We start from the raw sequence: 57671 nt of genomic DNA, 5'->3' as shown, positions 1-57671 counted from the left end.
CCTGCAGAAGGACGTGCCCCCGAAGCAGCGCAAGCCTGAAGGCCTGCAGGCTGCCTTCCTCTCGGCGTTCCCGATCGTCTCGCACAACGGGTTCGTGGAGATGAAGTTCATCGAGTTCAACATCGCGAAACCGCCGTTCGACGTGCGGGAGTGCCAGCAACGTGGCCTCACCTTCGCGGCTGCGGTGCGTGCGCGCCTGCAGATGATCGTCTACGACCGCGAGGCTTCCACCAGCCAGTCCAAGGTCGTCAAGGAGATCAAGGAGCAGGAGGTCTACATGGGCGAAGTGCCGCTCATGACCGACTACGGCTCCTTCATCGTCAACGGCACCGAGCGTGTCATCGTCTCGCAGCTGCACCGCTCGCCGGGCGTGTTCTTCGAGCACGACAAGGGCAAGACCCACAGCTCGGGCAAGCTGCTGTTCAGCGCCCGGATCATTCCGTACCGCGGCTCCTGGCTGGACTTCGAGTTCGACCCGAAGGACATCCTCTACTTCCGCGTCGACCGCCGTCGCAAGATGCCGGTCACGATCCTGCTCAAGGCCATCGGCCTGAACCCCGAGCAGATCCTGGCGAACTTCTTCAAGTTCGACAATTTCCGCCTGATGGACAGCGGCGCCCAGATGGAGTTCGTCGCCGAACGCCTGAAGGGTGAAGTCGCGCGCTTCGACATCACCGACAAGAACGGCAACGTCGTCGTCGAGAAGGACAAGCGGATCACGGCCAAGCACATCCGCCAGCTCGACACCTCGGAGACCCAGCACGTCAGCGTGCCGGAAGACTTCCTGATCGGCCGTGTCGTGGCCCGCAACATGGTCGACCCGGACACCGGCGAGATCGTGGCCAAGGCCAACGAGGAAGTGACCGAGATGCTGCTCAAGAAGCTGCGCTCGGCCGGCATCAAGGACCTGCCCACGCTGTACACGAACGAGCTGAACCAGGGCGCCTTCATCAGCCAGACCCTGGCCAGCGACGAGACCGCCGACCAGCTGGCCGCGCGCGTGGCCATCTACCGCATGATGCGCCCCGGCGAGCCGCCGACCGAGGACGCGGTCGAAGCGCTGTTCAACCGCCTGTTCTACAGCGCCGACACCTACGACCTGTCGCGCGTGGGCCGCATGAAGTTCAACGCCCGCGTGGGCCGCGACGGCTCCGAAGGCGCGATGACGCTGTCCAACGCGGACATCCTCGACGTCGTCAAGATCCTGGTCGACCTGCGCAACGGCAACGGCGAGGTCGATGACATCGACCACCTCGGCAACCGTCGCGTGCGTTGCGTGGGCGAACTGGCCGAGAACCAGTACCGCTCGGGTCTCGCCCGCATCGAGAAGGCCGTCAAGGAGCGTCTGGGCCAGGCCGAGACCGAAGCCCTGATGCCTCACGACCTGATCAACTCCAAGCCGATCAGCGCGGCGCTCAAGGAGTTCTTCGGCGCGTCGCAGCTGTCGCAGTTCATGGACCAGACCAACCCGCTGTCCGAGATCACGCACAAGCGCCGCGTCTCGGCCCTGGGCCCGGGCGGTCTGACCCGCGAGCGCGCCGGCTTCGAAGTCCGTGACGTGCACCCGACCCACTACGGCCGTGTCTGCCCGATCGAGACGCCGGAAGGCCCGAACATCGGCCTGATCAACTCGCTGGCGCTGTTCGCACGCCTGAACGAGTACGGCTTCCTGGAGACCCCGTATCGCCGCGTGGTCGAAGGCCAGGCGACCTCGCAGATCGACTACCTGTCGGCCATCGAGGAAGGCAAGTACGTGATCGCGCAGGCCAACGCCAAGCTCGACACGGACAACAAGCTGATCGACGAGCTGGTGTCGGCCCGCGAGATGGGCGAATCGGTGCTGACCCAGCCCGAGCGCATCCAGTACATGGACGTGGCGCCGACGCAGATCGTGTCGGTGGCGGCCTCGCTGGTGCCCTTCCTGGAGCACGACGACGCGAACCGCGCGCTGATGGGCGCCAACATGCAGCGCCAGGCCGTGCCGGTGCTGCGTCCCGAGAAGGCCTTCGTCGGTACCGGTGTCGAGCGCGTCGCCGCGGTCGACTCGGGCACCGTCGTGACGGCCCGCCGGGGTGGCGTGGTGGACTACGTCGACACCAACCGCATCGTGATCCGCGTCAATGACGCGGAGACCGTGGCGGGCGAGGTCGGCGTCGACATCTACAACCTCATCAAGTACCACCGCTCGAACCAGAACACGAACATCCACCAGCGTCCGATCGTCAGCCGCGGCCACCAGGTCGGTGCCGGCGACGTGATCGCCGACGGTGCGTCGACCGACCTGGGCGAGCTCGCGCTCGGCCAGAACATGCTGGTCGCGTTCATGCCCTGGAACGGCTACAACTTCGAGGACTCGATCCTCATCAGCGAACGCGTCGTCGCCGAAGACCGCTACACCTCGATCCACATCGAGGAACTGGTGGTCATGGCGCGTGACACCAAGCTGGGCCCCGAGGACATCACCCGCGACATCCCGAACCTCAGCGAGCAGCAACTGGCTCGCCTGGACGAGTCGGGCATCGTCTACATCGGTGCCGAGGTCAACCCCGGCGACGTCCTGGTGGGCAAGGTCACGCCCAAGGGCGAGACCACGCTGACGCCGGAAGAGAAGCTGCTGCGCGCGATCTTCGGCGAGAAGGCGTCCGACGTGAAGGACACCTCGCTGCGCGTCGACCAGGGCACGCAGGGCACCGTCATCGACGTGCAGGTCTTCACCCGTGAAGGCATCCAGCGCGACAAGCGCGCTCAGCAGATCATCGACGACGAGCTCAAGCGCTTCCGCCTGGACCTCAACGACCAGCTGCGCATCGTCGAGGCCGACGCCTTCGACCGGATCGAGAAGCTGCTCAACGGCAAGGTCGCCAACGGCGGCCCGCGCAAGATCGCCAAGGGCACGGTCATCGACAAGGCCTACCTGGCCGACGTCGAGAAGTACCACTGGTTCGACATCCGCCCGGCCGAGGACGAGGTCGCCAACCAGCTCGAGTCGATCAAGAACTCGCTCGAGCAGACCCGCCACAGCTTCGACCTGGCCTTCGAGGAGAAGCGCAAGAAGCTGACGCAGGGCGACGAGCTGCCCGCCGGCGTGCTGAAGATGGTCAAGGTCTACCTGGCCGTCAAGCGTCGCCTGCAGCCCGGCGACAAGATGGCCGGCCGCCACGGCAACAAGGGCGTCGTCTCCAAGATCACCCCGATCGAGGACATGCCCTACATGGCCGACGGCACCCCCGCCGACATCGTGCTGAACCCGCTGGGCGTGCCCTCGCGGATGAACGTCGGTCAGGTGCTCGAAGTCCACCTGGGCTGGGCCGGCAAGGGCATCGGCCAGCGCATCGGCGACATGCTGCAGGAACAGGCCCGCGTGGCCGAGATCCGCAAGTTCATGGACGAGCTCTACAACCAGTCCGGCGGCAAGTCCGAGACGCTCGATGACCTGACCGACACGGAAGTGCTCGAGATGGCCTCGAACCTCGCCAAGGGCGTGCCGTTCGCGACGCCGGTCTTCGACGGTGCCAAGGAAGAAGAGATCCGCGGCATGCTGAAGCTGGCCTACCCGGACGACATCGCCGCGCGCAAGGGCCTGACCGCCACGCGCACGCAGGCCTGGCTGTGCGATGGCCGCACCGGCGAGCAGTTCGAGCGCCCGGTGACGGTCGGCTACATGCACGTGCTGAAGCTGCACCACCTGGTGGACGACAAGATGCACGCCCGTTCGACCGGCCCGTACTCGCTCGTCACCCAGCAGCCGCTGGGCGGCAAGGCGCAGTTCGGTGGCCAGCGCTTCGGTGAGATGGAAGTGTGGGCACTCGAAGCCTACGGCGCAGCCTACGTGCTGCAGGAAATGCTCACCGTGAAGTCCGACGACGTGAATGGCCGTACGAAGGTGTACGAGAACATCGTCAAGGGCGAGCACTCGATCGACGCGGGCATGCCCGAGTCGTTCAACGTGCTGGTGAAGGAAATCCGTTCGCTCGGCATCGACATCGAGCTCGAGCGCAACTAAGCACAGGGAATAGGAGAGCCCCATGAAAGGTTTGCTGGACCTGTTCAAGCAGTTCACCCCGGACGAGCACTTCGACGCGATCAAGATCGGGCTGGCTTCGCCCGAGAAGATCCGTTCGTGGTCGTTCGGCGAGGTGAAGAAGCCCGAGACCATCAACTACCGGACGTTCAAGCCCGAGCGTGACGGCCTGTTCTGCGCCAAGATCTTCGGCCCGATCAAGGACTACGAGTGCCTGTGCGGCAAGTACAAGCGCCTGAAGCACCGCGGCGTGATCTGCGAGAAGTGCGGCGTCGAAGTGACCCAGACCAAGGTCCGCCGTGACCGCATGGGTCACATCGACCTGGCCGCGCCTTGCGCGCACATCTGGTTCCTGAAGTCGCTGCCGTCGCGTCTGGGCCTGGTGCTCGACATGACGCTGCGCGACATCGAGCGCGTGCTGTATTTCGAGGCCTACGTGGTGACCGACCCCGGCATGACCCCGCTGAAGAAGTTCAGCATCATGTCCGAGGACGACTACGACACGAAGCGCCGCGAGTACGGTGACGAGTTCGTCGCGATGATGGGTGCCGAAGGCGTGCAGCAACTGCTCGCCGAGATGGACCTCGACATCGAGATCGACAAGCTCCGCAACGACATGACCGGCAGCGAGCTGAAGGTCAAGAAGAACTCCAAGCGCCTCAAGGTCATGGAGGCCTTCAAGAAGTCGGGCATCAAACCGAGCTGGATGGTCATGGACGTGCTGCCGGTGCTGCCGCCGGACCTGCGTCCGCTGGTGCCGCTGGACGGCGGCCGTTTCGCGACCTCCGACCTGAACGACCTCTATCGCCGCGTCATCAACCGGAACAACCGCCTGGCTCGACTGCTTGAGCTGAAGGCGCCGGAGATCATCGTGCGCAACGAGAAGCGCATGCTGCAGGAGGCCGTCGACTCGCTGCTCGACAACGGCCGCCGCGGCAAGGCCATGACCGGTGCGAACAAGCGCGCGCTGAAGTCGCTGGCCGACATGATCAAGGGCAAGAGCGGCCGCTTCCGCCAGAACCTGCTGGGCAAGCGCGTCGACTACTCGGGCCGTTCGGTCATCACCGTGGGCCCGACCCTCAAGCTGCACCAGTGCGGCCTGCCCAAGCTGATGGCGCTGGAACTGTTCAAGCCCTTCATCTTCTCGCGCCTCGAGGCAATGGGCATCGCCAGCACGATCAAGCAGGCGAAGAAGGAAGTCGAGTCCGGCACGCCGGTGGTCTGGGACATCCTTGAGGAAGTCATCAAGGAACACCCGATCCTGCTGAACCGCGCCCCGACGCTGCACCGCCTGGGCATCCAGGCCTTCGAGCCGGTGCTGATCGAGGGCAAGGCCATCCAGCTGCACCCGCTGGTCTGCGCCGCCTTCAACGCCGACTTCGACGGCGACCAGATGGCCGTCCACGTGCCGCTGTCGATCGAGGCGCAGATGGAAGCCCGCGCGCTGATGCTGGCCTCGAACAACGTGCTCTTCCCGGCCTCGGGCGAGCCGTCGATCGTGCCGTCGCAGGACGTGGTGCTGGGTCTGTACTACGCGACCCGCGAGCGCACCAACGGCAAGGGCGAAGGCCTGATCTTCTCGGACACCGTCGAGGTGCAGCGCGCGCTGGACAACAACGTGGTCGAGCTGACCACGCGCATCAGCGTGCGCCTGACCGAGTGGCTGCGCGACGAGGAGAACGGCGGCTTCACGCCCAAGACCACGCTCACGCACACCACCGTCGGCCGTGCGCTGCTCAGCGAGATCCTGCCCAAGGGCCTGCCCTTCAGCGTCATGAACAAGGCGCTGAAGAAGAAGGAGATCTCGCGGCTGATCAACACCGCCTTCCGCAAGTGCGGCCTGAAGGAGACCGTCGTCTTCGCCGACAAGCTGCTGCAGAGCGGCTTCCGGCTGGCCACCCGCGCGGGCATCTCGATCGCCATCGACGACATGCTCGTGCCCAAGCAGAAGGTCGAGCTGATCGAGCGCGCCGAGAACGAGGTCAAGGAGATCGAGCAGCAGTACGTCTCGGGCCTGGTGACCGCCGGCGAGCGCTACAACAAGGTCGTGGACATCTGGGGCAAGACCGGCGACGAGGTCGGCAAGGTCATGATGTCGCAGCTGTCCAAGGAAAAGGTGCTCGACCGCAACGGCAAGCAGGTGGACCAGGAGTCGTTCAACTCCATCTACATGATGGCCGACTCGGGCGCCCGCGGCTCCGCTGCCCAGATCCGCCAGCTCGCCGGCATGCGCGGCCTGATGGCCAAGCCTGACGGCTCGATCATCGAGACGCCGATCACCGCGAACTTCCGCGAAGGCCTGAACGTTCTCCAGTACTTCATCTCGACCCACGGCGCCCGCAAGGGCTTGGCGGACACCGCGCTGAAGACGGCGAACTCCGGCTACCTGACGCGTCGCCTGGTCGACGTGACCCAGGACCTGGTGGTCACCGAGGACGACTGCGGCACCGACCACGGCATCAACATGCGCGCGCTGGTCGAGGGCGGCGAGGTCATCGAATCGCTGCGCGACCGCATCCTCGGCCGCGTGACCGCGATCGACGTCATCCACCCCGAGACCCAGGAAACCCTGCTGGTCGCGGGCAAGATGCTCGACGAGGACGCGATGGACGTGCTCGAGGCCGCCGGCGTCGACGAGGTCAAGGTCCGCACCCCGCTGACCTGCGCCACGCGCTACGGCCTGTGCGCCAAGTGCTACGGCCGTGACCTGGGTCGCGGCGGCGTGGTCAACACCGGCGAAGCCGTCGGCGTGATCGCGGCACAGTCGATCGGCGAGCCGGGCACCCAGCTGACGATGCGGACCTTCCACATCGGCGGCGCGGCCTCCCGTGCGGCGGTGGCGTCGAGTGTCGACGCCAAGTCGGACGGCATCATCGGCTTCAACAGCACGATGCGCTACGTCACCAACGCCAAGGGCGAGCTGGTGGTCATCTCGCGTTCCGGCGAGATCGTCATCACCGACCCGCACGGCCGCGAGCGCGAGCGCCACAAGGTGCCGTACGGCGCGATCCTGAACGTCAAGCCCGACCAGACCATCAAGGCTGGCACCGTGCTGGGCAACTGGGACCCGCTGACCCGCCCCATCATCACGGAATTCGCCGGTCACCTGACCTTCGAGAACGTGGAAGAGGGCGTGACGGTCGCCAAGCAGGTCGACGAGGTCACGGGCCTGTCGACGCTGGTGGTGATCGACCCGAAGCGCCGTGGCGCCGCCAAGGTCGTGCGTCCGCAGGTCAAGCTGCTGGACGTCAGCGGCCAGGAGATCAAGATCCCCGGCACCGACCACTCGGTGACGATCGGCTTCCCGATCGGCGCGCTGATCCAGGTCCGCGACGGCCAGGACGTCATGCCCGGCGAGGTGCTGGCCCGCATCCCGGTCGAAGGTCAGAAGACCCGCGACATCACCGGCGGTCTGCCCCGCGTGGCCGAGCTGTTCGAGGCCCGTTCGCCCAAGGACAAGGGCATCCTGGCCGAGATCACCGGCACGGTGTCCTTCGGCAAGGAGACCAAGGGCAAGGTGCGCCTGCAGATCACCGATCCGGACGGCAAGGTCTACGAAGAGCTGGTGCCCAAGGAAAAGAACATCCTGGTGCACGAAGGCCAGGTGGTGAACAAGGGCGAATCGATCGTCGACGGTCCGGCCGATCCGCAGGACATCCTGCGCCTGCTGGGTGTCGAGGAACTGGCGCGCTACATCGTCGACGAGGTCCAGGACGTCTACCGGCTCCAGGGCGTGAAGATCAACGACAAGCACATCGAGGTGATCGTTCGCCAGATGCTGCGCCGCGTCCAGATCACCAACTCGGGCGACTCGACCTACATCGTGGGCGAGCAGGTCGAGCGCTCGGAGCTGTTCGACACCAACGACCGCCTGCGTGGCGAAGGCAAGCTGCCGGCGACCTACGCCGACGTGCTGCTGGGCATCACCAAGGCCTCGCTGTCGACCGACTCGTTCATCTCGGCCGCTTCCTTCCAGGAAACGACCCGGGTGCTGACCGAGGCGGCCATCATGGGCAAGCGTGACGAGCTGCGTGGCCTGAAGGAGAACGTGATCGTCGGTCGCCTGATCCCCGCCGGCACCGGCCTGGCCTACCACCAGGCTCGCAAGGCCAAGGACGAGATGGACGACCAGGAACGTCGCCTGATCGCCATGCAGGAAGCGCAGGACGCGCTGGCTGCCGTCGACGCCGCCGCAGCGGGCGACGTGGCCGAATAAGCCACCTCGACCCGAGCAGCCGATCGCCCGATCGGCTGCGTCCGGAAGGGCCGCTCACGTGGCCCTTTTTCTTTTTCTCCGATAAAGCTTGCGTGGTGCAACGCAACAAGTCATAATAACTTTCTCAGTCGCGGAGTGGAGCAGTCTGGTAGCTCGTTGGGCTCATAACCCAAAGGTCGCAGGTTCAAATCCTGCCTCCGCAACCAAAGAATTACCGCAAAAGTAAACGTGAAGAGCCCGCCCCGTGCGGGCTTTTTGCATTTCTGCGCCGCCACGCTTTCTCCGTCCGATTCATTCATCCGATCCAGCCGATCCATTTGTCGTGGCCTCGGTCCTCAGCACCGCTGGGGCGGTCCTCCGAAGGGAGATCGGAGATGGGGACAGGAGATGGGGACGGGTGAGGGAGAGGGCGGGGTCCGCAGGCTGCCGATGGGTGCTTGGCATGGGGCCAGCGCGGGAGCGCTGGCCGGGATGTTTTGCAGATAATCCGCAGCCTGTTTTCAGGTGCGCAAACGATCGCTCATCCCGAGCGCCTCCGCCCTGCACGACCCACCGCCCAACGAACGGAAGAATCCGGATGCCAGCCTATCGCTCGAAGACCTCCACCGCCGGCCGCAACATGGCGGGTGCCCGCTCGCTGTGGCGGGCCACCGGGATGAAGGACGACGACTTCAGCAAGCCGATCATCGCGATCGCCAACTCCTTCACCCAGTTCGTGCCGGGCCATGTGCACCTGAAGGACCTGGGCCAGCTGGTCGCGCGCGAGATCGAGGCCGTCGGCGGCGTCGCCAAGGAGTTCAACACCATCGCCGTGGATGACGGCATCGCGATGGGCCACGACGGCATGCTGTATTCGCTGCCCAGCCGCGACATCATTGCGGACTCGGTCGAGTACATGGTCAACGCCCACTGCGCCGACGCGCTGGTGTGCATCTCCAACTGCGACAAGATCACGCCCGGGATGCTGATGGCCGCGATGCGCCTGAACATCCCCGTCGTGTTCGTCTCCGGTGGCCCGATGGAAGCCGGCAAGGTGCGCCTGGCGGTGCCGGGCACGCAGACCGTGCAGATCAGGAAACTGGACCTGATCGACGCCATGGTGATGGCCGCCGACAGCCAGGTCAGCGACGCCGACCTGGCCGAGGTCGAACGCTCGGCCTGCCCGACCTGCGGTTCCTGCTCGGGCATGTTCACCGCCAACTCGATGAACTGCCTGACCGAGGCGCTGGGCCTGTCGCTGCCTGGCAATGGCACCGTGGTGGCCACCCACGCCGACCGCGAGGACCTGTTCAAGCGCGCCGGCCGCCTCGCCGTCGAGCTGTGCCACCGCTACTACGAGCAGGACGATGCCAGCGTGCTGCCGCGCGCGATCGGCAAGAAGGCCTTCGAGAACGCGATGACGCTGGACATCGCCATGGGCGGCTCGACCAACACGATCCTGCACATCCTGGCCACCGCCCAGGAAGCCGGTATCGACTTCGACATGACCGACATCGACCGCCTGTCGCGCGACGTGCCGCAGCTGTGCAAGGTCGCGCCCAACACGAACAAGTACCACATCGAGGACGTGCACCGCGCCGGCGGGATCATGGCGATCCTGGGCGAGCTGGACCGCGCGGGCAAGCTGCACACCGACGTGCCGACGGTGCATGCGCCCACCATGAAGGACGCGCTCGACGCCTGGGACATCGCCCGCAACCCGTCCGAGGCGGTGCAGACCTTCTACAAGGCCGGCCCGGCCGGCATCCCGACCCAGGTCGCCTTCAGCCAGGCCACCCGCTGGCCCAGCCTGGACACCGACCGCGCCGAGGGCTGCATCCGCGCCGCAGAGCACGCCTTCTCGAAGGAAGGCGGCCTGGCCGTGCTGCGCGGCAACATCGCGCTGGACGGCTGCGTGGTCAAGACCGCCGGCGTCGATGACAGCCTGATGGTCTTCGAGGGCCCGGCCCACGTGGTCGAAAGCCAGGACGAGGCCGTCGAGCACATCCTGGCCGACCAGGTGAAGGCCGGCGACGTCGTGGTGGTGCGCTACGAAGGCCCGAAGGGTGGCCCGGGCATGCAGGAAATGCTCTACCCGACCAGCTACATCAAGTCCAAGGGCCTGGGCAAGGCCTGCGCGCTGCTGACCGACGGCCGCTTCTCCGGCGGCACCTCGGGCCTCTCGATCGGGCATTGCTCGCCGGAAGCGGCGGCCGGTGGCGCGATCGGGCTGGTGCGCCAGGGCGACCGCATCCGCATCGACATCCCCAACCGCACGATCAACGTGCTGGTGAGCGACGCCGAACTGGCCGCCCGCCGGGCCGAGCAGGATGCCCAGGGCTGGAAGCCCGTGCTGCCGCGTCCGCGCAAGGTCTCGGCCGCGCTGAAGGCCTACGCCCTGCTGGCGACCTCGGCCGACAAGGGCGCCGTGCGCGACCTGTCGCTGCTGGGCGACTGAAACGGCCTTGCGGCCACCGACCCGGCCTGCCTGGCCGGGTCGACCCCACTCACTCGCAGCGCACCGGCGCCGGTGCCTTGACGTCGGCCGAGGTCAGCCAGACCTCGACGCGGCGGTTGCGCTCGCGGCCGGCTGGCGTGTCGTTGGCGGCCACCGGGGCGACCGGTCCGAAGCCGTGCACCACGGCCGGACGCACGCCATAGGTGGCCAGTTCGCGGCCAACCGCGTCGGCGCGCTGCTGCGACAGCCGGGTGTTGGCGCAGTCGCCGCCGGTCTTGTCCGCGAAGCCCAGCAGCAGCACGCGCTCGTTCTGGCGGGCGCGGCCTTCGAGCAGCTTGACGATCCGGTCCAGGTCACGACGGGCCTTGTTGTCGAGCTGGTCACCGCCGGAGACGAAGCGCAGGTTGACCGACAGGCGGCTCGCCTTGCCGGTCAGTGCCGTGTAGACCGACGGCAGGTCGGCGGCCGGCGATGCGGCGGTCGATTCGGCGGTGTCGGGGACCTGGCCGATGAAGCCCTGGGCGTCGGCGACGCGTTGGGCCTCGTCGGAGACCGCGTAGTTGGCGAAGCGGCGGGCCAGCTCGCTGGCCTGCGGGCTGACGTAGAGGAACAGGCGACGCGACAGCGGGTAGTCCTCGGTCGCGACCGTGAAGCGGCTTGGCCGCAGCGGCGCGGCGCTGCCATCGGAGATGGCCACCGCGCGGGCGTTGCGCACGTAGGGCAGGCCGGCGAAGCCGATCGCCTGCGGGTCCAGCGAGACCGCGTCCGACAGCTCGGCGCTGTCCTCGAAGCGGCGGGCCGACGCCAGCAGCTTCTCCTTGCCCATCACCAGTGACTTGAAGGTGTCCCAGGTGCCCGACTTGTCGTCGCGGGCCAGCACGTGGATCGGACCGGCCGGGCCACCGACCGCCGACCAGTCGCTGATCTGGCCGGTGTAGATGCCGCGCAGCTGCTCCAGGCTCAGGCGCGGCACGGTGTTGCCGCCGTGGACCAGCACGGCCACGCCGTCGAGCGCGATGACGTGCTCGCTGCCGGCCTTGGACAGATCGCCCAGCGTCTGCGTGGCCTCCAGCTCGTCCTTCTTGATCGGCCGCGAGGCCATGCCCACGTCGGCCTGGCCGGCGGCCAGGTCGGTGAAGGCGGTGGCGGTGCCGTGCGCGTGCAGCTGCACCTCGACGCTGGCCTTGCCGTCGGCGCTGCGCGCGAACAGGCGGCTCTCGTCGGGCTTGGCGCCGGCCTCCTGGCGCAGTTCCGGGTAGCCCTGCTGGGCCAGGAAGTTCGCCAGCAGCGCCGGCGCGAGCTTCGCGCCGACGGTGTTCGAGCCGTGGATGCGCAGCACCTGCTGGCCGGCGGCCGGCACGACCCGCGAGGCCGGTGCGCCACCGGGCGCGGCGGCGGTCGCGGCTGCGGTGATGCCGGCCAGCGCGCCGCCCGCGGCGACGGTCGCGGCCGACACCGGACGGGCCGACTCGACGCTGCGCGTGAACCACCAGGCACCCAGCGCGATGAGCAGGGCCAGGCCCAGCAGCGCGGCCATCACCCCAGGCTGGCGCATGACGCCCGTGCCAGCGGCCGTGCCGCCGCCGCTGGCGGTCGGCAGCAAGCTGGCGCCGCAACCGGGGCAGCGGCTGTCGGCGCCCTTCATGGGCAGGGGCGTGCGCGCGGCGGCGTGGCTGCAGGCGCTGGGCAGGTTGGTGCAGATGCCGCGTGCAGCGGCGGTTGTTTCGGTGGTCATGCGGTGGGGTCCTGTCGGAGGATCTTCATGGCGGTCCGGGCGGCGTCGTGCCAGGCACGCGGTGGCTCGGTCGGTGATGTGGAAGCCGGGTCGGCGGCGCGGGCATCGGCCGCGTCGACGCGCTGCTGCACCACGCAGCGGATGCGGTCGATCGCGGCGGCGTCGGGCGCCGTGGCCTGGAGCGTGTCGAGCACGCGGTCGAACAGCGGGCCGAGGATCAGCCCGGCGTGCCCTTGCGCCGCTGCCGCCAGGCTGTCGCCCAGCACGCTGCGCGACAGCTCGAAGCCATCGCCGTCGCGGCGCACGTGGACCAGCTGAGCGCCTGACGAGGAGGCGACCCACTCGACCACGCCCAGCGCATCGGCCAGCAGCAGCGCGGCGCGGGTGCGTTCGCGCAGGCGGGCTTCGCCCGGCGCCACCAGATCCGGCGCGGCGACGCGGACATCGAGCTGCAACGGGCGCAGCGCGCTGCCGAGCTGGCGGTGCAGGCCCTCGCGCGACTGCTGCAGCGCCTGGACCTGCCGCCAGCGGTCCAGCCGGGCGATCGGCTGCACCCGCCAGGCGAGCAGCGCCGAGCCGGCATCGACCCGCAGCGCGTCGCCGGGCATGGGCAGCAGTTCGGCCAGCGCCGCCGCGGGCATGGCCTCGGTCGGCGCGGCGACATCGGACGGGCTGGCCTCGGACGCCGCGGCGTCGGCGGCACCGCCATCGGCCGGCCGGACCGGGCGCAACAGCCCGTCCACCAGCGCCTGCGGCCACAGCCAGTGGGTGCCGGCGAGCGGGTCCGGCGACGTGACCTGCCCCAGGCCTTCCTCGGACTCGGGTTGCGGCGTCAGCCAGACCGCGCAGCCGGCGCGCAGCGCACGCAGGTCGCGTTCGCGGCGCGCCGGCTGGGCCGCCCAGCGGCGACCGATGGCGCGCCAGCCGTCGTCGGCGATCTCCTGCAGCGCGGCCGCCGGCAGGCGCGCATGGCACAGGGCCAGCAGCGCCGACTGGCTGTCCGATGCCTCCAGCCAGGCGGCCAGCGTGCGGAAGCCGGGCCGATCGCCCCAGCCCTGGAAGGCCGCCGGGCGGATCTCCGCCAGGTGCTCGCGCAGCACGGCCGGATCGGTCACCAGCCGGCCCCGGTGCAGCGCCAGCAGCTCGCGGGTCTCCAGGCGCTGGCCGGGTTGCAGCGCGGGCATGTCGTCGATGCCGGCGCGGACATCGGCAGGTGCGGCCGGGCTGGCCGGCGGCAGGCTGGCGCTGGCATCGCGGTCGGCCGTCTGGGCCAGCGCGCCGAGCGACATCTCGCAGGCGTCGACCAGGTCCTGCAGCACGGTGAACTGGGTTTCCAGCTGGTCGCAGAAGCGTCGCGCGGCATCCAGCCGCAGGGCCTGGGTGCGGGCCAGCGCGGCGTCGCGCATCAGGTAGGCCAGCGCTTCCAGCTCGGCCACGCTGCGGCGCGGCCTGGCCAGGCGTGACCACAGGCCGGTCGAGGCGGCGGGCAGCTGCGCCTGCAAGGCGGCATCCCGCTGGGCGGCCTGTTCCTCGCGGCCCTGACGCTGCTCGCCGAAGGTCTGCGCGGCCTGGCGGACATGGGCCAGCACCAGCGACAGCAGCTGACCGCCGCCGTGCAGCGAACGCTTGCCGTCACGCCAGTCCAGCCACAGCGCGCGCTCGACCCGCTGGCGCACGGCGACCGCGCGGCGCTGCAGCGTGGCCTCGTCCGGCCTGAAGGCGGCCGCGATGCCGACGCCCCGGAAACGCGACCGTTCGGCCTCGGCCATCAGCCGGGGAAGCTGCACCAGGCGCTCGGCCGGATCGGCCAGTTCGAGCAGGCCCAGCGCATGCACGGTCAGGGCCTGCCAGTCCTGCTCGACCGAGCCCGGCGGCTCATCGGCGGCCTCGATCTCGGCCATGCCCGCAGCCAGGCTCAGGTGCTCGGGCGACAGGCCCCAGTCGGCCAGCTGCTCGTCCTGCAGGCGCGCTTCGCGTTCGACCAGCGAGGCGCTGGCCACGTAGCCCAGGGCCGGTCGCCAGTGGTCGTAGCGCAGCTGGTGGGCCAGCCGCAGCAGCAGCTCATGGCCGAGGTGCCGGGCGATGCCGGCGACGTCGCAACGCACCTGCGCCTGGCCCCAGGCGACGAAGCGGGCGCGGGTCGGGATCGGTGTTTCCGCCTGCCAGCCGCCGGGTGCCAGCACGGCGTCCGGCTGGCGCAGCAGCAGTTCGAGCAGGCCGGCGAGCGGCTCGGCCGGCGCGACATCGGCCGGGCGCGCGCGGCCGGTCTCGTCGACCGGGCTGGAAAGCCAGCAGCGGTCGAAGGCGGGCAAGCCGGCCAGCACGCCGCTGGCGTCGCCACCGGCCAGCGTCTCGGGCCATGGCCGGCCGTCGGCCAGGGCCTGCAGTTCCTGCAGCACGGTGGCGGCCTGGGCCTGCGCGCCGGTGTCGTCGCCGTCGGGCAGCGTGGCGTGCAGGTGCAGCGGCGTGCCCGGCGGCAGGTGCAGGCGCAGCAGGGCCAGCACGTCGACCAGCAGGCCGGCGGCAACGGCATCGCCGAGCCCGGCGACGACGTGGCAGATCCAGGCCGGACGTGACGGGTCGACGGACCCGCAAGGCGTGGTGGATCCGGACGGGTCATCGGCGCCAGGGCCCGCGTCCTGCCCGGCCAGGTCGATCGCGCGTTGCAGCAGCGCCAGCACCTCGCCATGTCGGGCCGCCAGCGTGTGACGCCAGATCGCGCGGCCGCCCGGCTGCCAGGCCTGCGGCATGCGCGTGGCCTGTTGCCAGGCCGCCTGCATCGGCTCGATCCAGGACGTCAGCGCGCCGTCGCGGTCCCAGGTCCGGCGCAGGTCCGGGCGGGCCTGCATCAGCGCCTTCAGCTCGTCGATGCCGGCCTGCAGTCCGAGCCAGCCGGCGTCGCCGTGCCGGTCCGGACCGGCGGCCTCGATGCAGCAGGCCACCTGCGCCTTCGACGCGCCATTCCCGGCCGTCCGGCGCGATTCCAGGGCGACGAGCGCCTCGGCTCCGACGCCACCTAGTGCCACCAGCAAGTGCTTCATGTCCATCCGTGCTTCCATCAGGCTGCGCAGTCTGGACGGCGGTCTTCCGACGCTCGTGACAGTTCCGTGACTTCCCCCTTGGACGAGGGGACCCGCAGGCCACGACGGCGGGATGGACGAGAACGAAGTCTCATGCTGCGCCAGGCCCTGTCGGGCATGGCCGACAGGCGCAGGCTCAGCTCATGAGCCTGCGCGGGGCGACGGCCTGGGCCGCCGGGACGGCCTCAGCGCGAGCCGAGCCAGCCGGGCAGTGCCGTCGCCAGCCAGGGCATCGTCGAGATCGCCAGCGTGCCCAGGAAGATCGCCAGCACCGCCGGCAGCACCGACTGCGCGATCACCCGCAGCGGCTTGCCGAACATCGACGCGGCGAAGTAGATGTTCATGCCGGCCGGCGGACACAGGAAGCCCATCTCCATGCTGGCCAGGAAGATGATGCCGAAGTGGACCGGGTCGATGCCGTAGCTCAGTGCCACCGGCAGCAGCAGGGGCACCAGCACGACGATGGCGGCGTAGATCTCCATCAGCGCGCCGGCGGCGAACAGGAACAGGTTGAGCGCCAGCAGGAACAGCCAGCGGTTCGGGATGCGGCCCTGCACCCACTCGATCGCCGCGTCGGGGATGCCGGCGTCGATCAGGTAGTTGGTCAGGCCCAGCGCCATGCCCAGGATCAGCATCACGCCGCCGATGATCTGGGCCGCGTCCGACAGCGTCGTAGCCAGCTGGCGCGCGCTCAGTTCCCGGTGCGCCAGCACCTGCGTCAGCAGCGCGTAGACGGCGGTCAGCGCGGCGCTCTCGGTCGGCGTGGCGATGCCGCTGACCAGCGAGCCGATGGCGACGAACGGCGCGAGGATCTCCCAGCGGGCCCGCCACAGCGCCCGGCCGATCTCGCCCCGGTTGGCGCGCGGCGCGCTGGTGGTGGCGGCCGCCGCGGCATCGGTGACGTTCCGGTCGCGCCGCAGGTAGCCGCCGAAGACCAGCAGGAAGCCGATCATCACCAGCGCCGGGATCACGCCGGCCAGGAACATCGTGTTGATCGGCACCCGCGCGACGATCGCGTACATGATCAGCGGCACCGACGGCGCCAGCAGCACGCCCAGCGCGCTGGCGCTGGTGACCAGGCTGATGCCGCGCTGTTCGGGGAAGCCGGCCTGACGCAGCATCGGCAGCAGCAGGCCGCCGAGCGCCAGGATGGTCACGCCGCTGCCGCCGGTGAAGGCGGTGAAGCACGAGCACAGCACGGCCGCTGCCAGGACCGTGCCGCCGACGCCGTGGCCGAACAGGGCCTGGAACACGTCGCCCAGGCGCCGCGCCGCGCCGGTGCGGGCGAACAGCAGGCCCGCCAGCGTGAACAGCGGCAGCGCCGGCAGCGACGGGTTGACCGTGATCTGGTAGTGCGACAGCGCGACCGAGGCCAGCGGCAGGCCGTCCTGCCAGAACAGCGCCAGCGCCAGGCCGCCCAGCACCGTGAAGATCGGCGCGCCGGTCAGCAGCAGCGCCAGCAGCACCAGGCTGACCGGGCCGAGCGCCAGGTCCGCGCCCTCGAAGTGCAGCGCCAGGGCCGCGCCCAGGGCCGGCAGCAGCAGCATCACCAGGGTCCGGACGACGCCGTTCCAGGCGCCAGCCGGCAGGCCGGCCGTCGCGCGCCAGCCCAGCCGCGCGCCCAGGCCCAGGAAGCCGATCGGCATGGTCGCCTGCACCCAGGCGATCGGCAGGCCGTAGGCCAGCGCGTGGCCGACGCTCGCCTCGCTGGCGACCAGCTGGCCACTGGCCGCGCCAAGCACGCCGCAGACCAGCGCCGATCCGGCCGGTGCGAAGACCCGCACGGAGGCCTGCCAGCGTGCGCCGCCCAGCATCGCCAGGCTGTTGCCCAGCGAGCTGAGGTGGCCGCCACGCTCGGCCGCCAGCGCGCCGAACATCGCCAGCACCAGGCCCAGGTGCTGCACCAGCACCGGCGCGTTCTGCACGCCCGCGCCGAGCAGCGGCCGCAGGACGATCTCGACCAGCGGGATCAGCGCCATCAGCGCCAGCGCCGCGCCGGCCAGCACGCCATCGAGGCGGCCGAGCCGGCCGAGGATGCCGGGTGGTTGCAGCGGTTGCGGCAGGTTGGCGGGAGACGCGCCGGCGCTCATCGGCCGCCGCCGGGGTTGGCGGCGCGGTAGGCCTTCAGGTGGGCGAAGACCTCGTCGAAGGTCTCGGCCGGGACCATGGTGCCGCGGATGCGCGGGTAGAGCCGCTCGGCCAGGTCCTGCCATTCGCGCATCTGCGCGGCGTTCGGGCGGTTGACGACCAGGCCGCGCTTCTTCATCGCCTCGACCGCCTCGTCGACCTCCTGGCGGGCCTTGGCGCGCATCTGCGTGCCGGCCTTCTCGCTGGCCGTGCGGACCTGCGCCTGGGCCTCGGGCGTCAGCTCGTCCCAGGCCTTGCGGGTCAGCACCAGCGCGCCGACGATCGGCGCCCAGTTGATGTCCAGCATGTTCGGCGCGGCGTTGTAGACCTGGCTGGCCAGCGCGAAGTAGGGCGTCGCCGGCACCACGTTGATCATCCCGGTCTGGATCGACGGCAGGATGTCGGTCGTCTCCAGCGGCACCGGCGTGTAGCCCAGGCTCTTCATGATCTCCTGCTGGGCGGTCTCGCCGCCCCAGGCGAAGAACTTCATCTTCTTGTAGTCATCGGGCCGGAAGGCCGGCTCCTTCGAGAAGAAGCGGACCCAGCCGGCGTCGCCCCAGGCCAGCACGACGAAGCCCTTGTCGAGGAAGCGCTTCTCCATCGCCGGGCGCATCTTCTCGCGCACGTGGTCGATCTCCTCCCAGCTGCGGAAGGCCAGCGGCAGCGACTGCAGCGCGGCGATCGACGGCTCGATCTCCTGCAGGCCGACGACCGACAGCAGCGCGCCCTGCAGCTGGCCGATGCGCATGCGGCGCGCCATCTCGGCCTCGCCGCCCTGGCTGCCGTCCGGGTAGACCAGGAACTTGCCGCTGCCGCCCTGCGAGGCACGCCAGGCCTCGCCGACCTCCATCAGCTGGCGGTGGTACAGCGAGTTCTTGGGCACCAGCGTGCCGATGCGCAGGGACTTCTCGGCCGCCAGCGCGGGCTGGGCGGGCAGGGTGCAGCAGGCGGCCAGCGCAAGGCTCAGGCCGAGCTGACGCCAGAGGTGGCGTCGCGTCGTCAGCATGTCGGGTTCCTCAGGGGTCGGGGGTTCAGAACAGGTCGTCGACCTGGCCCAGCAGCCAGTCGGCGCGTTCGCGCATGGCCTCGTTGCCGACGTCGCGGTGGGCGACGGCGATGGCGCGGGCCTGGCCCAGCAGGGCCACGAAGGCGGCACGGTCGCCGGCCGGCAGCGCGAGGGTCTCGGCCTTGGCGACGCGCGGACCGGCCTGGGTCGGTCCGCCGGCGGCGATGGCGCGGTCGAAATAGGCATCGGCGCGGGCGCGCGAGCCGCCGGCCCGGGCGGCCTCGAAGCTGCCCATCAGGCTGGCCAGCGCGCCCTGGCCGTGGTCGGGCTCGACCGCGTAGGCCAGCGTCGCCAGGCGCACCGCCAGCGGCAGGTCGGCGACGGCGTCGGGATCGTCCTTGGACAGCGAGATCGCGCCGCCCCAGGATGCGGCGGCCCAGTAGGCCAGCGCGACCTGGGCCGGCCGGATCACCGGCCAGCGCGCCGGGTCCGGCGAGGCCAGGGCCTGCGCGAAGCCGGGCGTGGCGGCTTCGAGCGCGGTCATCGCATGGCGGTGGGCGCGGCGGTAGAGCCGGGCGGCGCGCTCGCGCAGGGCTTGCGCGGCGGCGGCGTCGCGGGCCTCGATGCGGTCGGCATCGAAAGCCACGAAGGCATAGGCGTACTGGGTGTAGCCACCGGCCACCGCGCCGGCCAGGCCGATGTGGCCGGGCGTCTGGCGCAGCACCGATTCCGACAGCTTCAGGTGGAAGGCGCTGGCCTCGCGGGCCAGCTGCAGGTCGTCCTCGGCGACGGCCGGCGGGGCCGCCAGCTCATCGGCCAGGCGTTCGGTCAGGAAGCTGCGGGTCGAACAGCCGCTGGCCAGCGCGGCGACGAGCAGCCAGCCGCCCAGCCGGCCGCCGGTCGAGAGGGCCAGCGAGGCGGGCGCGGTGACGCGGCGGGAGACGGATCGGAGCATCGGCGGCGGCGGGCTGATCGAGAACCGCCGCAGCGTAGTCAGGCTCTGTGACAGGCATGCGATCACCCGTCACGGTGCCGCCCGGGCGCCTTCCGGCGACCGGGCGTGCCACCGGCCGCGCTCAGGCCGTCGGCTCGATCCGGCGACCGTCGACGCCCGCACGGGTGCGCAGCGTCGGGCCGACCTGCACCGTCAGGTCGTGGCGGGCAATGGTCTCGACGAAATGCCACTGCGCCTGCACCGCCTCGGGCGTCGCGTCGATCACCAGGTAGCCGCGCCGGCTGGTGTCGGCATAGACCAGCGGGCCGATCAGCTGCTGCAGCGCGGCGGCGAAGAACTGCGGGTTCTCGTTCGGGAAGATCGTCTCGAAGCCCGGCGAGCTGACCGAGGGCGTGGCGAACTCGACGCCGACGGGCCGGCCGCCGAAATCGGTCAGGTCGCTGGCCCAGGCGTTGTGCGTGTCGCCGGCCAGCACGACCAGGTTCTTGTCCAGGCCGAAGGCGGCGCCGAGCAGCTGCTCGCGGGCGACCGCGTAGCCGTCCCAGGCGTCCAGGTTGTAGGGGATGGACGGGGCGCGCAGGATGGCCAGCTCGGCCGCCGACAAGGTCTGCGGCGCGCTCGCCGCGCGGGCGGCCAGCGCGGCATAGCCCGACACCGAGATCTGGCCCAGCAGCAGCGGCGCGGGCACGTTCATGCGGGCCATCAGCACCTGCTGGCCCAGCACCTGCCAGCGCGCGGTCGAACGCGCCATCTGCCCGATCAGCCATTGCTGCTGCTCGATGCCCAGCAGCTGGCGACCCGGCGCGGCCAGGTCGGCGGCGTAGCGGGCGGCGTCGAAGCCGGTCGCGCCGACGTAGTCGGAGACCGCCATCTGGCGGTCACGGCCGATCACGCGGGTGTCGAGCATGTGCAGCGACAGCAGGTCGCCGAAGTCGAAGCTGCGGTAGATGCGGTCCGGGCGCTGCGGGTCGGGCAGGCGGGTCGGCATCCACTCGTGATAGGCCTGGATCGCGGCGGCGCGGCGCTGCTGCCAGTCGCCTTCGGTGGCCGGATCGTGGTTCTCGGCACCGTCGGACCAGGTGTCGTTGGCGATCTCGTGGTCGTCCCAGACGGCGATCAGCGGCATGGCCGCATGCAGCGCCTGCAGGTCCGCATCGGTGCGGTACTGGGCGTAGCGGGCGCGGTAGTCGGCCAGCGTCAGCAGCTCGCCGGCGGGCAGGACCTCGCGGCCGAGCGCGGCGGCCTGCTGCGAGGCGTACTGGCCGCGGCCATATTCGTAGATGTAGTCGCCCAGGTGCACGGCGGCGTCGACGTGCGCCAGTTGCGCGGCGGCGCCGTAGGCGTTGAAGTGGCCGGCCGGGTAGTTCGAGCAGGAAAACACCGCCAGGCGGACCTGCGAGACGCCGCCGCGCGGCAGCGTGCGGGTGCGGCCGACCGGCGACCAGACGCCCTTGCAGCGGAAGCGGAACCAGTAGGTCGTGCCCGCGCGCAGCCCGCCCGCGTCGACCTTGGCGGTGTGGTCGGTCAGCGCCGAGGTGCGGACCTGGCCGTGCGCGACGATGCTGCGGAACTCCGCGTCGCGGGCGACCTGCCAGTGCAGCGCGAGGCGGCGCGGCTCGCGGTCGTCGTCGTGCGACCCGTCTTCTCCGGACGCCTGCGCCGGCGGCGTCACGCGGGTCCACAGCATCACGCGGTCCTGCAGCGGATCGCCGCTGGCCACGCCGTGCAGGAAGGCCGGCCGGTGCGCCGTCCGTTGGTGATCGTCGTGGCCGTCGTCGTCGCCGTCAGGGCGATCGGCGGCGTGGCTCAGGCCGCCGACGGCGAGCGTGCCGGCAGCGACGGTGCGGATGAAGGAACGGCGGCTCGTGTCGGTCATGGCGTGGGCGGCGCGGCTGCGCGTGGCGTGAGGTTGCTTGGGTTCGGAAGGAAGCCCGATCCTGTCCAAGCGACGTGACGCGCCAGTGACCTGCGGGTAGGCCCTGACGCCCGCCACGCCACGGGCGAGAATTTGTTGCCCTTGCCTTCGCCTTCGCCCTTGACGGCGCCCTGCTGCAGCGCCTCCCGTCCGAGGGCCTGCTGGCCTGAGGCCCGAACCCGGATCCCCCATCCCCGATGACCATGAGCCCCGACAGCCCCCTGCCCACCGATCCGTCCACCGATCCCTGGGCCCCCGCCCGCCTCTACACCCTCGAGAACGCCGCCGGCCTGCGCGTGCAGGTGCTCGACCACGGTGCGACCTGGGTCTCCTGCAGCGTGCCGATGATGGACGGTCGCCGCGAGCTGCTGCTCGGCTGTGCCAGCCTGGCCGACTACCAGCGCCAGCGCGCCTACCTCGGCGCGACGGTCGGCCGCTACGCCAACCGGGTGCGCGACAGCCGCTGCGTCGTCGACGGCCAGCCGGTCACGCTGCTGCCCAACGAGGGCCCGCACCAGCTGCACGGCGGTCCGGACGGCTACGACCGCCGCACCTGGACGGTCGAATCGCACACGCCGCAGCGCCTGGTACTGGGCCTGGTCTCGCCCGATGGCGACCAGGGCTGGCCCGGCGAGGTCCAGGCCCGCGTCAGCTACACGCTGGGCCAGGACCTGGCGCTGGAGATCGCCTTCGAGACCTCCGTCAGCCGCGCCTGCCCGGTCAACCTGACCCACCACGCCTACTTCAACCTCGACGGCGATGCCGGCGAGGCGACCCGCAAGGTGCTGGCGCACCACCTGCAGGTGCTGGCGCCGGCCTGGCTGCCGGTCGGCGCGGACCTGCTGCCGGCCGGCGAGCTGGTGCCGGTCGACGACAGCGGCTTCGACCTGCGCGAGCTGCGCCGCCTCGACCAGGCCATCGCCGCCGAACCGGCGCTCCAGGTCGGCCAGGGCTACGACCACGCGCTGGCGCTGGACCCGTCCTGCGCCGATGCGCTGCGGGCGGCGGTGCGGCTGCTGTCGTCCGACGGCCGGGTGGCGATGTCGCTGGCCACCGACCTGCCGGCGCTGCAGGTCTACAGCGGCCAGGGCCTGGCCGGCGTGCCGGCGCGCGACGGCAGCGTCTACCCGGCCCATGCCGGCATCGCGCTGGAGCCGCAGTACCTGCCCGACAGCCCCAACCACCCGGTCGCGCCGCCGCACTGGCCGGACGTGGTGCAGCGCCCCGGCCTGCGCCGCCGGCATGTCAGCCGGATGTTCTTCGACGTGGCGTGAGCCATCCCCAACCCCTGCTGGACCCCACCATGACCCCAGGCCCCACGCCCCATCCACTCGATCCCGCCATCGTCGCGCGTGCCCGCGCACTGGCGCAGCCCGGCCAACGCCGCCTGCTGGGCCTGGTCGGCCCGCCCGGCGCGGGCAAGTCCACGCTGGCCGCCGCACTGCTGGCGGCGCTGGGCGAGCTGGCGGTGGCCGTGCCGATGGACGGCTACCACCTCGCCCAGGTCGAGCTGGAGCGGCTCGGCCGGGCCGGCCGCAAGGGCGCACCCGACACCTTCGACTCGGCCGGCTATGTCGCGCTGCTGCGCCGGCTGCGCACGCCGGTGGCCGGCGAGACGGTCTACGCGCCCGATTTCCGGCGCGAGATCGAGGAGCCCGTCGCCGGCGCGATCGGTGTCGCGCCGGACGTGCCGCTGGTCATCACCGAAGGCAACTACCTGCTGCTGGACGCGGCCCAGGCGCCCGGCACGCACTGGCCGGGCGTGCGCGCGCTGCTCGATGAGGTCTGGTACCTCGACGTCGACGACGGCCTGCGCAACGGCCGGCTGGTCAGCCGCCACGAGCAGCACGGCCGCAGCCCCGAGGCCGCCCGCGCCTGGGTGGCCGGCACCGACGAGCCCAACGCCCGCCTGATCGCGGCGACGCGCGAGCGGGCCCACTGGCAGGTCCGCTGGGGCTGAGTTTCAGGGCTTGGGCGCCGCCGGCCGGACCGCCACCCGCCGGACCATCGCGATCGCGTCGAACGGGCAGCGCACCGCGCACTTCGCGCAGCCGGTGCAATCCTGCGGATCCCGCAGCGTCGAGGTCTTGCGGCCGTCCGGCCCCTGCACCACCAGCGACAGCAGGTGGACATGACAGGTCGGCACGCACCAGCCGCAGCCGGTGCAGCGGTGCGGGTCGATGACCGGCAGGGCGGTCGACGGCGGGGCGGTGTTCGGGGCGGGCATCCGGGCGCGATTCTGGTCCGCGCCCGGGCCTTGCGCCGCCGCCGTCCGGATCACTCCAGCATCGATCCGGGCATGCGCAGCGGCGGGTTCGTGCCCGCCGGGTCGAAGTTGACGCGCAGGTAGACCGCACCGCTCATCTGCGTGTACTGCGAGGCGTTGTCCAGCGCCAGCTTGCTGCCCAGCGACAGCTGCGGGCCCAGCCGGTATTCGGCCGCGCCCTGCAGCGCGATGCTCAGCCCGATCGAGCTGCGGCCCGGGTGCTGCGCCTGGTTCGCCAGCCCGAGCGCGACGCGGTCACCCAGCTGCTGCTGTGCGGCGCTGTCGGTCGGGTAGTAGGGCGCGGCGTCCTCGCGCCAGGCCTGCAGGCCAGGGGCGACGTGGAGGCCCCAGCGCAGCCCGGCGCGCTGGCCCAGCAGCGCGATCGGCGCGGTCAGCGTCACGCTCTGCTGGGGGCTGAAGTAGCCGCCGTGGCCGAGCGTGAAGTGGCGCAGGTTGTAGGCGTGGTGGGCGTAGCTGAAGTCCAGGCCCCAGTCCAGGCGTCGACCCGGTTCATCGATGCCGCGCCAGCGCGTGCCCGCGCCCAGTTCGAGGCGGCTGTTGTCGCGCACGCCCTTGCCCTGCAGCAGGTGAACGCCGGCATGGGCCAGCAGCTGCAGGCCGTCGTCGCCGCGCCAGTTCAGCGAGCCCTGCACGCCGGTGGCGGTCACGCCGCCCCAGGTCTGGTTGGTGCGGGCGTCGCGCATGCCGGCCCAGGACAGCACGCTGTCGGTGACGGCGCGGCGCGACACCTCCGCGCCATAGCCCATGCGCGAGCCCCACTGGCCACCGACGCGCAGCCCGCCGACCACGTTGACGACCGGGAAACCCAGCGGCGTCAGGCCGATGTCACCGGCGAGGTGGCGCCCGGCCAGGCCGATGCCCAGGCCGACACCGGCGGCCGAGACCGATTCGCTGCTGCGCGTGCCGCCCAGGGCCTGGCTGCCGAACAGCGTGGCCTCGTCGTTGCCCTGGCCGGGCGAGCCGGCCTCCAGCATCGTCGGCACGGCCTTGAGCGTCAGCAGGCCGACGTCGCCGATGGGGGTCTGGAAGCCGACCGGCGCCCGCACCTCGACCAGCTGCGAGGTGCCGCTGTCGCCGCTGCGCCAGCGCAGCGCGGCACCGCCCTCGAAGGCGCGCGTGCCCCGTTCGGCCAGCACCTCGGCCAGCTCGTCGTTGAGGCCCTTGGACAGCGCCAGGCGCGGCGAGGGCGACAGCGGCGAGACGGGGGCCAGCGGTGCCGCCCCGGCCTCCGCCTCGGCCTGCGCCAGCCGCTCGGCGGCGGCCGTGCCACGCGGCGGCGGCAGGCGGCCCGGCGCGGTGCGGTTGCCGGCGAGACCGGCGGGCGCACCGGCAAACGTCGCGGCGGGGATGCCCGCCGACGTCGGCGGCAGGTCGGCCAACAGGTCAGCCGGGCTGGCGCTGGTCATGCCTGCGGCCGGGCGCGGCTGGCGCGGGCCGGCGTCCCAGGCGCCGGCTGCGTCGCGCGGCTGGCCTGGGCCGTACCCGGACGGCGCGCCGGCGGCGCCGGACACCGGCTCGGCCTGTGCGCCGCGCAGCCAGGCTTCGGTGGAGGTCTGCAGCACCGCCGATGGCCTGGCCGCCGAATTCGCTGCCGCGAGGGCGGCCGGGTTGCCACGCAGCGGACGCTGGCCGGCGGTCTGGCCCAGCGCGAGCGTCGAGCTGGCATCGCTGGATGCGGTCGGGACCGACAGCAGCGGGTTCAGCGCCGGCATGGCCGGCAGGCCGCTGCCGATCGGGCGACCCCAGCTGGCGTCCGGCTCGGCCGGGCGTTCCTGCGAGCCACGCCGGAGCGGCGTGCGGGCCCCGCCGGGCGAGACCGGACTGCCCGGTCGCTGCGCCGCGATGGCCGCACGCAGGTAGTCCGCCGCCAGCCGCAGCTCGCCGCGGGCGCGGTGGTGGCGGCCGTATTCGGCCAGCACGCGCGGGTGGTTGGGGGCGATGCGGGCGGCCTCGTCGAGCGAGGCGAGCGCCAGCGCCGGATCGTCGGCGGCGGTGGCCGCAGCCGCGCGTGCCAGCCAGGCGTCGAGGCTGCCGGGTTCGGTCGCCAGCACCGCGTCGACGACATCCAGCGCCTGGGCCGGATCGCCGACGGCGACGTGCAGCCGCGCCAGCGCCAGCGCCAGCCGGCTGTCGCCGGGGCGTTCCTGCAGCATCGGTTCGAGCTGCTCGTAGGCGGCGGCGGTGTCGCCGCTCTCGCGCAGGCGGTCGACCTGGCGCAGCGTCAGGCCGACGCGCAGGCCATCGAGCTGGTCGCGCTGGGCCGGCGACAGCGCCTGGCCGGCCAGCGTCGACAGCAGGCTGGCGAGTTCGCTGTCCTGGCGGGCGCTGTCGAGCAGCTGGGCGTATTGCAGCCGGGCGCCGACGTCGCGTGCGCCGGCCTGGCCGCGGTCCTGGCCGCGCTCCTGCGACAGCGCGCTGCGCAGCAGCTGCAGCCCGCGCGCCGTGTGGCCGGCCTCGCCATAGGCGTTGCCGACGCTGGCCAGCAGCTCCGGTTCGCGGCCGGCGTCGGCCTGGGCTCGTTGCAACGCGGCCAGCGCGGCCACGCCCTGGCCTTGCGCGCCCAGCTCGCGGGCCTGGGCCAGTCCGAGCTGCACGCGCAGCTGGCGGTGCAGCTTGGCCATCTCGGGGCGGCGTTCGGCGGGTGCGATGCGGTCCAGCGCCTGCAGGCCGGCGACGGGTGCCTGCTGGTCGGCCTGCCACTGCGCCAGCGCGAACCAGGCGTCGCCGCCGCGCGGGTTCTGCGCCGCCAGGTCGTCCATCAGCCAGCGGGCGTCGTCCGTCCGGCCCTGGGCCGACTGCAGCTGGGCCAGATTCAGGCGCAGCCACGGGTCCTGCGGATTCAGGCGCAGCGCCTCGTCGAGCTGGGCCTCGGCGCGCGCCAGGTCACCGCGCTGCCTCGACGCGGCGGCGTCCTGCTGGAGCAGCAGCGCCTGCAGCGGCGCGCGACCGCCGACGGCCTGGACGCGGGCTTCGGGCAGCGCATCGATCGCCACGCGGGCCTCGTCGCTGCGGCCCAGCGCGTGCATCGCGCGGGTCCAGCCGCGCCAGGCATCGGGCTGCGGCGGGTCGAGCGGCAGGGCGGTCCGGTAGTGGCCTTCGGCGGCGGCCCAGTGGCCCAGCTCGGCCTGCACGTCGCCGGCCTCGACCCAGGGCAGGGGATCGCGGGCGTCGAGCTGGGTGGCCTGCCGCAGCGTGTCCAGCGCGGCCTGGTGGCGGCCGGCGGCGCGGGCCGTCTCGGCTTGTTGCAGCAGCATGCGCACCTGGGCGTTGACGTGCGCACCACGCCACGGGCTGCGCGCCTCGCCGCTCAGCGCGACGGCCTGACCCAGCAGCTCGCGGGCCTCGCCGTAGCGGCCTTCGCGCAGCCGCACCACGCCCAGGCCGCCGAGCGCGTCGGGATCCTTCGGGCTCGTTTGCAGCAGCCGGGCAAAGCGCTCGCCGGCACCGGCCAGCTCGCCCTTCTGCAGGGCGTCGAAGCCCTGTCGGCGGCTGACCACGCGCGGATCGCGCTCGCGCGCCTCGGCCTGCCGCCGGGCCTCGTCGCTGCCCTTGAGCAGCTCGTCGAGCCGGCCGCGCACGGCGCTGTCCTCGCCGGCCTGTTCCAGGTGATCGCGCAGCAACGCCGCATCGGCCGGCTTGAGCGTCAGCCACAGCAGCGACTGGCGCCAGGCCTCGCGCGCCTCCTGGCGTTGCGCCGGGCTGGGCGTCGACGGCGAGACCGTGCCGCCGGCGTCGCCGGCCTGGCTCAGCGCGGCCAGGCGGGTGATGGCGTCGCGGCGGCTCGGCTCGCGGTAGCTCATCACCTTGGCCAGGGCCAGGCGGATGCGCACGTCCTCGGGCTCGGCCTGCGCCAGGCGTTCCAGGCCGCGCCGGGCCTCGTCCCAGCGCGAGGTGCCGGCCAGCGTCTGGTAGTACTCGATGGCGAGCGCGCCCTGCGGGTTCGGGTCGGCCAGCAGCAGCTCGTACTGGCGCGCGGCGGCGTCGTACTGGCCGGCGCTGGCGAGCTGGCGGGCCTTCTGCAGCTGGCCGGTGTCGCCGGCCGCGCCTTCGCGCTGGCGGGCCTCCAGCCGGCGCAGGCCGGGATGGTCCGGACGGACCTTGCGCAGCGTGGCCAGCGTGGCGGCGGATTCCTCGGGCTGGCCGAGGTCGATCTGGGCCTGGGCCAGGCCCTGCAGCGCCTCGGCGTTCTGCGGCTCGAAGGCCAGCAGCTTGCGCCAGGCGGCGGCGGCCAGGTCGGCGCGGCCGCGTTCCTGCCAGCGGCGTGCCTGGGACACCAGGGTGCGGACGGCGGTGCTGTCGGCGGCGGGGCCGGCCGATGCGGTGGAGGCGGTGGAGGAGGCCGGTGTGGCGCTGGTCGTGCCGGGCGAGACGGCCGGCTGCGCGGTGGCGGCCGTCGCGAGCGGTGCGGTCAGGCCAGCCAGGGCCAGGGCGGACGCCAGGGCGGTGAGTCGCGGGGTCATGGGCGGGGCTCCGGCGCGGGGCGCATCAGGGGCGGATCGGAAGGCATCGGTGCGTCGGCGGCAACCAGGCGGCGTGCGGCCAGGCGGCGCAGCTGCGCCGCACCGGTGAGCGCCAGCACGACCGCCAGCAGCAGGCTCAGCAGCGCCAGCGTCAGCGGCTGCTGGGCCAGCGTGTAGCGCAGGCGGTCGAACAGGCCGACGTTGCCGACGTGGTAGGTCACGCCGCCGTCGATGCTGCGCAGGCCGTCGGACTCGATCAGCGTGGCCGCGCCGCGGGTGCGGGCGATCAGCGCCGGCTCGATGAACAGGCTGGAAACCGTGCGCAGCTGGGCGTTGTCGCTGCCGGTCAGCGCGACGACGGTGTGCCCGCCCGCCAGCGGCGACTCGAAGCCCAGCATCGCCGCGCCGCCGGCCGCCGTGCGGTAGCCCGGCAGCGGGCCGCCGTCCTGTCCCGGCAGCAGGCCGGTCAGGCGTCGCCACAGGCTGGGCGGCGGTGGCTCGCTGCGGGCGTCCAGGTGCATGGGCAGGTGATCGGCCCAGTGGCGCAGCAGCGGCTGGCGGGTCGGCGTGCCGATCAGGACCAGGTCGCGGTCCTGCAGCGTCAGCGTGTCCATGCCGAAGGCCACCTGCACCGCGACGCCTGCGGTGCCGGTGCTGCGGCCGGCGTGGCCCATCAGGTCGAGGTAGACGTCGATCTCGGTGGCCTCCGGTGCGTCCGGCAGCAGCACGGCGGTGCCGGCCAGGTCGGCCAGTCGGCTGTACGGGAAGGCGCTGTTGGCGAAGGCCGCCAGGTCGGGCAGGCCGATGAAGTGCGGCACGCCGGAGAAGTCGATCGTCGAGCCGCCGTCGATGCCAGTGCGCTGCTGGCCGCCGGCCTGCACGGTGGCGCAGGGGTCGTCGATCGGCGCGTCGTAGTCGAAGCGCAGGCTGAAGCGGCTTTCGGGCAGCCGGCTGACCAGGCCGCCAGGCACGGCGACGCGGCTGCTGCGCTGCTCCAGCAGGTCCGCGCCCGCGCCGCTGTGCTGGCGGCCGATGCCGTCGGGCAGGCCGAAACGGCCGGCCGGCTCAAGCGTGAAGCTGCGGATCGGCGTGCCGTTGAAGGCCAGGTGCAGGCCCGAGCGATCGGCCTGCGGCGGCGGCGTGTGGTACCAGCGCAGGTCGACCGGCACACGCGCCTGGCGGGCGAAGTGCAGGTCCGGCGGCAGGCGCAGCGTCAGGTCCAGCGGGGCCGGGTGCGGGCCGACGCCCGACAGCCGCGAGACCCGCTCGATCTCGTCGAAGCGCACCGGCCGGTCGGTCGGCAGCCAGCGCGGCGCGTCGTAGGGCTTGCGCGGCGCGTGCGCCTGGGGCGGGCCGACGCGCAGGCGTTCACCGCGGAAGTCGCCGGCGCGGCCGAGCCGGCCGGTGGCCAGCGCGTCGGCGGCCCACTTCAGCTCGTCGGCATCGCGGCCCAGCACCAGCAGCAGCTTGGCGCCGCTCTGGCCGGGATGCTCGGCGACCGCCAGCGTCGGGCCGTCGATCGGCGGCAGCACGATGCCCGGCACGCGGCTCTGCGGCGTCGCCAGCACGACCGCATGCGAGGCCGGCAGCGCACCGCCCAGCTGGCTGCGGAAGGTCGCGCCGCGGTAGCTCGCCTGCACGCCGAACCAGGACGCCAGCACGCCGGCTGCCTGCAGGACGCGCGCGCCGGGCTGCTCGGGCAGGACCATCGCCAGGTCGAGCCGGCGGTTGTCGCGGTCGTCGAAGAAGGGCGCGGGCAGCAGCGCCAGGTCGGCCGCCACCGGCAGCGGGGCGACCGTCATCGTCAGCAGCGATTCCGGCAGGACCTGGGCCCACAGGCGCTCGCGGTCGACCCGGTTGCACAGCCGCTCACGCGGCATCGCCAGGGCCACGCCGATGCGGTTGTGGTCGCTCAGCAGGCGCGGGTCGATCTCGATCTCGCGGCTCATGCGGGCGACGTTGCCGTCGCGCTCGACCGGCAGCTCGGCAACGGTCTCGTCGTTGACCGTGACGCGCAGCAGCGCCTGCTGCAGGGCCAGCTCGCTGGACAGGCCCAGGTCCAGGCGCAGCACCAGCCGGGTCACGACCTCGTCGGCACGGACCGAGAAGGGCACCGTGTGGCCGCCGTCCAGCGGCAACAGCCGGCGCGGCTCGGTCTGGCCGAGCTGGCGCAGCGTGAAGGCGACCGGGCGCGGTGCGGTGGCGGGCGTGGCCGGGGCAGCGGCCAGGGGGGCCGGCACGGGGCGGCCGGGCTGGGCCAGCGCCGGCGTGACGGCCGGTGGCGCCAGCAGCGCCGCCGAGGCGGCGATGGCCAGCGCGGCATGGCGCAGCCGGCGGTGGCTGGCCAGGGAAGGGGACAGGTGCGGGGAAGTCATGGCGGCTTTCACGTCGAACGTCGGGCATCCGCCATCAGGCGTCGGGACCATCGGCCGGGGCCGGGCGGCTCTCGCGCCGCCAGGGCAGCAGCTGGGCGCAGCCGCGCAGGCCGTGCGCCATGACGCGGAACATCGAGATGAAGGGCCGGTCGTCGGTGCGCTGGGCCGGGCGGGTCAGCCAGGCATCGGCCCGGGCGAAGGTGCACTGCACCAGCTGCGATTCCTGCGCCAGCGACATCGGCCCGAAGCGCAGCCGCAGCTGGCCGCCGTCGGTGTCGACCACCTGGGCGTCGAAGGCCGAGGCCAGCCCGCGCCGGTACAGCACCACCTGCACGGCGGTGTCGGGCGCGACGGCGGTGCCGTCCTCCAGCCGCAGGCGCAGGCCGCCTTCGGAGACGTCGGAGGTGCGGCCCGGCAGGCTGCGGCCGTCGGCCAGGCACAGCGTGGCGGGGATGTCGAGCACCACGCGGTGCGAGCCGCGCACCTGGCGGGCCTCGGCGGCGGCGGCCAGCGCGGAGCCGACGATGACGATGTTGTAGGCCGTCCAGACCAGGTTCAGCACGATGGTCTCGATCTCCGGGGCCGGCCACCAGAACAGCCGCAGCCCGCCGACCACCAGGCCGGCGATGTTGAGCACCAGCAGGAAGAGGTAGGGCCGCGCGATCTGCCAGTCGATGTAGCGCGAGGCCACCAGGCCGCCCTTGGGCGTGACGTTGAAGGAGCCGGCCTTCGGGTTGATCAGCGCCAGCGTGGTCGGGCGCAGGATGTACCAGGCCAGCACCGTCTCGTAGACCTCGGCCCAGAACGAGTGGCGGAAGCGGCCCTGCACCCGCGAGTTCGTCATGTTGGCGTGCACCAGGTGCGGCAGCGCCATCGCCGCGATCATCAGCGCCGAGGCGTTGATGACGTGGGCCTCCAGGAACAGGTAGGCCAGCGGCGCGGTCAGGAAGATCAGCCGCGGCAGGCCGTAGAAGAAGTGCAGCATCGCGTTCACGTAGCACAGGCGCTGGGCCAGGCTCAGGCCGCGTCCGACCAGCGGGTTGTCGATGCGGAAGATCTGCGCCATGCCGCGGGCCCAGCGGATGCGCTGGCCGACGTGGGCCGACAGGCTCTCGGTGGCCAGGCCGGCCGCCTGCGGCAGGTTCAGGTAGGCGGTGGTCCAGCCGGCGCGGTGCAGCTTCAGGGCGGTGTGGGCATCCTCGGTGACGGTCTCGACCGCGATGCCGCCGATCTTGAGCAGCGCGTCGCGGCGCAGCACCGCGCAGGAACCGCAGAAGAAGGCGGCGTCCCACAGGTCGTTGCCGTCCTGCACCAGGCCGTAGAACAGCTCGCCCTCGTTGGGCACGTGGCGGTGCGTGCCGAGGTTGCGCTCGAAGGGGTCGGGCGAGAAGAAGTGGTGGGGCGTCTGCAGCATCGCCAGCTTGCGGTCCTTGAGGAACCAGCCGACCGTCATCTGCAGGAAGGAGCGGGTGGGGATGTGGTCGCAGTCGAAGATCGCGACCAGGTCGCCGGAGGTCTGCTTCAGCGCCGCGTTGATGTTGCCGGCCTTGGCGTGCTTGTTGTCCGGGCGGGTGATCCAGCGCACGCCGGCCTGTTCGGCGAAGACGCGGAACTCGTCGCGCCGACCGTCGTCGAGCAGGCAGATGTTGAGCTTCTCGCGCGGCCAGTCCAGCGCCAGCGCGGCCAGCACGGTCGGCTTCACGACCTTGAGCGGCTCGTTGTAGGTCGGGATCAGCACGTCGATGGTCGGCCACTGGTCGATGTCGGCGGGCATCGCGACCGGCTTGCGGCCGAGCGGCCAGATGGTCTGGAAGTAGCCCAGCACCAGCACCAGCCAGGCGTAGATCTCGGCGGCGATCAGGCCCATGCTGAAGAAGGTGTCCAGGCCGGCGCCGAAGTCGATGGTCTCGGACAGCCGCCAGTACAGGTAGCGGCTGGACATGACCAGCGACACGCAGGTCAGCGCCAGCGTCGCGGTGCGGCCGGGCCAGCGCTTGACCACCATCGCGATCAGCAGCGTCACCAGGCCGAAGACGACCTGCTCGATCAGGTTCAGCGGCGCGGCGATGACCACCAGCAGCAGGAAGACCGCGACCAGCAGCAGCGGCACCAGCCAGAGCGGTCGCAGGTGCGAGGTCGCGGGCCGGCGCTGGGCGGCGCGGGCCGGCGGGCTCGACGGGGGTGGAGCGGATCCGGAGGTGGACATGGTGGCGTGGCGATCAGGAGAAGGGAAAGGGGATCGGGAACGGGAAAGCCTGCTGCGAGCTGCGTCGGCCGCTCGGTCACGGCAGACCGGCCGGGCGCGCACGGACGCCGTCCCGCGCCGCCAGGGCGGTGCGTGATCCGGATCGGGATTCGGTGGGGACGGGTCGTGAGCGGGGGCGGGCCGGCATCAGCTGGCATCAGCCGGCATCAGCCCGGCGAGGCGTCCGGCAGCCCGTAGCGTGCGGCGGCGATGCGGGCGTAGGCCTCGCCGCGGGCGATCGGTTGCGCCTTGGGGTGCGAGCCGACCGGTTGCAGCACGCCCAGGGTCAGCGGCGTGCCGGGTTCGGCCAGCGAGATGGGCGGCGATGCTTGCGGCAGCTCGGGCAGCTCGGGCAGCAGGTCCGGCAGGGCCGGTGCGTCGAATTCGCGGTATCCGTCGGAAACGGCGCCGACCTGTCGGAACAGGCGGGCAAGGTCGTCGTGAGCATCCATGGAGAGGTCCTTCGCATCAGGAGGCCGGTGGGCCAAGACCGTGCGCTCGGGCCGGATCGACCTGGAACAAGGCGGATGACCTTGTGTCCGGTCCGGCAGGTCCGCCGGCATCGCCGATGGGTCGACGCCGATGGCCTGCTCCGGTTCGAGCAACCCCTTCGAAACGGGCCAGGTTTGGCGACTGGACCGGCCCGGACATGGATCGCACCGAGCCTGGACTGCCGCTCTCACCCCGTCGCCAGGGCACCTTGCCTCTTGGATGTCTGGATCCCGCGATGGGCAAATCGCAAAATCCATCACCCGATATGAAACAGTCTGTTAACAAATGTGAGTTTATCGGCGCGGGACCCTGGCCACGATGTCGAAAACGCAATCGATCTTGTAACGCTTGGGATCTGGGGCTCTCAGTTCATCCTGATGCCCCGTTTTGTCAGATTTGGAGCGGTTGTTGTTGCAATTCGTACCTTTGGTGCAACAACGGGACGCCGATCTGAAAGACCCTGCGCCCGACCGTCAGCCGCGCCAGCCGATCCGGCGCGAGATCGCCTGGGCGGCGTCGCGCAGCGGCGCGAGCAGCGGGCTGGCGGCGTCGACCGGCAACGCGGCGCTCGGGCCGATCGCCACCAGCGCCAGGACCATCGCGCCGAAGCCGTCGAACACCGGCGTGGCCAGCGCGCTGACGCCGGGCATCGAGCCGTCCACACGCGCCGCCCAACCCTGGGCACGGACCTGCGCCAGCGTGGCCGCAAAGCCGGCATCGGGCGCGTGGCCGCTCTCGGCGCGCAGCACCTGGGCGACCTCGGCGGCCGGCCGGTGGGCGGCGAACAGCAGGCCCGAGGCCGTGCCGTCGAGCGACACCACCGTGCCGTGGCGCATGTTGACGTGCACGGCGGTCGGGCCTTCCTCCAGCCGCACGACGGTCGGCCCGCGGTTGCCCCAGACCGCGATGGCGACCGTGTGGCCGACCTGCTGCGCCAGCGCCGGCAGCTCGGCGCTGGCCAGCCGCACCGGGTCGAACTGCTGCAGGCTGATCAGGCCCAGCTGCAGCGCCAGCGGCCCCAGCCCGTAGTGGCCGCTGCCGGCGTCCTGCACCACCAGGCCGAGCTTGCCGAAGCTCACCAGGTAGGGATGGGCCTTGGCCGGGACCATGCCGGCCTCGCGCGCCAGGTCCTTCAGCGCCATCGGCCGGCCGACGTGGGCCAGCGCGATCAGCAACTGCCCGCCGACCTCCACGCTCTGGATGCCGCGCGGGCCACGTGGCGCGGCGCTGTCGGCGTCGGCCTCGACGGGGTCCGGTGCATCGAGGTTCAGGGGCAGGGCGGCGTCGGTCACGGGCGGGCTCGGGTTTTCACGTAGACGAATGAGTTAGACATTAGCAAACGGGTTGCCTAAGATCAAGCCTCGTTCGGATAAGTCGAACTCGTTAGACATCGGCGAACTTTGTCCGTTGGCCTGTCCACGACCCGGGTTCGACGACCCCTGCCCCGCCTTCCCCAACCCAGCCGCCGCCACCATGAGCACCAAAGCCTTCGCCAGCCAGGCCGACCTCGTCGAGAAGCAGGTCAGCTTCACCCGCCTGTCCGAGAACGCCTACGCCTACACCGCCGAGGGCGACCCGAACACCGGCGTGATCGTCGGCGACGACGCGGTGATGGTGCTGGACACCCAGGCCACGCCGGTGATGGCGCAGGACGTGATCCGGCGCATCCGCGAGGTCACCGACAAGCCGATCAAGTACGTCGTGCTGAGCCACTACCACGCGGTGCGCGTGCTGGGCGCGAGCGCCTACCAGCCCGAGCACATCATCGCCAGCCGCGACACCTACGACCTGATCGTCGAGCGCGGCGAGCAGGACAAGGCCAGCGAGATCGGCCGCTTCCCGCGCCTGTTCCGCAACGTCGAGAGCGTGCCCGCCGGCCTGACCTGGCCCACGATCACCTTCACCGGCCGCATGAGCCTCTGGCTCGGCCAGCTGGAGGTCCAGCTGATCCAGCTCGGCCGCGGCCACACCAAGGGCGACACGGTGGCCTGGCTGCCCGAGCAGAAGATCCTGTTCTCCGGCGACCTGGTCGAGTTCGACGCCACGCCCTATGCCGGCGACGCCTACTTCCAGGACTGGCCGAAGACGCTCGACCAGATCGCCGCGCTGCAACCGCGCGCGCTGGTGCCCGGCCGTGGCGCGGCGCTGACCACGCCCGAGCAGGTCCAGGCCGGCTTGAAGGGCACGCGCGACTTCATCTCCGACGTCTGGACCCACGTCAAGGCCGGGGTCGATGCCGGCAAGACGCTCAACGCGGTCTACAAGGACACCTATGCGGCGCTCAAGCCGACGTACGGCCATTGGGTCATCTTCGACCACTGCATGCCCTTCGACGTGACGCGCTGCTACGACGAGGCGACCGCGCATGCCGACCCGCGCATCTGGACGGCCGAGCGCGACCGCCAGATGTGGGAAACGCTGGAGGGCTGAACCGTGCTGTCGACCTACACCTACCCGAGCTTCGCCTACCGCCGGCCGCCCGAGCTGGACGCCACCGCCGACGCGCCGGTGCCGCGCCGGCCGGTGGTGGTGGTCGGCGCGGGGCCGGTCGGCATCGCGGCGGCGATCGAGCTGGCGCAGCAGGGCCTGCCGGTGCTGCTGCTGGACGACGACGACACCGTCAGCATCGGCTCGCGCGGCCTGTGCTACGCCCAGCGCACGCTGGAGATCCTCGACCGCCAGGGCTGCGGCCAGGCACTGGTCGACAAGGGCGTGACCTGGAACGTCGGCCGGACCTTCCTCGACACCGAGGAGGTCTTCCACTTCGACCTCGTCGCCGAGGCCGGCCATGAGCGCCCCGGCATGGTCAACCTGCAGCAGTACTACCTGGAGGAGTTCCTGCTCCAGCGCGCCGCCGAACTGCCCGGCATCGAGCTGCGCTGGAAGCACAAGGTGGTCGGCGTGAGCCCGGACGGCGCCGGCGCGCGCCTTCAGGTCGAGACGGCCGACGGCGTGTTCGCGCTCGACGCCGACTGGCTGGTCGTGGCCGATGGCGCGCGCAGCCCGATCCGCCGTCTGCTGGGGCTGGAGATCGAGGGCCAGGTCTTCAAGGACCGCTTCCTGATCGCCGACGTGGTGATGAAGGCCGACTTCCCGGCCGAGCGCTGGTTCTGGTTCGACCCGCCCTTCCACCGCGGCCAGAGCGTGCTGCTGCACCGCGAGGCCGACAACGTCTGGCGCATCGACTTCCAGCTCGGCTGGGACGCCGATCCGGAGGAGGAGAAGAATCCCGAGCGCGTCATCCCGCGCATCCGCCAGATGCTGGGCGACGGCTGCGAGTTCGAGCTGGAGTGGGTCAGCGTCTACACCTTCCAGTGCCGCCGCATGACGCGCTTCCGCCACGGCCGGGTGCTGTTCGCGGGCGACGCGGCGCACCAGGTCTCGCCCTTCGGCGCGCGCGGTGCGAACTCGGGCATCCAGGATGTCGACAACCTGGGCTGGAAGCTCAAGGCGGTGATCGACGGCGTGGCGCCCGAGTCGCTGCTCGACAGCTACTCGGACGAACGGGTCGTCGCGGCCGACGAGAACATCCGCAACAGCACCCGCTCGACCGACTTCATCACGCCCAAGAGCCGGGTCTCGAAGACCTTCCGCAATGCCGTGCTGGGGCTGGCGCGCCAGCACCCGTTTGCCCGTGCGCTGGTCAATTCCGGCCGCTTGTCGGTGCCGACCTTCCTGACCGGCTCGGCGCTGAACACGCCCGATGCCGAGCCTTTCGACGGCTGGATGGTGCCGGGCGCGCCGCTCAGCGATGCCCCGGTGGTGCGCAACGGCCAGGCCGACTGGCTGCTGCGCCAGGTCGGCGGTGGCTTCACGCTGCTGGTGTTCGGCGACGCCGCGATCGAGCTGCCGGCCACGCCGGTGCCGCTGACCGTGCGGCGCGTCAAGCAGCCGGGCTCGCTGGTGGTGGCCGGCGAGCTGATCGACAGCGAGGGCCTCGCCGCCCGCCGCTGCGATGCCCGCCCCGGCACGGTCTACCTGATCCGGCCGGACCAGCATGTGGCGGCCCGCTGGCGCCGCTTCGACGCGGCCGCGCTGCAGGCCGCTCTGGCCCGCGCGCTGTGCCTGAACTGAACTGAACTGAACCGGGGAGGCCCGCCCATGTCGCTGCAACACCTCAACACCCAGCCGAACTTCGGCATCCCCGGCCAGCGCCAGCTGCGCGCCTACACGCCGGGCGACGACTTCTACGAAGCGCTGATCGACAGCCACCGCGACCTGGACGACGAGCAGAGCGAGCAGCTCAACGCCCGCCTGGTGCTGCTGCTGGCCAACCACATCGGCGACCTGCGCGTGCTGCGCGAGGCGCTCGCCGTCGCCCGCGACGGCATCGCCTGATCCGACCCATCCGACTGGAGAACGACCCATGAAGATCGACCGCATCCACCACGTCGCCTACCGCTGCCGCGACGCCAGGGAAACCGTCGAGTGGTACGGCCGCATGCTCAAGATGGACTTCATGCTGGCGATCGCCGAGGACCTGGTGCCCAGCACCAAGGAGCCCGATCCCTACATGCACATCTTCCTGGACGCCGGCCACGGCAACGTGCTGGCCTTCTTCGAGCTGCCGACCAAGCCGCCGATGGGCCGCGACCCGAACACGCCGGAATGGGTCCAGCACATCGCCTTCCGGGTCCAGGACCGCGAGGAACTGCTGGCCTTCAAGACCCACCTGGAAGCCGAGGGCGTGAACGTGCTCGGCGTGACCGACCACGGCGCCTTCCACTCGATCTACTTCTTCGACCCGAACGGGCATCGGCTCGAACTGGCCTGCCCGGACCCGGACGAGGCCGACATGCTGCGCCGCATGGACGCGGTGAAGTGGCAGATGCTGGAGGACTGGAGCCGCACCAAGCGCGCACCCGCGCACGCCGCCTTCTTCCACCAGCGGGAGTTCAAGCAGTGATCGCGGCGATCGACGAGACCCACGATGCCGGGCTGACCAGCTGGGTGGCGTCGGCCAACGTGGCCGACACCGACTTCCCGATCCAGAACCTGCCGTTCGGCCGTTTCCGCCCGGTGGCGCCGGGCGGCCCAGGCGTGGCCCTGCGGGTCGGCGTGGCGATCGGCGACGAGGTGCTGGACCTGTCGCTCGCGGCGTCCGCGCCCGGCTGGCCGGCCGAGGTGCAGCCGCTGCTGGCGCAGCTGGCGAGCGGTGACCTGAACGGCTTCATGGGCCTGGGCCCGGCACCGCACCGGGCGCTGCGGCTGGCGCTGAGCCGGGCGCTGCGCGCGGGCTCGCCGATGCAGGCGGCGCTGTCCGGTGCGCTGCGGCCGCAGTCTCAGGCCGGGATGGCGCTGCCCTGCGAGATTGGCGACTACACCGACTTCTACACCGGCATCCACCACGCCACGACGGTGGGCACGCTGTTCCGGCCCGACCAACCGCTGCTGCCCAACTACAAGTGGGTGCCGATCGGCTACCACGGCCGCAGCTCGTCCATCGTCGTCAGCGGCACGCCGGTGCGCCGGCCACGCGGCCAGGTCAAGGGGCCGGACCATGCCGAGCCCATCCTGAGCCCGAGCCGCCGGCTCGACCACGAGCTGGAGCTGGGCGCGGTGATCGGCCGCGGCAACGCGCTGGGCACGTCGATCGGGCTGGACGAGGCCGAGGACCACCTGTTCGGCATCGTGCTGCTCAACGACTGGTCGGCGCGCGACGTGCAGGCCTGGGAATACCAGCCGCTGGGCCCCTTCCTGGCCAAGAACTTCGCCAGCACGGTGTCGCCGTGGATCGTCACGATGGAGGCGCTGGCGCCCTTCCGCGCGCCCTTCGTGCGGGCCGCCGAGGACCCGCGGCCGCTGCCGTACCTCGACGCGGCCGGCAACCGCGCCGCCGGCCAGCTCGACCTGGTGCTGGAGGTGCAGATCCAGACCGCCGCGATGCGCGCGGCTGGCCTGCCACCGCACCGGCTGTCGACCAGCCGCACGCTGCAGGCGGCCTACTGGACCTTCGCCCAGCTGGTCACGCACCACAGCGTCGGCGGCTGCAACCTGCGCAGCGGCGACCTGCTCGGCAGCGGCACGCTGTCGGGCCCGGCGCCGGACCAGGGCGGCTCGATCCTGGAGCTGAGTGCGGGCGGCAAGCGCGCCCTGGAACTGCCCGGCGGCGAGACCCGCACCTTCCTGCAGGACGGCGACACGGTCATCCTGCGGGCCTGGGGCGAGCGGCCCGGCGCCCGCCGCATCGGCCTGGGGTCGTGTTCGGGAACGGTGCTCGCCGCTGCGTGATCGGGGTGGCGGTGTCAACATCGCGGACATGAGCAGGCCCGATTCCGCCAACCGGACAGACACCCGGACAGACACCCCGCCGATCGATCGCCGCGTCCCCTCCGAGACCGCCGGCATCGCGCTGCTGGTGGCCGCCGTGGTCTGCTTCGGCGGGCTCGACACCAGCGGCAAGGTGGCCGCCGCCTCGGTGCCGGTGGCGCTGGCGATCTGGGTGCGCTACGTGGTCCAGAACATCCTGTCGCTGGCGCTGATGTGGCCGCAGCACGGCCGGGCGCTGTTCCGCACCGCCCAGCCCGGCGGGCAGGCGCTGCGCGCGCTGCTGCTGGTGGGCTGCAACGGCCTGGCCTTCCTGTGCCTGGGCACCCTGCACGTCGGCGAGTTCACCGCCGTGATGATGCTGACGCCGCTGCTGATGACCGTGGTCGCGGCCTGGGGCCTGGGCGAGCGGGTCTCGGTCTGGCGCTGGGCCTGCCTGCTGGGCGGCTTCGCCGGCACGCTGCTGGTGATCCGGCCGTCCCGCGAGGTGCTGCACCTGAGCACGCTGCTGCCACTGGTGCTGGTCGTGCTCAGCGCGGCCTTCCAGATCCTCACCCGCACGCTGGCCCGCACCGACCTCGCGGCCACGACGCATGTCTGGTCCGGCCTCGGCGGGCTGGTGCTGACCTCGCTGGCGCTGCCCTGGGCGTGGCAGTCGCAGCCGCTGTCGATGTGGCTGCTGATGGGCCTGATGGGCGTGCTGGGCGGTGCCGGCCACTACCTGCTGGCGCTGGCCTACACGCGGGCCGGCGTGGCGACGCTGACGCCCTTCCTCTACCTGCAGGTGCCGATCGCCACGCTGGGCGGCTGGCTGGTGTTCCAGCACCTGCCCGATGGCCTGGCGCTGCTCGGCATCCTGGTGGTCTGCGGCTGCGGCGTGTTCGGCACCTGGCTGATCGCCTGCGAGCAGCGCGCCGCCCGCCAGCTGGCGCGTGACCCCGCCGCGCTGGTGCCGGCGGGCGAGGCCGGGTAGACCAAGCCGATGACCCGTCCCATGACCCGGCCGATGACCCGGCCGATGACCGCAGGCGCGGCCGATGTCGGCCCGACCTTCCCCGATCCTTCATTCCTGAAAGCAAACCGATGCGCTACCTGCACACCATGGTCCGCGTGACCGACCTCGAGACCTCGCTGCGCTTCTACCGCGACGCCCTGGGCCTGGAGGTGATCCGCACCCACGAGGCCCCGGCCGGACGCTTCACGCTGGTCTACCTGGCTGCGCCGGGCCAGTCCGAGGCCCAGGTCGAACTGACCCACAACTGGGACCCGGAGGTCTACACCGGCGGCCGCAACTTCGGCCACCTGGCCTACGAGGTCGATGACATCCACGCCACCTGCCAGCGCCTGGTCGACCACGGCGTGACCATCCTGCGCCCGCCGCGCGATGGCCGCATGGCCTTCGTGCGCTCGCCCGACCAGATCTCGATCGAGCTGCTGCAGGCCGGCGCGGCGCTCACGCCGGTCGAGCCGTGGGCGTCGATGCCCAACGTCGGCAGCTGGTGAGCGATCAGGCCGCCTGGCCGTCGCGGCAGGCGGATGCGACCAGCGCGTGGCTGCCCTGGCGGGTGATGGCCAGCCGCAGCCTGAGGCCGATCGCCAGCGTGTCGAACGCGACGCCGGGCGTGCTGCGGGTCACGCCCCAGACGACGCCTTCGCCGTCTTCCAGGTAGGCCAGCCCGACCTGCGGCATCACGTCCAGGACGGTGGCGATCACCTGGGTGACGGGGGACTCGGGGTTCTGCGGGGTCGTCGACATGGGGCACTCGTGTGTACTGCTCATGTGAGGAATTGTATGAAACCCAAACGATTCCGATCCACGTAAACCCTAGGTTTTTGAGCGCCTGTTGACCCGCCTCATTCCGGGTCGGTGTAGCGCTCGGCGATCGCCACGAAGCGGTCCTGCACGGCCAGGAAGGCGTCGACCAGGGCCGGGTCGAAGTGGTTGCCGCGGCCCTCGCGGATGATGTCCACCGCCTGGGCGTGCGTGAACGGCGGCTTGTAGATGCGGCGGTTGATCAGCGCGTCGTAGACGTCGGCCACCGCCATCAGCCGGGCCGACACGGGAATCGCCTCGCCGGCCAGGCCTTGCGGGTAGCCGCTGCCGTCCCATTTCTCCTGGTGCGACAGGGTGATCTCCTTGGCGAAGCGCAGGAAGTCCAGCTCGGTGCCCAGGCTTTGCTCGGCCGTCAGCAGGGCCTCGTGGCCCAGCGTGGTGTGCGACTTCATGACCTCGAACTCCTCGGGCGTGAGCTTGCCGGGCTTGAGCAGGATGCGGTCCGGGATGCCGACCTTGCCGATGTCGTGCAGCGGCGCGGACTTGTAGAGCAGCTCGATGTGACGATCGGTCAACAGCTCGGTGAACTGCGGGTAGCGCTGCGGGTGGTCGCGCAGGTGCTCGGCCAGGCACTTGACGTAGTGCTGGGTGCGGCGGATGTGGTTGCCGGTCTCGTTGTCGCGCGTCTCCGCCAGCGAGGCGATGGCCTGCACCGTGACGTCCTGCGTCAGGCCGATCTCGCGGGTGCGCCGCGCGACCTCGCTTTCCAGGCGGGCGTTCTGCTCGCGCAGCGCGTCCGAGGCGGCCTTGAGCTTCAGGTGGGTGCGGACCCGGGCCAGCACGATCGGCGGGCTGATCGGCTTGGTGATGTAGTCGGCCGCGCCCATGGCCAGGCCGCGCGTCTCGTCCTCGATCTCGACCTTGGCGGTCAGGAAGATGACCGGGATCAGGGCCGTGTCCGGATCGGCCTTGAGCGCGCGGCAGACCTCGTAGCCGTCGATGCCCGGCATCATGATGTCCAGAAGGATCAGGTCGGGGCGCTGCTGGCGCGCCAGCTGCAAGGCCCGCTCGCCGTTGTGGGCGACCCGCACCCGGTACGTCTCGTGGGCCAGCAGGCCCGCCATCAGTTCGAGGTTCTCGGGCGTGTCGTCGACCACCAGGATGGTCGACGTGGTTCGTTGCAGCAGGGATTCCATCGGCATGGTGGGCGCCTCGGGCATCAGGTGGCCGGGTCCGGCGGACGCAGGGCGTGGCCGAGCTGGTCGTGCAGCATGGCGTGGGCCTCGTCGAAGGCGTAGCGGCTGATCGCGTGGGTGAAGCGGTGGTGGTGGTCGCCGAGCGCGGCGGCCAGCAGCGGGGCGTGGCGGGCGGCGGTGTCCTGGGCCTCGGCGTCGCCCTCGTCGAGCTGGCGATCCAGCAGCGTCACGACCTCATGCAGCTGCTGCGGGTCGACCGGCGCGGCCGGCGCATCGGGCGCGAGCCGTTCGGGCAGCTGCAGCGCCAGGCCATCCAGCAGCGTGGCCAGCGCCTCGCCCAGCGGCAGCAGGGCGGCCTCCAGCTGCCCGGCCGACGCGCCGGCCGACAGGCGCCGTTCCAGCTCCGAGGCCAGGCCCTGCACCGCGCTGGCGCCGAGGTTGCCGGCGACGCCCTTGAGCGAATGGGCGATGCGCTGGGCCTCGTCGAGCCCGTCACGCTGGCCCTGCGCGCCGCGCGCCAGCGCCGCCTGCAGCCGCTGCTCGACGTCGGCATGGCTGTCGACGAACTTGCGCAGCAGCGACCGGTACAGCGCCTTCTTGCCGCCGCTGCGGCGCAGGCCGACGGCGGCATCCAGGCCGGGCACGTCCAGCACCAGCGCGTCGTCGTTCTCGAGCGGCAGCGGCGGGCGCGTGATCGGCCGCAGCGGCGCGCTGCGCGGGGCCCGCGCGATGCCCGGGGCGATGTGGGCCAGCAGCACCTGGGCCAGCTTGTCGGGCTCGATCGGCTTGGCGACGAAGTCGTTCATGCCGGCGTCCAGGCAGCGCTGGCGGTCCTCGGCCATCGCGCTGGCGGTCATCGCGACGATGCACAGGTCGGCCCGGCCCGGCATGGCACGGATCGCCCGGGTCGCGGCCAGGCCGTCCATCACCGGCATGTCCAGGTCCATCAGCACCAGGTCGTAGTCGTGCCGGGCGACCTGCTCGGTCGCGCGCAGGCCGTTGTCGGCCACGTCGACCTGCAGGCCGGCGTCGACCAGCAGCTCGCGCGCGACCTGCTGGTTGATCTCGTGGTCCTCGACCAGCAGCACGGTCGCCCCGCGGATCGCCGCGAGCATCTGGTCCAGCGGCACCGGCGCCGGCGCAGCCTGCGGACCCGAGGTGCCGATCGGCGGCGGCGAGCTGCGGAAGACCTGCATCAGCGCGTTGAACAGCATCGAGCCGTTGACCGGCTTGACCAGCACGCCGGCGAAGCCCTGGGCCTCGGCCTGGATGTGGATCTCCTCGCGGCCGAAGGCGGTCACGAGCATCTTCTGCGGCGGACTGACCAGCGCCAGCGCGGCCATCTGGCGGGCCATCTCCAGGCCGTCCATGCCGGGCATCTGCCAGTCGATCAGGGCCAGCTCGTAGGGCTCGCCATCGGCCTGGGCCCGCAGCAGCTCGCGCAGGCCGGCCAGGCCGCTGTCGACCGCGCGGGCCTGCAGCCCGACGGCCTCCAGCAGGTCGCACAGGGTCAGGCGGGCGGTGGCGTTGTCATCGACCACCAGCGCCCGGCGGTTGCGCACGTCCGGTTCGGGCAGTTGCCAGGACTGGCGTTGCTGGCTCAGGCCGAAGCGGGCGGTCAGCCAGAAGGTCGAACCCTGGCCCGGCGCGCTGTCGACACCGACCTCGCCGCCCATCAGCTCGGCCAGCCGGCTGACGATGGCCAGTCCCAGGCCGGTGCCGCCGTAGCGCCGGCTGGTCGAGCTGTCGGCCTGGTGGAAGCTCTGGAACAGGCCGGCGCGCTGCTCGGGCGTCAGGCCGATGCCGGTGTCTCGCAGCTCGAAGCGCAGCACGACCTCGCCGTCCTCGGTCTGCGGCGGCGCGGGTCGCAGGCGGATGACCTTCAGCTCGATCTCGCCCTGCTCGGTGAACTTGACCGCGTTGTTGCCGTAGTTCAGCAGCATCTGGCTGAGTCGCAGCGGGTCGCCCACGAGGTGGTCCGGCACGTCGCGGCCGACCGTGAAGATCAGCTCCAGGCCCTTGTTGGCCGCGCGCTGCGCGATCAGGGTGGAGAAGTCGTCCAGCACCTTGGAGAGCTGGAAGTCGATGTGCTCGATGTCGAGCTTGTTGGCCTCGATCTTGGAGAAGTCGAGGATGTCGTTGATCAGCCCCAGCAGCTGCTGGCTGGACTGGCCGATCTTGCGCAGGTAGTCGCGCTGGCGCTCGTCGGTGGCCGATTTCAGCGCCAGGTGGCCCAGGCCGATCACGGCGTTGAGCGGCGTGCGGATCTCGTGGCTCATGTTGGCCAGGAAGTCGGCCTTCAGGCGCGACGAGTTCTCGGCCGCGGCCTTGGCCTCGCGCAGCTCGGTCTCCTGCTCCAGCAGCCGGGCGTTGGCCTGCGACAGCTCGGCGGTGCGGTGGGCCACGCGCTCTTCCAGCGTCGCGTTGAGCGCGCGGATCTCCTGCTCGGCCTGCACCCGGGCGGTCACGTCGCGCAGGATGGCGGTGTAGAAGACCTCGCCGTCGACCACCAGGCAGGCGATCGAGGCCTCGACCGGGAATTCCTCGCCGTTGCGGCGAACACCGTGCACGACCGCGTTGCGGCTCATCGTGCGGGCGCTCTCGCCGCTGTCGCGGAAGCGCTCCATGTGGGCGCCGTGGCCGCTCCGGTAGCGCGTGGGCAGCAGCAGGTCGAGCGAGCGGCCGAGCGCCTCGTCGACGCTCCAGCCGAACATCGCCGCCGCCGCGCGGTTGAAGCCGACGATGCGCTGGGCGCTGTCGACGGTGATGATCCCGTCCATCGCCGCGTTGATCATCCCTTCGAGCCGCGCGTTGCTGGTGCGCAGCGCCTGCTGGCCGTGCGCCAGCCGCTCGCCCATCCGGTTGAAGTTGCGCGCCAGGTCGCGCAGCTCGGCCGGGCCCTTCTCCGGCACCGGCTCGCCGGCCTGCTCGGCCGCGCTGATGCGGCTGACCGCCCCTTGCAGCGCGCCCAGCGGCCGGGTGAAGGCCAGGCGCAGCAGCCGCGTCAGCAGGCCGATGATCAGCACCAGCGCGAGCAGGCGCACGCCCAGCGTGCGCAGCGCCCGGTGGTCGACCAGCTGGTCCTCGAAGCCGAGGTCGTAGTTCATGTAGACCACGCCGCCGCTGTCGGCGCGCAGCCGGCCGTCGGGCGCCGTGTGCTCGAAGGGCAGCATCAGCGACAGCCGCCGACCCACCGGGTCGACCTGCAGGTCGAACATGCGCCCGCGCGCGACCCGCTCGAAGCGCACCGGGCTGTAGCCGTCGAGCACCGCCATCGCCGGCTGGCCCCGCCAGGCCTGGCGCTGCCCCATCACGACGCGGTTGGACGGGTCGACCAGGGCGACGGTCGACACGCGCACGTCGGTCGACACCGCCGCGACCTCGGCGGCGACCCGGGCGGGGTGATCCTCCAGGCTGTTCTGCGCCACCAGCGCGAGCCGCTCGGCGTCGCGCACGATCGACGAGCGGGCGCGCTCGAGCGCTTCCTGGTGGCCTCGGTGGTTTTCCTCGGCGTAGGCGGCCAGCAGCAACAGCAGCAGCACCACCGCCAGACCGAGCGGCAGGGCCATGGTCGCGGAATAGGTCCGCTTCATGGCGCCATCCCCAGCGTCGACGGCAGGTAGCGGTCGTCGAACAGGTCGTCCGGCAGGCTCGGCGGCAGGTTGCCGAGGCGGCGCAGCAGGCCCTGCTCGTGCATCAGCCGCAGCAGCTGGGTGGCCGACTGCTGCATCGTCCCGCCGCGGGCCAGCAGCTGGCGGTTCTCGGCCAGGCCAGGGATGCGCAGGCCCATGAAGACCTCCGGCACCTGGGCCGGCGCGACCTGCAGGCGCAGCGACATGCGCCGCGAGGCGTCCTCCGGCTGGGCGACCTGGTGCTGGCGCGCCCGCAGGATGCCGGCGACGACGTGGCGCAGCGCGTCCGGCTGGCTCGCGAGCTTCTCGCGCCGCACCGCCAGCACGTCGACGATCAGGTTCGGGATCGCGCGCGAATCGAACAGCCGCACGCCGCCGCCGGCCTCGATCCGCGACGCCCAGGGCTGGGCCGACACCACCACGTCGGCCTCGCCGCTGGCGAACACCTCGGCGCTGCGGTCCAGCGTGATCGGCACGGTCTGGATGTCGCTGGCCTTCAGGCCCGCCGCGTTGAGCAGGCCCTCCAGCATCAGCGCGCCGCTGGCACCGGACTCGACCGCGATGCGCTTGCCCTTGAGCCGCGACAGCGCCAGCGGCTCGCGGGCGTAGATCGCGTCGGCGCCGGCCGAGATGTCCAGCACCATCACCACCGCCAGGTCGATGCCGGCCACGCGTGCGGTCAGCACCTCGTCGAGCGTGAGCTGGCAGGCGTCGATCTGGCCGGCGGCCAGCGCGCGCAGGCTGAAGGTGTTGGCCGGCAACTCGATCAGGCGCACCTCGCGTTCGTCCAGCCAGCCCAGCTCGCGCGCCAGGAAGGCGTATTCGTAGGTCGGAAAGACGATGCTGCCCAGCCGCAGCGGCGGCTGCGGCTCGCTGCAGGCCGTCAGCGAGCCACCCGCACCCAGGCCCAGCAGGCCGCCCAGCAACTGACGGCGGCTCAGGCCGGACATGGGCACCAAGGTCGGCGGGAAAAACGTCATCGTTCGTTCGGTGTGACGGTGCTGGCCGCGCCTGGCACGGTCCGCGCCAGCATGTGTGGGGCTGCGGCCAAGTCTATCCAGCTTGGGTTTCTTCGGTGCCGCATCGTCGACGCGCCGATTCCGTTGTGGTTCTTCGTGTTGTGGTTCTTCGCGTTGGGGATCCGTCTGAACCAGGGATGGCCGTCCGGCCCTGCGAAGTCCGCAGAATCCGCGCATGCACTCCCACCCTCAAGACCCACCCTGGCAGCACGACCACCGCTACGACGCCGGCAACGAAGCGGCCGAACGCGGCACCCGCCAGGTGCTGGTGATCACGCTGCTGACGATGGTCGTGGAGATCGTCGCCGGCCTGGTCTACGGCTCCATGGCGCTGCTGGCCGACGGCATCCACATGAGCTCGCACGCGCTGGCGATCGGCCTGAGCGCGCTGGCCTATGCGAGCGCCCGACGCCTGGCCAACGACCCGCGCTATGCCTTCGGCACCTGGAAGATCGAGGTGCTGGCGGGCTACACCAGCGCGGTGCTGCTGGTGGTCGTGGCGCTGATGATGGCGGTCGGCTCGGTCGAGCGGCTGCTTTCGCCCGAGCCGATCCGCTACGTCGAGGCGATGGTCGTCGCCGGCCTCGGCCTGGGGGTCAACCTGGTCTGCGCGCTGATCCTGGGCGGTGCGCACGGGCATGGGCACGGGCACGGACATTCCCACGGGCATTCCCACGGGCACGGGCATGGGCACGGACATGCGCACGGACATGCGCACGACCCCGGCCATCCCCACGGACAGGCCCACGACGCCGCCGCGCCGCAGGACCTGAACCTGCGCTCGGCCTACGTCCACGTGCTGACCGACGCCGCCACCTCGGTGCTGGCGCTGGTGGCGCTGGCGGCGGGCTGGCTGTGGGGCTGGTCGTGGCTGGATCCGGTGCTCGGCCTGGTCGGTGCGGGGGTCGTGCTGCACTGGTCGCGCGGTCTGCTGTCGGACACCAGCCGGGTGCTGCTGGACCGCGAGATGGACCACCCGGTGGTCGACGAGGTCCGCGAGGTCATCGTCGAACACGGCCGGGGCGGCGCGACGCGCCTGACCGACCTGCACGTCTGGCGCATCGGCCGCGCGAGCCATGCCTGCTCGCTGGTTCTGGTCACCGACGATGCCGCGCTGACGCCGGCCGAGGTGCACCGCTGGCTGGCCGTCCACGAGGAGATCGTTCACGCGACGATCGAGATCCACGTCGACCCGCAGACCGTGGCGACGGCGGCCTGAGTCGCCCTGGCCGCGCAAAAAAATGGCCCCTCGACGGTGTCGTGGGGCCATGCACCCAATCGAAGGGAACTGCCAGGTGCGAAAAAACGGGTCCGCACGTGCTGGGCGGGTCACCACCGCAGGCCAGGCTGGGCCTCTCGGTGGGAAATCACCCCATTATCTTCGGCGCAGACCGCACTTTCTTCGGCGCCCCTGAAGCAAGGGGGAAGGCCGGATCGGGCGGGCGAGGAGTCCCAAAAGGCTGAATTGGCCTGAATTGATTCTTGTCAATACTTAACAGATGCTGATCGCGCTGGCATTGACAGCCGGATGGGCCCCGAATCGACATGCTTGTGTCGATCCGACGGCTTCCAGCTTCAATTTGGGATGGATTTGCGCACTTCGGGTGGCTTCTGCGTCGGCACCGGCTGCGGGTTACGCAGCAGGGATCGAACTGGATGCACGTCTGTTCCCGTGCAGGATGTCACGCGCGACTTGTGTTAATGCTGAATAGAAGCTGAAGACGGCATCGATGCCCGCGGCGCCGGTCGGCCGGGTTGGGCGCGATCGACAGGGCCTCGACGCGCCCGTGTTCATCGGGCTTGTCGCGCCAGTCCAGGGCTGCGCAGGTCGGTGGCGGGCTGATGCCCCCAAGCGACAGCGGCCGAGCCACTCAGCCCCATGAAGTCGCGGGTTACTTCCCCCAAGCGGGTGGTCTGTCACCGCAGCCTTGTCACCATCGGTTGCAAATGGGTGTGAACAACTGGTGGGTATGGCCCAACCGGACCCGAACGGGGCGCCCGATCGACGGATCGACACGATGACAAGACCTTCCTCCCCGCTGCCGCAACGGCCGCATGCCACACGTCCGCTGACCGCCCGCCTGACCCTGCTGGCGGGCCTGCTGATGAGTGCCGGCTGGCTCGCGCCGGCCCAGGCCCGCCCGGCCGGCACGGTGCTGGCCGACGTCGTGGCGATCGACCAGCCCATGGTCTACAACCGCTTCGGCTCCTACAACCCGTACGGCATGGTCTACGCGCTCAAGCGGGACGTGGTCGACCTCGACAGCGGCCTGACGCTGGACCAGCCCGGCGCCACCGCGACGCCCTGCCGGGTGGCGCTGCGCCAGGACAAGCGCCCGCGTCCGCTGGTGCTGCGTGGCAACGTCGGCGACCGCCTGGAGGTGCGCTTCACCAACCTGCTGTGCAACGATGCGCCGGGCGCCGATCCCGTCGGTGGCAGCCAGGACCGGCCGGCCACGCGGCTGGCCTCGATGATGTTCAACGGCGTGAGCCACGACACCACCGCGACCGGCTACGACAGCTGGGACCCGCGCGTGACCGGCATCTCTGGCATCGCGCCGGGCGAGGGCATCACCTACCGCCTGCTGCTCGAACGCGAGGGTGCGCAGATCTTCCACGACAACGGTGCGCCCGCCGGTGGCCAGGCCGATGGCGGCTCGACCGTGCTGGGTCTGTTCGGCAGCCTGAACATCGAGCCGGCCGGCGCGGACGTCTACCGCAGCGAGGTCAGCGCCGCCGTGCTGGCCGCCGCCCGTGCGCAGGCCACCGGCACGGCCTGGATCAACTACGAGGCGGTCGACCGCGACGGCAGCCTGACCGGCCAGGTCGGCCGGCCACTGCTGAACCTGCACCAGTCGCTCGGTGGCGGGCGCTGGCAGCTGGTGCATGGCGACCTGAACGCGGTGGTGCAGAACCAGCCGGTCACGTCCGACGGCTACGCGGTGACCAACGAGAACTGGTTCCGCGAGTTCACCGTGATCCTGCACGACGAGCTGAAGACGGTGCAGGCCTACGCCGACGTGCTGGACCCGGACGGCGCCGGCATCGGCCTGCGCGACGGCTTCGGCATCAACTACGGGGCCAGCGGCCTGGGCTCGATCGTGGCGGCCAACCGGGCCGGCCTGGGCCCGGCGGCGTCCTGCGCCGAATGCGCGCTGGAGGACTTCTTCCTGACCTCCTGGGCCAACGGCGACCCTGCGATGGTGGTGCAGGTCCAGCCCGACGGCACGCCGGCGCAGCGCTACCCGGACGATCCGGGCAACGTCCACCACAGCTACCTGGGCGACCCGGTCAAGTTCCGCACGTTGCAGGCCGGCGTGAAGGAAACGCACGTCTTCCACCTGCACGCCAACCAGTGGTTTGCCAAGACGGGTGCCGGCGACGGCCGCTCCAGCTACCTCGACAGCCAGACGCTCGGCCCGCGCCAGGGCATGAGCTTCGACATCGCCTACACCGGCAGCAACCGCAACCTCGCGGTCGGCGACGCGATCTTCCATTGCCACATGTACCCGCACTTCGCCCAAGGCATGTGGGGCCTGTGGCGGGTCCATGACGTGCTGGAGGACGGCACCCGGCGCCTGCCCGACGGCGAACTCGGCCCCGGCACCGACCCGCTGACCGGCCAGACCCGCGGCGGCGCCTTCAGCCCGGCGCTGCTGCCCATCCGCGGCACCGCGCTGGCGCCCGCGCCGACCTACGGCACGGCCGCCGCGCCCGGCTTCCCCTTCTTCGTGCCCGGCTCGGCCGGTCACCGCCCGCCGCAGCCGCCGCTGGACCTGAGTGCCGACAGCCAGCTCGGCCCGACCGGCCTGGGCCGCCACGTCATCAACGCCGGCACCCGCACGCTGGGCGCCGGCGTGGCCGCGGCAGACCTGTCGTCGCACCTGAAGACGGCCGACCTGACGCTGCTGCCGCACCAGGGCACGCCGCTCGAACGCGCGGCGATGGACTTCCACGCCCGTGCCGGTGGCCATGCCAGCCGCACGGTCGACGGCACGGCCGCGACCTTCAAGGTCAACGGCCGCCCGGCCGCGCCCGGCGCACCGTTCGCCGATCCCTGCCCGGCGACCGCGCCGACGCGCCGCTACGACGTCTCGGCGATCCAGCTGGACCTGATCGTCAACAAGGCCGGCTGGCATGACCCGCAGGCGCGCATCAACGTGCTGTCCAGCCAGGTCGGCGAGTACGAGGGCAAGTCGCGCCCGGCCGACCCGTTCTTCTTCCGCGCCCACTCGGGCGACTGCATCAACTTCTTCCACACCAACCGCACGCCCGAGGTGCTGCTGCGCGACGACTTCCAGGCGCTGGTGCCGACCGACACGATCAGCCAGCACATCCACCTGGTGAAGTTCGACGTGATGGCCTCCGACGGCGGCGGCAACGGCTGGAACTACGAGGACGGCACCTTCGCGCGCGGTGCGCTGGTTGAGCGCGCCGAGGCCGCGCTGGCTCCCGGCGGCGTGGTCCGCCAGATGGGCGCCGACGGCCTGGTCCGCCCGGTCGACGGCCATGCCGTGCTGCCCGAGCCGGCAACGATCGGCTACCAGACCTCGGTGCAGCGCTGGTGGGCCGACGAGCTGTTCGACAAGAACGGCCGTGACCGCACGCTGCGCACGGTCTTCACGCACGACCACTTCGGTCCGTCGTCGATCCAGCAGCACGGCTTCTACAACGCGCTGGTGGTCGAGCCCAAGGGCACGCAGTGGCTCGACACCCGCAGTGGCCAGCCGCTGGCCGGTGGGGTCGGCACCGAGGCGCTGGTGCGCGGCGCGGCCGACGCGCAGACGCACCCGGACTTCCGCGAGTTCATGCTGGCCAGCGCCGACTTCGCGCTGCTCTACACGCAGGACGGCCGCCCGGTCGACCCGCCGGCGGTGCCCGAGGCGATCTCGGCGCGCCACCACAACCCCTACCTCGTCAACTACAAGAACGAGCCGCTGCCGCTGCGCCTGTCGTCCGACGGCAGCCGCTCGGGCCTGTACACCGACCAGCGGGCCGACCCGGCCTACCTCTTCAGCTCGAAGGTGCACGGCGACCCGTACACGCCGGTGCTGCGTGCCTTCGAGGGCGAGCGGGTGCAGGTCAAGATGGTCCACGGCGCGCAGGAAGTCCAGCACGTCTTCACGATGCATGGCCAGCGCTGGCGGCGCGAGGTCTCGGATGCCAGCGGCCCGTGGGTCGGCGCGCAGGAGATCGGCATCTCCGAGCACATGGAGATGGACCTCGGCCTGCTGGCCAAGGTCACCGGCGGCGCCCGGCAGATGGACCACCTGTTCCACTACGGCAGCACCGATGCGCTGTGGAACGGTGCCTGGGGCATCCTGCGGACCTATGCCGACGCCAACGCGGTCGACAGCCTGACCGGCGCGCTCGCCGGTGGCCTGATCCAGCCGCTGACGAACGCGCTGTCGAGCGGGACCGGCGGCCTGCTGGGTGGCCTGATCAACACGGTCAGCTCGGCGCTGGGCACCAACGGTTGCCCGATCGGATCGCCCGCGCGCACCTACAACGTCGAGGCCTGGGCCGCGCGCGACCTGCTGCCTGGCGGTGCGCTGGTCTACAACCGCCGCGCCGGCATCACCGACCCGAGCGCGCTGATGTACGTGCATGCCGCCGACGTGGCCGCGCTGCGCGCCGGCACGCTGCGGCCGGAGCCGCTGGTCATGCGGGCCAACGCGGGTGACTGCATCACGGTGCGCCTGACCAACCGCCTGCCGGCCAACCTGCCGGTGCCCGACATGCCGGGCGACGCGGCGCTGCCGACCGTCACCTCGCTGCGTGTCGACGACGTCAAGCCGTCGCGCCAGATCGGCCTGCATGCACAGCTGGTCCACTACGACCCGCGCAGCAGCGACTCGGCCAACGTGGGCATCAACCCCGAGCAGCTGGTCGCACCGGGCCAGTCGCGCAACCTGGTCTGGTACGCCGGCACGATCGAGTGGGATCTGCTCAACGGCACGGCCAAGGGCGGCAAGCCCGAGGCCTTCGGCACCATCCCGCTGCGGGCCATGAGCGACGTGGTCAAGCAGGGCAGCCAGGGTCTGATCGGCGCGCTGATCGTCGAGCCCCAGGGCAGCACCTGGCTGAACGCGGCCGGCACCGGCTCGACCGGCGCCGAGCGCTCGACCGAGGCCGTCATCCGCAAGCCCGACGGCAGCCGCTACCGCGAGTTCGTCCTGCACTACCAGGATGGCCTGAACCTGCGCCTGGGCGCGGGCGGCGCGACGGCGGTGCCGTCGGCGGCCTACGGCGACGATTCGTACGACCAGGGCGAACGCGCGCTGAACTACCGCACCGAGCCGCTGTGGTCGCGCATCGACTTCAACGGCCAGCCGTCGGCCGATTGCACCTTGGCCCTGGCACTGGCTGGCGACATCAACCCCTGCATGCTGCCGGCCACGCTGATGACCGACGACGACAGCCGCCTGCCCTCGACCTTGCGCGGCCTGCCGGTGGAGACACCGGTGTTCAGCGCGACGGCCGGCGAAGCCGTGACCTTCCGCGTGCTGCAGGCCGACGGCCGGGCTCGCCAGCACAGCTTCCGCGTCATCGGCCACAGCTATGCCGACCTCGGCATCGAACGCTTCATCGCCCCCGGCGCCAGCCTGATCGCCCCCGGCAAGGGCGTGACCGCCAGCCTCTACGGTGGCGCCAAGCGCGGCTACTGGCATTACCGCGACGGCCCGACGCCCATGATCAGCTCGGGTGTGTGGGGGCTCTTCAAGGTGAAGTGATGGCCCCTCGGCCGGCGGGTACGCCGGCCGATCCCCCGAGGGGATGCGCAGGCCGCTTGGGGCGGCCCGGCGCTGGCCTGCTGGCCCCTCGGCCGGCGGGTACGTTCAGGCGTGCAGCGTCCGGGACAGGGCGGGACCGTCGGGATGGCTGACACACTGTCCGTTCCGTGAGGGTGCGGCAAACAGGTGCCCCTGGCCGAGGTCGCATCCGATCGCTTCCAGCACGGCGCGCTGTGTCGCCGTCTCGACGCCCTCGGCGATGACGCGCAGGCCCAGCTTGTGGGCCAGCTCGACCAGGCCCTCGCAGAGCGCCAGCACCTGGGCGTCATGCTCGATGCCACGCAGGAAACTGTGGTCGATCTTGATGGTCTCGGCGCCCATGCGCTGCAGCTGGACCATGCTGGTGCGGCCGCTGCCGAAGTCGTCGATGGCGACCCGCAGCCCGGCCTGGCGCAGGCGATCGAGCACCGGCACCAGGGCCTCGGCATGCGCGGCCAGGCTGGGCTCGGCCACGTCGAACACCAGCAGGTCCGGCTCGAGGCCCCGCTCGGCCAGCCGATCCAGCCAGCGCCCGAAGTAGGCCGGCTCGGCCCGCAGCTGGATCGATGACACGTTCAGCGCCAGGCGCGCCGGCCGGTCGCCCGCTTCGTCGCGCCAGCGTGCCAGCTGGTCGACGGCCTGGTCGAAGATCCAGTCGCCCAGCAGCAGCATCAGGCCGGCCTCCTCGGCCAGCGCGACGAGGGTCTCCGGCGGCATCGGGCCGCGTTCAGGGTGATCCCAGCGCAGCAGCACCTCATGGTGGTCGACCCCGCCGTCCGACAACCGCACGATGGGCTGGTAGGCCAGCCACAGCTCGTCCTGCGCGATGGCCCGGCGCAGGTCGGCGATCAGCGTGACGCGCTGCCGGGCGGCCGTCTCCAGCGCCTGGTGGTAGTGCCGGGCCTGGTTGCGGCCGTGCTGTTTGGAGGCGTACATGGCGAGGTCCGCGTGTTGCAGCAGTTCGTCGGTCGATTCGCCGTCCTCGGGGAACAGGGCGAATCCGATGCTTCCGGAGATGTGAACCGGCACGTCGCCCAGCTCGAAGGGCTCGAACAGGGACGCGTTCAGGCGCCGTGCGATCTCGGCGGCGGCGTCGGCCGCGTCCAGGTCGGGCAGCACGACGGTGAACTCGTCGCCGCCCAGCCGGGCGACGATGTCGATCTCGCGCACCGAAGCCTGGATGCGGCGGGCCGCCTCCTGCAGCAGCGCGTCGCCCGCCTGGTGGCCGAGCGTGTCGTTGACTTCCTTGAAGCGGTCGAGGTCGACGAACAGCACCGCCACGCGCTTGTGGCTGCGGCGGGCGCGCGCCAGCTCCTGCTTCAGGCGTTCCTGGAACTGGCGCCGGTTCGGCAGCTGGGTCAGGGTGTCGACATTGGCCTGCAGCCAGATCGTGCGTTCGGCCTGGATGCGCTCGGTGATGTCGCGGGCGATCTTGGAGGCGCCGACGATGCGGCCGGTCTCGTCGCGCATCGGCGAGATGGTCGCCGAGACGTGGACCAGGCTGCCGTCCTTGCGCCGCCGCACGGTCTCGAAATGCTCGACCTTCTCGCCGCGCGCGATGCGGGCCAGGATCTGCGGCTCCTCGTCGTAGCGGTCGGCCGGGAAGATCGAGGTCATCGGCTGGCCGATCATCTCCTCGGCGGTGTAGCCAAAGATGCGCTGCGCCCCGCGGTTCCAGCTGGTGACGATGCCGTCCAGCGTCTTGCTGACGATGGCGTCGTCCGACGACTCCACGATCGCCGCGAGCTGCGCCTGGCCACCCGGCCCGGCGGGGCCCAGCAGGCTGGCCAGCGAGCGGCCCCGCACGTCGGCGGCCAGCCGGCCGGTCAGGCGCTCGGCGGCGGCGTTCCAGTGGGTCACGCGGCCCTCGGCGTCGACGCCGATCTGCACGTGCGCGTCGACGTCGACGGGCACGTGCGCGTCGACGTCGACGGGCACGTTCGCGTCGATCGCCGTGGCGTTGGCGTTGGCGGCGCTGGGCCGTGGATTCGGGGAGGTGCGGTCGGGGTGCAAGGCCATGGCACGGAGCAGTGTCCTGCCGCAGGCGGGGCGGCATCGGCCGCATGAGTGGCCGATTCCGCCCGCACTTCAGGGCATGGATGACCGCTGGCGTTTGGCCCCTTCCGCCCGAGGCGCTGCGGTCCGGCCTGGCTCAGCGCTCGTCCAGCGCTTGCCGGTGCAGCCGCGCGGCCAGTGGCAGGCGCGCTTCGAGCCGGGCCAGCCGGTCGGCCAGCGCCGGATGGGTCTGCACCAGCGCGCGCCGTGGCTCGCCCCGGTCCACCGCGCGTCGCAGGAAGTCCACCTGATGCTGCGGGTCGTGGCCGGCGCTGGCGGCCAGCAGCAGGCCCAACTCGTCGGCTTCGAGCTCGCCTTGCTGCATGACCGGTTCCATGGCCTTGAGCAGGCCCAGGTTGTGGTCGATCTCGACGTAGACATCGGCGACGGTTCGCGGCACCTGGCGCGGCAGCAGCATGCGGGCGTAGGTGAGCGCCTGGCGTTCGTGCTCGAGGATGCTGTGGGCCATCTCGTGCGCCAGCACGAAGGCGAGCGCGTCCTCGCCCGGCACGGATTCGTCGATGAAGGACTCCGAGACGATCACATGCCCGCCCGGCAGCGCCATCGCCTCGACCGCATCGCCCCGCACCACGCTGAGGCGCCAGTCGATGCGCGCGGCCCGCGGCGAGTCCTCGCGGGCACGCGCCACCAGCCGGTCGAAGACCTGCTGCAACAGCTCGCAATGGCGTCGGCAGCCGAACTGGTCCCGGCGCCGGGCCTGGTCCAGCACCGGGGCGGCGTTGTCGCGGGTGGCCTCGTCGATCTCCTCGGTCGACCAGGCCAGCGCGACCGGCGGCTCGGCCAGCTCGGGTGCGGCGCGCGCTGCCGAGGCGGGCGTCAGCCCGGCGATGCCCGCGCACAGGATGACGATCCGGGCGATGCCCGCCAGCCGCCCGTCGGGTTGCCAGAGCCGTGTCCGGTGCCCGTGTCGTGCCCCTGCCTCGCGCATGTCGGTGCCCTCCTGGTCAAGACCAGCATAGGCAGATGACAGGGGTGTGACCAGCCGGCGAACGGGTGGCCCGTGGCAGCCGTCCGTGCGCTGTTGCGCAGGTCGGCCCGGAAAGTGAAAAACCCCTGCCGGGCTTGCGCCCGACAGGGGTCCTGAGGTGTCTTGCCCGACCCTCGGGCCGGACTCAACGCCGCTGCATCACTGCAGCTTGATCTCGACGTCCACGCCGGCCGGCAGGTCCAGCTTCATCAGCGCGTCGACCGTCTTGTCGGTCGGATCGACGATGTCCATCAGGCGCTGGTGGGTGCGGATCTCGAACTGGTCGCGCGAGGTCTTGTTGACGTGCGGCGAACGCAGGATGTCGAAGCGCTGCATGCGGGTCGGCAGGGGCACGGGGCCCTTGACGATCGCGCCGGTGCGCTTGGCGGTGTCGACGATTTCCAGAGCCGATTGGTCGATCAGCTCGTAATCGAAGGCCTTCAGGCGGATGCGGATCTTTTGCTTTTGCATGGTGATTCCTTAAAGAGCGGGGGGGCCTCGCGGCCGCCAGTACAGGATGCCGGACGGTCCGTTCGGACCCTCCGGCAGCCATGCAAAGACTTACTCGATGATCTTCGCAACGACGCCGGCACCGACGGTGCGGCCGCCTTCACGG

The 57671-nt window shown here is 71.5% G+C and carries 33 protein-coding genes and 1 tRNA gene (1 of these 34 running past the window's edge); 15 read left to right on the top strand and 19 right to left on the bottom strand.

All coding sequences use genetic code 11. From position 1 onward, the window contains the following. The 4 genes from rpoB to ilvD all read left to right on the top strand — a co-directional run. A protein-coding gene (rpoB, locus tag Q8X39_RS19630; RefSeq protein WP_305751392.1) for a DNA-directed RNA polymerase subunit beta crosses the window boundary here: on the top strand, positions 1 to 4003 show its 3' portion. The gene continues 125 nt to the left of window position 1, outside the view; only the last 4003 of its 4128 coding nucleotides appear in the window; its start codon lies beyond the left edge, outside the window; its stop codon occupies positions 4001 to 4003. Between the two features lie 22 nt (positions 4004 to 4025). After that, on the top strand, positions 4026 to 8237 hold the full coding sequence (gene rpoC, locus Q8X39_RS19625; protein WP_305751391.1) for a DNA-directed RNA polymerase subunit beta': 4212 nt from the start codon (positions 4026 to 4028) through the stop codon (positions 8235 to 8237). Positions 8238 to 8366: 129 nt separating this feature from the next. Next, positions 8367 to 8443: transfer RNA gene (locus Q8X39_RS19620), tRNA-Met, on the top strand. A gap of 371 nt (positions 8444 to 8814) precedes the next feature. Next, positions 8815 to 10674 carry a dihydroxy-acid dehydratase gene (ilvD, locus tag Q8X39_RS19615; protein WP_305751390.1) on the top strand — a complete coding sequence of 620 codons (1860 nt, stop codon included), beginning with the start codon at positions 8815 to 8817 and terminating at the stop codon, positions 10672 to 10674. A gap of 49 nt (positions 10675 to 10723) precedes the next feature. Here ilvD and Q8X39_RS19610 read toward each other — a convergent pair whose 3' ends face one another. From Q8X39_RS19610 to Q8X39_RS19585, 6 genes are all read right to left on the bottom strand, one after another. After that, a complete protein-coding gene (locus Q8X39_RS19610) occupies positions 10724 to 12409 on the bottom strand; it encodes a substrate-binding domain-containing protein (RefSeq protein ID WP_305751389.1) in 1686 nt (561 codons plus the stop codon). After that, a complete protein-coding gene (locus Q8X39_RS19605) occupies positions 12406 to 15456 on the bottom strand; it encodes an FtsZ/tubulin family protein (protein ID WP_305751388.1) in 3051 nt (1016 codons plus the stop codon). The genes Q8X39_RS19610 and Q8X39_RS19605 overlap by 4 nt, the downstream gene beginning before the upstream one ends. 218 nt (positions 15457 to 15674) lie before the next feature. After that, on the bottom strand, positions 15675 to 17579 hold the full coding sequence (locus Q8X39_RS19600) for a TRAP transporter large permease subunit (RefSeq protein WP_305751387.1): 1905 nt from the start codon (positions 17577 to 17579) through the stop codon (positions 15675 to 15677). Next, positions 17576 to 18622, bottom strand: a complete 1047-nt coding sequence (locus tag Q8X39_RS19595; RefSeq protein WP_305751386.1) for a TRAP transporter substrate-binding protein — start codon at positions 18620 to 18622, stop codon at positions 17576 to 17578. Before Q8X39_RS19595 ends, Q8X39_RS19600 begins: the two co-directional genes overlap by 4 nt. A gap of 25 nt (positions 18623 to 18647) precedes the next feature. Continuing rightward, positions 18648 to 19577 (bottom strand): TRAP transporter TatT component family protein, encoded by a 930-nt coding sequence (locus Q8X39_RS19590; RefSeq protein ID WP_305751385.1) that lies wholly within the window; start codon positions 19575 to 19577, stop codon positions 18648 to 18650. A 121-nt stretch (positions 19578 to 19698) separates the two neighbouring features. Then, positions 19699 to 21453 carry an alkaline phosphatase D family protein gene (locus Q8X39_RS19585; protein WP_305751384.1) on the bottom strand — a complete coding sequence of 585 codons (1755 nt, stop codon included), beginning with the start codon at positions 21451 to 21453 and terminating at the stop codon, positions 19699 to 19701. A 236-nt stretch (positions 21454 to 21689) separates the two neighbouring features. Here Q8X39_RS19585 and Q8X39_RS19580 point away from each other — a divergent pair, with 236 nt between their 5' ends. Beyond that, a complete protein-coding gene (locus Q8X39_RS19580; protein WP_305751383.1) occupies positions 21690 to 22766 on the top strand; it encodes a galactose-1-epimerase in 1077 nt (358 codons plus the stop codon). Between the two features lie 29 nt (positions 22767 to 22795). Further along, complete coding sequence (locus Q8X39_RS19575) at positions 22796 to 23452, top strand: nucleoside/nucleotide kinase family protein (protein ID WP_305751382.1); 657 nt, start codon at positions 22796 to 22798, stop codon at positions 23450 to 23452. Positions 23453 to 23455: 3 nt separating this feature from the next. On the opposite strand, the gene Q8X39_RS19570 is transcribed toward Q8X39_RS19575, so the two are convergent. The 6 genes from Q8X39_RS19570 to Q8X39_RS19545 all read right to left on the bottom strand — a co-directional run bounded on the left by Q8X39_RS19570 (position 23456) and on the right by Q8X39_RS19545 (position 34643). Continuing rightward, the gene (locus Q8X39_RS19570; RefSeq protein WP_305751381.1) at positions 23456 to 23719 is read right to left on the bottom strand and encodes an ATP-binding protein; all 264 of its coding nucleotides are present in this window, start codon (positions 23717 to 23719) and stop codon (positions 23456 to 23458) included. Positions 23720 to 23769: 50 nt separating this feature from the next. Next, positions 23770 to 28239 (bottom strand): cellulose biosynthesis protein BcsC, encoded by a 4470-nt coding sequence (locus Q8X39_RS19565; RefSeq protein WP_305751380.1) that lies wholly within the window; start codon positions 28237 to 28239, stop codon positions 23770 to 23772. After that, the gene (locus tag Q8X39_RS19560) at positions 28236 to 30614 is read right to left on the bottom strand and encodes a cellulose biosynthesis cyclic di-GMP-binding regulatory protein BcsB (RefSeq protein ID WP_305751379.1); all 2379 of its coding nucleotides are present in this window, start codon (positions 30612 to 30614) and stop codon (positions 28236 to 28238) included. The genes Q8X39_RS19565 and Q8X39_RS19560 overlap by 4 nt, the downstream gene beginning before the upstream one ends. 34 nt (positions 30615 to 30648) lie before the next feature. Continuing rightward, positions 30649 to 32820, bottom strand: a complete 2172-nt coding sequence (bcsA, locus tag Q8X39_RS19555; RefSeq protein WP_305751378.1) for a UDP-forming cellulose synthase catalytic subunit — start codon at positions 32818 to 32820, stop codon at positions 30649 to 30651. A 206-nt stretch (positions 32821 to 33026) separates the two neighbouring features. Further along, positions 33027 to 33311: a hypothetical protein gene (locus Q8X39_RS19550; protein WP_305751377.1), complete on the bottom strand. Its 285-nt coding sequence runs from the start codon at positions 33309 to 33311 to the stop codon at positions 33027 to 33029. A 513-nt stretch (positions 33312 to 33824) separates the two neighbouring features. Continuing rightward, positions 33825 to 34643, bottom strand: a complete 819-nt coding sequence (locus Q8X39_RS19545; protein WP_407068038.1) for an IclR family transcriptional regulator — start codon at positions 34641 to 34643, stop codon at positions 33825 to 33827. 181 nt (positions 34644 to 34824) lie between these two features. On the opposite strand from Q8X39_RS19545, the gene Q8X39_RS19540 reads away from it, so the two are divergent. From Q8X39_RS19540 to Q8X39_RS19510, 7 genes are all read left to right on the top strand, one after another. Then, entirely contained in the window at positions 34825 to 35781 is a 957-nt protein-coding gene (locus tag Q8X39_RS19540) for an MBL fold metallo-hydrolase (protein WP_305751376.1), read from the top strand. A gap of 3 nt (positions 35782 to 35784) precedes the next feature. After that, positions 35785 to 37425 (top strand): FAD-dependent oxidoreductase, encoded by a 1641-nt coding sequence (locus Q8X39_RS19535; protein ID WP_305751375.1) that lies wholly within the window; start codon positions 35785 to 35787, stop codon positions 37423 to 37425. Positions 37426 to 37452: 27 nt separating this feature from the next. Further along, positions 37453 to 37689 carry a DUF2783 domain-containing protein gene (locus Q8X39_RS19530; protein WP_305751374.1) on the top strand — a complete coding sequence of 79 codons (237 nt, stop codon included), beginning with the start codon at positions 37453 to 37455 and terminating at the stop codon, positions 37687 to 37689. A gap of 28 nt (positions 37690 to 37717) precedes the next feature. Next, on the top strand, positions 37718 to 38257 hold the full coding sequence (locus Q8X39_RS19525) for a VOC family protein (protein WP_305751373.1): 540 nt from the start codon (positions 37718 to 37720) through the stop codon (positions 38255 to 38257). Then, on the top strand, positions 38257 to 39582 hold the full coding sequence (gene fahA, locus Q8X39_RS19520; protein ID WP_305751398.1) for a fumarylacetoacetase: 1326 nt from the start codon (positions 38257 to 38259) through the stop codon (positions 39580 to 39582). Before Q8X39_RS19525 ends, fahA begins: the two co-directional genes overlap by 1 nt. A 28-nt stretch (positions 39583 to 39610) precedes the next feature. Continuing rightward, on the top strand, positions 39611 to 40591 hold the full coding sequence (locus tag Q8X39_RS19515; RefSeq protein WP_305751372.1) for a DMT family transporter: 981 nt from the start codon (positions 39611 to 39613) through the stop codon (positions 40589 to 40591). A gap of 110 nt (positions 40592 to 40701) precedes the next feature. After that, positions 40702 to 41121, top strand: a complete 420-nt coding sequence (locus Q8X39_RS19510) for a VOC family protein (protein ID WP_305751371.1) — start codon at positions 40702 to 40704, stop codon at positions 41119 to 41121. Positions 41122 to 41125: 4 nt separating this feature from the next. On the opposite strand, the gene Q8X39_RS19505 is transcribed toward Q8X39_RS19510, so the two are convergent. The 4 genes from Q8X39_RS19505 to Q8X39_RS19490 all read right to left on the bottom strand — a co-directional run bounded on the left by Q8X39_RS19505 (position 41126) and on the right by Q8X39_RS19490 (position 47170). Further along, positions 41126 to 41374, bottom strand: coding sequence for a hypothetical protein (locus Q8X39_RS19505; protein WP_305751370.1), 249 nt, complete (start codon positions 41372 to 41374; stop codon positions 41126 to 41128). A 98-nt stretch (positions 41375 to 41472) separates the two neighbouring features. Next, complete coding sequence (locus Q8X39_RS19500) at positions 41473 to 42612, bottom strand: response regulator (RefSeq protein WP_407068037.1); 1140 nt, start codon at positions 42610 to 42612, stop codon at positions 41473 to 41475. Beyond that, positions 42612 to 46181 carry a hybrid sensor histidine kinase/response regulator gene (locus tag Q8X39_RS19495; protein ID WP_305751368.1) on the bottom strand — a complete coding sequence of 1190 codons (3570 nt, stop codon included), beginning with the start codon at positions 46179 to 46181 and terminating at the stop codon, positions 42612 to 42614. The genes Q8X39_RS19500 and Q8X39_RS19495 overlap by 1 nt, the downstream gene beginning before the upstream one ends. Beyond that, positions 46178 to 47170: an ABC transporter substrate-binding protein gene (locus Q8X39_RS19490; RefSeq protein WP_305751367.1), complete on the bottom strand. Its 993-nt coding sequence runs from the start codon at positions 47168 to 47170 to the stop codon at positions 46178 to 46180. The genes Q8X39_RS19495 and Q8X39_RS19490 overlap by 4 nt, the downstream gene beginning before the upstream one ends. 244 nt (positions 47171 to 47414) lie before the next feature. On the opposite strand from Q8X39_RS19490, the gene dmeF reads away from it, so the two are divergent. Both dmeF and Q8X39_RS19480 read left to right on the top strand, forming a co-directional pair. Further along, entirely contained in the window at positions 47415 to 48458 is a 1044-nt protein-coding gene (gene dmeF / locus Q8X39_RS19485) for a CDF family Co(II)/Ni(II) efflux transporter DmeF (protein WP_305751366.1), read from the top strand. A 799-nt stretch (positions 48459 to 49257) separates the two neighbouring features. Further along, positions 49258 to 53973 (top strand): cupredoxin domain-containing protein, encoded by a 4716-nt coding sequence (locus Q8X39_RS19480; protein WP_305751365.1) that lies wholly within the window; start codon positions 49258 to 49260, stop codon positions 53971 to 53973. Positions 53974 to 54078: 105 nt separating this feature from the next. Here Q8X39_RS19480 and Q8X39_RS19475 read toward each other — a convergent pair whose 3' ends face one another. From Q8X39_RS19475 to rpsJ, 3 genes are all read right to left on the bottom strand, one after another. Then, a complete protein-coding gene (locus tag Q8X39_RS19475) occupies positions 54079 to 56031 on the bottom strand; it encodes a putative bifunctional diguanylate cyclase/phosphodiesterase (RefSeq protein ID WP_305751364.1) in 1953 nt (650 codons plus the stop codon). Between the two features lie 133 nt (positions 56032 to 56164). Beyond that, positions 56165 to 57016 (bottom strand): M48 family metalloprotease, encoded by an 852-nt coding sequence (locus tag Q8X39_RS19470; protein WP_305751363.1) that lies wholly within the window; start codon positions 57014 to 57016, stop codon positions 56165 to 56167. A gap of 198 nt (positions 57017 to 57214) precedes the next feature. Then, a complete protein-coding gene (rpsJ, locus tag Q8X39_RS19465) occupies positions 57215 to 57526 on the bottom strand; it encodes a 30S ribosomal protein S10 (protein ID WP_305751362.1) in 312 nt (103 codons plus the stop codon). Between the last annotated feature and the right edge of the window lie 145 nt (positions 57527 to 57671).

The sequence above is a fragment of the Leptothrix discophora genome, from assembly GCF_030705305.1.
GTDB classification, from domain to species: domain Bacteria; phylum Pseudomonadota; class Gammaproteobacteria; order Burkholderiales; family Burkholderiaceae_C; genus Sphaerotilus; species Sphaerotilus discophorus.
This window is presented reverse-complemented; position numbering and strand designations above follow the sequence as displayed.

Excerpts from the sequence above, each read along its gene's own strand:
- rpoC (WP_305751391.1), top strand. The coding sequence starts at position 4,026 with ATGAAAGGTTTGCTGGACCTGTTCAAGCAGTTCACCCCGGACGAGCAC.
- ilvD (WP_305751390.1), top strand. The coding sequence starts at position 8,815 with ATGCCAGCCTATCGCTCGAAGACCTCCACCGCCGGCCGCAACATGGCG.
- Q8X39_RS19610 (WP_305751389.1), bottom strand. The coding sequence starts at position 12,409 with ATGACCACCGAAACAACCGCCGCTGCACGCGGCATCTGCACCAACCTG.
- Q8X39_RS19605 (WP_305751388.1), bottom strand. The coding sequence starts at position 15,456 with ATGGACATGAAGCACTTGCTGGTGGCACTAGGTGGCGTCGGAGCCGAG.
- Q8X39_RS19600 (WP_305751387.1), bottom strand. The coding sequence starts at position 17,579 with ATGAGCGCCGGCGCGTCTCCCGCCAACCTGCCGCAACCGCTGCAACCA.
- Q8X39_RS19595 (WP_305751386.1), bottom strand. The coding sequence starts at position 18,622 with ATGCTGACGACGCGACGCCACCTCTGGCGTCAGCTCGGCCTGAGCCTT.
- Q8X39_RS19590 (WP_305751385.1), bottom strand. The coding sequence starts at position 19,577 with ATGCTCCGATCCGTCTCCCGCCGCGTCACCGCGCCCGCCTCGCTGGCC.
- Q8X39_RS19585 (WP_305751384.1), bottom strand. The coding sequence starts at position 21,453 with ATGACCGACACGAGCCGCCGTTCCTTCATCCGCACCGTCGCTGCCGGC.
- Q8X39_RS19580 (WP_305751383.1), top strand. The coding sequence starts at position 21,690 with ATGACCATGAGCCCCGACAGCCCCCTGCCCACCGATCCGTCCACCGAT.
- Q8X39_RS19575 (WP_305751382.1), top strand. The coding sequence starts at position 22,796 with ATGACCCCAGGCCCCACGCCCCATCCACTCGATCCCGCCATCGTCGCG.
- Q8X39_RS19570 (WP_305751381.1), bottom strand. The coding sequence starts at position 23,719 with ATGCCCGCCCCGAACACCGCCCCGCCGTCGACCGCCCTGCCGGTCATC.
- Q8X39_RS19565 (WP_305751380.1), bottom strand. The coding sequence starts at position 28,239 with ATGACCCCGCGACTCACCGCCCTGGCGTCCGCCCTGGCCCTGGCTGGC.
- Q8X39_RS19560 (WP_305751379.1), bottom strand. The coding sequence starts at position 30,614 with ATGACTTCCCCGCACCTGTCCCCTTCCCTGGCCAGCCACCGCCGGCTG.
- bcsA (WP_305751378.1), bottom strand. The coding sequence starts at position 32,820 with ATGTCCACCTCCGGATCCGCTCCACCCCCGTCGAGCCCGCCGGCCCGC.
- Q8X39_RS19550 (WP_305751377.1), bottom strand. The coding sequence starts at position 33,311 with ATGGATGCTCACGACGACCTTGCCCGCCTGTTCCGACAGGTCGGCGCC.
- Q8X39_RS19540 (WP_305751376.1), top strand. The coding sequence starts at position 34,825 with ATGAGCACCAAAGCCTTCGCCAGCCAGGCCGACCTCGTCGAGAAGCAG.
- Q8X39_RS19530 (WP_305751374.1), top strand. The coding sequence starts at position 37,453 with ATGTCGCTGCAACACCTCAACACCCAGCCGAACTTCGGCATCCCCGGC.
- Q8X39_RS19525 (WP_305751373.1), top strand. The coding sequence starts at position 37,718 with ATGAAGATCGACCGCATCCACCACGTCGCCTACCGCTGCCGCGACGCC.
- Q8X39_RS19515 (WP_305751372.1), top strand. The coding sequence starts at position 39,611 with ATGAGCAGGCCCGATTCCGCCAACCGGACAGACACCCGGACAGACACC.
- Q8X39_RS19510 (WP_305751371.1), top strand. The coding sequence starts at position 40,702 with ATGCGCTACCTGCACACCATGGTCCGCGTGACCGACCTCGAGACCTCG.
- Q8X39_RS19505 (WP_305751370.1), bottom strand. The coding sequence starts at position 41,374 with ATGTCGACGACCCCGCAGAACCCCGAGTCCCCCGTCACCCAGGTGATC.
- Q8X39_RS19500 (WP_407068037.1), bottom strand. The coding sequence starts at position 42,612 with ATGCCCGAGGCGCCCACCATGCCGATGGAATCCCTGCTGCAACGAACC.
- Q8X39_RS19495 (WP_305751368.1), bottom strand. The coding sequence starts at position 46,181 with ATGAAGCGGACCTATTCCGCGACCATGGCCCTGCCGCTCGGTCTGGCG.
- Q8X39_RS19490 (WP_305751367.1), bottom strand. The coding sequence starts at position 47,170 with ATGTCCGGCCTGAGCCGCCGTCAGTTGCTGGGCGGCCTGCTGGGCCTG.
- dmeF (WP_305751366.1), top strand. The coding sequence starts at position 47,415 with ATGCACTCCCACCCTCAAGACCCACCCTGGCAGCACGACCACCGCTAC.
- Q8X39_RS19480 (WP_305751365.1), top strand. The coding sequence starts at position 49,258 with ATGACAAGACCTTCCTCCCCGCTGCCGCAACGGCCGCATGCCACACGT.
- Q8X39_RS19475 (WP_305751364.1), bottom strand. The coding sequence starts at position 56,031 with ATGGCCTTGCACCCCGACCGCACCTCCCCGAATCCACGGCCCAGCGCC.
- Q8X39_RS19470 (WP_305751363.1), bottom strand. The coding sequence starts at position 57,016 with ATGCGCGAGGCAGGGGCACGACACGGGCACCGGACACGGCTCTGGCAA.
- rpsJ (WP_305751362.1), bottom strand. The coding sequence starts at position 57,526 with ATGCAAAAGCAAAAGATCCGCATCCGCCTGAAGGCCTTCGATTACGAG.